Source organism: Lysinibacillus fusiformis, from assembly GCF_002845985.1.
GTDB lineage: Bacteria > Bacillota > Bacilli > Bacillales_A > Planococcaceae > Lysinibacillus > Lysinibacillus fusiformis_D.
The window spans coordinates 230,687-286,341 of record NZ_PDFK01000004.1 but is presented as its reverse complement, the minus strand read 5'-3'; the positions used below and the strand labels follow the sequence as shown (position 1 = coordinate 286,341).

General features: G+C 38.1%; 53 protein-coding genes, 1 pseudogene and 1 riboswitch (1 of these 55 cut by a window edge). Of the genes and pseudogenes, 33 read left to right on the top strand and 21 right to left on the bottom strand.

The genetic code is table 11. The features are described from left to right. Positions 1-313 precede the first annotated feature (313 nt). The 3 genes from CRI88_RS22975 (at position 314) to menE (ending at position 3,631) form a co-directional block, all read left to right on the top strand. Entirely contained in the window at positions 314-436 is a 123-nt protein-coding gene (locus CRI88_RS22975; RefSeq protein WP_257982917.1) for a hypothetical protein, read from the top strand. Positions 437-520: 84 nt separating this feature from the next. Further along, on the top strand, positions 521-2,095 hold the full coding sequence (locus tag CRI88_RS16025) for an acyl-CoA dehydrogenase family protein (RefSeq protein ID WP_244504899.1): 1,575 nt from the start codon (positions 521-523) through the stop codon (positions 2,093-2,095). A 33-nt stretch (positions 2,096-2,128) separates the two neighbouring features. Next, on the top strand, positions 2,129-3,631 hold the full coding sequence (menE, locus tag CRI88_RS16020; RefSeq protein ID WP_089935016.1) for an o-succinylbenzoate--CoA ligase: 1,503 nt from the start codon (positions 2,129-2,131) through the stop codon (positions 3,629-3,631). Between the two features lie 18 nt (positions 3,632-3,649). Here the strand turns inward: menE and CRI88_RS16015 are convergent, their stop codons facing one another. Then, on the bottom strand, positions 3,650-4,261 hold the full coding sequence (locus CRI88_RS16015; protein WP_089935014.1) for a TetR/AcrR family transcriptional regulator: 612 nt from the start codon (positions 4,259-4,261) through the stop codon (positions 3,650-3,652). Positions 4,262-4,653: 392 nt separating this feature from the next. Between CRI88_RS16015 and CRI88_RS16010 the strand changes: the two genes are divergently transcribed. From CRI88_RS16010 to CRI88_RS16000, 3 genes are all read left to right on the top strand, one after another. After that, complete coding sequence (locus CRI88_RS16010) at positions 4,654-5,487, top strand: MBL fold metallo-hydrolase (RefSeq protein WP_058844659.1); 834 nt, start codon at positions 4,654-4,656, stop codon at positions 5,485-5,487. Between the two features lie 410 nt (positions 5,488-5,897). Next, positions 5,898-7,100, top strand: coding sequence for an NAD(P)-dependent malic enzyme (locus tag CRI88_RS16005; RefSeq protein WP_036118266.1), 1,203 nt, complete (start codon positions 5,898-5,900; stop codon positions 7,098-7,100). Positions 7,101-7,342: 242 nt separating this feature from the next. After that, positions 7,343-9,091 carry a methyl-accepting chemotaxis protein gene (locus tag CRI88_RS16000; RefSeq protein WP_036118264.1) on the top strand — a complete coding sequence of 583 codons (1,749 nt, stop codon included), beginning with the start codon at positions 7,343-7,345 and terminating at the stop codon, positions 9,089-9,091. A gap of 39 nt (positions 9,092-9,130) precedes the next feature. On the opposite strand, the gene CRI88_RS15995 is transcribed toward CRI88_RS16000, so the two are convergent. The 3 genes from CRI88_RS15995 to gdhA all read right to left on the bottom strand — a co-directional run bounded on the left by CRI88_RS15995 (position 9,131) and on the right by gdhA (position 12,184). Next, positions 9,131-9,784, bottom strand: a complete 654-nt coding sequence (locus CRI88_RS15995) for a Yip1 family protein (RefSeq protein ID WP_036118261.1) — start codon at positions 9,782-9,784, stop codon at positions 9,131-9,133. A gap of 125 nt (positions 9,785-9,909) precedes the next feature. Further along, on the bottom strand, positions 9,910-10,596 hold the full coding sequence (locus CRI88_RS15990; protein WP_058844661.1) for a phosphoribosylaminoimidazolesuccinocarboxamide synthase: 687 nt from the start codon (positions 10,594-10,596) through the stop codon (positions 9,910-9,912). A 214-nt stretch (positions 10,597-10,810) separates the two neighbouring features. Further along, positions 10,811-12,184, bottom strand: a complete 1,374-nt coding sequence (gdhA, locus tag CRI88_RS15985) for an NADP-specific glutamate dehydrogenase (RefSeq protein WP_058844662.1) — start codon at positions 12,182-12,184, stop codon at positions 10,811-10,813. A gap of 175 nt (positions 12,185-12,359) precedes the next feature. Here gdhA and CRI88_RS15980 point away from each other — a divergent pair, with 175 nt between their 5' ends. Continuing rightward, on the top strand, positions 12,360-12,833 hold the full coding sequence (locus tag CRI88_RS15980) for a YaiI/YqxD family protein (protein ID WP_036118254.1): 474 nt from the start codon (positions 12,360-12,362) through the stop codon (positions 12,831-12,833). Further along, the gene (locus tag CRI88_RS15975) at positions 12,823-14,151 is read left to right on the top strand and encodes a D-serine ammonia-lyase (protein WP_058844663.1); all 1,329 of its coding nucleotides are present in this window, start codon (positions 12,823-12,825) and stop codon (positions 14,149-14,151) included. Before CRI88_RS15980 ends, CRI88_RS15975 begins: the two co-directional genes overlap by 11 nt. Before the next feature lie 297 nt (positions 14,152-14,448). On the opposite strand, the gene CRI88_RS15970 is transcribed toward CRI88_RS15975, so the two are convergent. Then, positions 14,449-15,618 carry a pyridoxal-phosphate-dependent aminotransferase family protein gene (locus CRI88_RS15970; protein WP_101966844.1) on the bottom strand — a complete coding sequence of 390 codons (1,170 nt, stop codon included), beginning with the start codon at positions 15,616-15,618 and terminating at the stop codon, positions 14,449-14,451. 138 nt (positions 15,619-15,756) lie between these two features. Between CRI88_RS15970 and CRI88_RS15965 the strand changes: the two genes are divergently transcribed. After that, on the top strand, positions 15,757-16,812 hold the full coding sequence (locus tag CRI88_RS15965; RefSeq protein ID WP_101966843.1) for a DUF1835 domain-containing protein: 1,056 nt from the start codon (positions 15,757-15,759) through the stop codon (positions 16,810-16,812). Between the two features lie 27 nt (positions 16,813-16,839). On the opposite strand, the gene CRI88_RS15960 is transcribed toward CRI88_RS15965, so the two are convergent. Both CRI88_RS15960 and CRI88_RS15955 read right to left on the bottom strand, forming a co-directional pair. Continuing rightward, a complete protein-coding gene (locus tag CRI88_RS15960) occupies positions 16,840-17,337 on the bottom strand; it encodes a hypothetical protein (protein WP_230593752.1) in 498 nt (165 codons plus the stop codon). 342 nt (positions 17,338-17,679) lie between these two features. Further along, positions 17,680-18,306, bottom strand: coding sequence for a nitroreductase family protein (locus CRI88_RS15955; protein WP_036118238.1), 627 nt, complete (start codon positions 18,304-18,306; stop codon positions 17,680-17,682). Positions 18,307-18,522: 216 nt separating this feature from the next. Here CRI88_RS15955 and CRI88_RS15950 point away from each other — a divergent pair, with 216 nt between their 5' ends. After that, entirely contained in the window at positions 18,523-20,553 is a 2,031-nt protein-coding gene (locus CRI88_RS15950; protein WP_101966842.1) for a methyl-accepting chemotaxis protein, read from the top strand. A 37-nt stretch (positions 20,554-20,590) separates the two neighbouring features. On the opposite strand, the gene CRI88_RS15945 is transcribed toward CRI88_RS15950, so the two are convergent. Then, on the bottom strand, positions 20,591-21,691 hold the full coding sequence (locus tag CRI88_RS15945) for a ferredoxin reductase family protein (protein WP_257982916.1): 1,101 nt from the start codon (positions 21,689-21,691) through the stop codon (positions 20,591-20,593). Positions 21,692-21,985: 294 nt separating this feature from the next. Between CRI88_RS15945 and CRI88_RS15940 the strand changes: the two genes are divergently transcribed. Next, positions 21,986-22,474, top strand: coding sequence for a metal-dependent hydrolase (locus tag CRI88_RS15940; protein ID WP_101966840.1), 489 nt, complete (start codon positions 21,986-21,988; stop codon positions 22,472-22,474). 167 nt (positions 22,475-22,641) lie between these two features. Here the strand turns inward: CRI88_RS15940 and CRI88_RS15935 are convergent, their stop codons facing one another. After that, positions 22,642-23,463 (bottom strand): squalene/phytoene synthase family protein, encoded by an 822-nt coding sequence (locus CRI88_RS15935; protein ID WP_089932545.1) that lies wholly within the window; start codon positions 23,461-23,463, stop codon positions 22,642-22,644. Between the two features lie 229 nt (positions 23,464-23,692). Here CRI88_RS15935 and CRI88_RS15930 point away from each other — a divergent pair, with 229 nt between their 5' ends. Both CRI88_RS15930 and coaW read left to right on the top strand, forming a co-directional pair. Next, the gene (locus CRI88_RS15930) at positions 23,693-24,427 is read left to right on the top strand and encodes an SDR family NAD(P)-dependent oxidoreductase (RefSeq protein WP_036118224.1); all 735 of its coding nucleotides are present in this window, start codon (positions 23,693-23,695) and stop codon (positions 24,425-24,427) included. 415 nt (positions 24,428-24,842) lie between these two features. Further along, positions 24,843-25,679, top strand: coding sequence for a type II pantothenate kinase (gene coaW, locus CRI88_RS15925; protein ID WP_036118221.1), 837 nt, complete (start codon positions 24,843-24,845; stop codon positions 25,677-25,679). Positions 25,680-25,747: 68 nt separating this feature from the next. Here the strand turns inward: coaW and CRI88_RS15920 are convergent, their stop codons facing one another. Further along, positions 25,748-26,389 (bottom strand): DUF3885 domain-containing protein, encoded by a 642-nt coding sequence (locus CRI88_RS15920; protein WP_058844673.1) that lies wholly within the window; start codon positions 26,387-26,389, stop codon positions 25,748-25,750. 620 nt (positions 26,390-27,009) lie between these two features. On the opposite strand from CRI88_RS15920, the gene CRI88_RS15910 reads away from it, so the two are divergent. The 3 genes from CRI88_RS15910 to CRI88_RS15905 all read left to right on the top strand — a co-directional run bounded on the left by CRI88_RS15910 (position 27,010) and on the right by CRI88_RS15905 (position 27,790). After that, positions 27,010-27,234 carry a hypothetical protein gene (locus tag CRI88_RS15910; protein ID WP_004269369.1) on the top strand — a complete coding sequence of 75 codons (225 nt, stop codon included), beginning with the start codon at positions 27,010-27,012 and terminating at the stop codon, positions 27,232-27,234. Positions 27,235-27,248: 14 nt separating this feature from the next. Then, complete coding sequence (locus CRI88_RS22970) at positions 27,249-27,380, top strand: hypothetical protein (protein WP_255358822.1); 132 nt, start codon at positions 27,249-27,251, stop codon at positions 27,378-27,380. An 83-nt stretch (positions 27,381-27,463) separates the two neighbouring features. Further along, positions 27,464-27,790, top strand: a complete 327-nt coding sequence (locus tag CRI88_RS15905) for a DUF3889 domain-containing protein (protein WP_036118210.1) — start codon at positions 27,464-27,466, stop codon at positions 27,788-27,790. A gap of 34 nt (positions 27,791-27,824) precedes the next feature. Here the strand turns inward: CRI88_RS15905 and CRI88_RS15900 are convergent, their stop codons facing one another. Next, on the bottom strand, positions 27,825-28,379 hold the full coding sequence (locus CRI88_RS15900) for a DJ-1/PfpI family protein (RefSeq protein ID WP_036118205.1): 555 nt from the start codon (positions 28,377-28,379) through the stop codon (positions 27,825-27,827). A 168-nt stretch (positions 28,380-28,547) separates the two neighbouring features. Here CRI88_RS15900 and CRI88_RS15895 point away from each other — a divergent pair, with 168 nt between their 5' ends. The 7 genes and pseudogenes from CRI88_RS15895 to CRI88_RS15865 all read left to right on the top strand — a co-directional run bounded on the left by CRI88_RS15895 (position 28,548) and on the right by CRI88_RS15865 (position 36,801). Beyond that, positions 28,548-28,946, top strand: a complete 399-nt coding sequence (locus tag CRI88_RS15895; RefSeq protein ID WP_036118202.1) for a MarR family winged helix-turn-helix transcriptional regulator — start codon at positions 28,548-28,550, stop codon at positions 28,944-28,946. 5 nt (positions 28,947-28,951) lie between these two features. Next, the gene (locus tag CRI88_RS15890) at positions 28,952-30,142 is read left to right on the top strand and encodes an MFS transporter (protein ID WP_374110932.1); all 1,191 of its coding nucleotides are present in this window, start codon (positions 28,952-28,954) and stop codon (positions 30,140-30,142) included. A 530-nt stretch (positions 30,143-30,672) separates the two neighbouring features. Then, positions 30,673-31,368 (top strand): response regulator transcription factor, encoded by a 696-nt coding sequence (locus CRI88_RS15885; RefSeq protein ID WP_036118196.1) that lies wholly within the window; start codon positions 30,673-30,675, stop codon positions 31,366-31,368. Then, a complete protein-coding gene (locus CRI88_RS15880; RefSeq protein WP_101966838.1) occupies positions 31,346-33,406 on the top strand; it encodes a sensor histidine kinase in 2,061 nt (686 codons plus the stop codon). Before CRI88_RS15885 ends, CRI88_RS15880 begins: the two co-directional genes overlap by 23 nt. A 189-nt stretch (positions 33,407-33,595) precedes the next feature. Then, positions 33,596-33,898 (top strand): annotated as a pseudogene (locus CRI88_RS15875) (IS5/IS1182 family transposase); the annotation flags it as partial. Positions 33,899-33,993: 95 nt separating this feature from the next. After that, positions 33,994-34,758 (top strand): SDR family oxidoreductase, encoded by a 765-nt coding sequence (locus CRI88_RS15870; protein WP_089932542.1) that lies wholly within the window; start codon positions 33,994-33,996, stop codon positions 34,756-34,758. A 786-nt stretch (positions 34,759-35,544) separates the two neighbouring features. Then, a complete protein-coding gene (locus CRI88_RS15865) occupies positions 35,545-36,801 on the top strand; it encodes an S-layer homology domain-containing protein (RefSeq protein ID WP_101966837.1) in 1,257 nt (418 codons plus the stop codon). A 184-nt stretch (positions 36,802-36,985) separates the two neighbouring features. Here the strand turns inward: CRI88_RS15865 and CRI88_RS15860 are convergent, their stop codons facing one another. The 4 genes from CRI88_RS15860 to CRI88_RS15845 form a co-directional block, all read right to left on the bottom strand. Further along, positions 36,986-37,729, bottom strand: coding sequence for an amino acid ABC transporter ATP-binding protein (locus CRI88_RS15860; protein ID WP_036127795.1), 744 nt, complete (start codon positions 37,727-37,729; stop codon positions 36,986-36,988). An 11-nt stretch (positions 37,730-37,740) separates the two neighbouring features. After that, complete coding sequence (locus CRI88_RS15855; RefSeq protein ID WP_036127793.1) at positions 37,741-38,397, bottom strand: amino acid ABC transporter permease; 657 nt, start codon at positions 38,395-38,397, stop codon at positions 37,741-37,743. A 67-nt stretch (positions 38,398-38,464) separates the two neighbouring features. Further along, positions 38,465-39,262: an amino acid ABC transporter substrate-binding protein gene (locus tag CRI88_RS15850; RefSeq protein ID WP_036127791.1), complete on the bottom strand. Its 798-nt coding sequence runs from the start codon at positions 39,260-39,262 to the stop codon at positions 38,465-38,467. Between the two features lie 242 nt (positions 39,263-39,504). Next, positions 39,505-39,897, bottom strand: a complete 393-nt coding sequence (locus CRI88_RS15845; protein WP_058844683.1) for a ribonuclease HI family protein — start codon at positions 39,895-39,897, stop codon at positions 39,505-39,507. A gap of 160 nt (positions 39,898-40,057) precedes the next feature. On the opposite strand from CRI88_RS15845, the gene CRI88_RS15840 reads away from it, so the two are divergent. Next, a complete protein-coding gene (locus tag CRI88_RS15840; RefSeq protein ID WP_036127782.1) occupies positions 40,058-40,249 on the top strand; it encodes a zinc-finger domain-containing protein in 192 nt (63 codons plus the stop codon). Positions 40,250-40,329: 80 nt separating this feature from the next. On the opposite strand, the gene CRI88_RS15835 is transcribed toward CRI88_RS15840, so the two are convergent. Continuing rightward, positions 40,330-41,313, bottom strand: coding sequence for an SEC-C domain-containing protein (locus tag CRI88_RS15835; protein ID WP_058844684.1), 984 nt, complete (start codon positions 41,311-41,313; stop codon positions 40,330-40,332). 227 nt (positions 41,314-41,540) lie between these two features. Beyond that, positions 41,541-43,355 (bottom strand): oligoendopeptidase F, encoded by a 1,815-nt coding sequence (pepF, locus tag CRI88_RS15830; RefSeq protein ID WP_036122986.1) that lies wholly within the window; start codon positions 43,353-43,355, stop codon positions 41,541-41,543. Between the two features lie 216 nt (positions 43,356-43,571). On the opposite strand from pepF, the gene CRI88_RS15825 reads away from it, so the two are divergent. Together CRI88_RS15825 and CRI88_RS15820 are read left to right on the top strand one after the other, a co-directional pair. Beyond that, the gene (locus CRI88_RS15825; protein ID WP_036122990.1) at positions 43,572-44,012 is read left to right on the top strand and encodes a Dps family protein; all 441 of its coding nucleotides are present in this window, start codon (positions 43,572-43,574) and stop codon (positions 44,010-44,012) included. Positions 44,013-44,203: 191 nt separating this feature from the next. Beyond that, positions 44,204-44,641 carry a general stress protein gene (locus CRI88_RS15820; RefSeq protein WP_101966836.1) on the top strand — a complete coding sequence of 146 codons (438 nt, stop codon included), beginning with the start codon at positions 44,204-44,206 and terminating at the stop codon, positions 44,639-44,641. Positions 44,642-44,741: 100 nt separating this feature from the next. Here the strand turns inward: CRI88_RS15820 and CRI88_RS15815 are convergent, their stop codons facing one another. Together CRI88_RS15815 and CRI88_RS15810 are read right to left on the bottom strand one after the other, a co-directional pair. Beyond that, a complete protein-coding gene (locus tag CRI88_RS15815) occupies positions 44,742-45,110 on the bottom strand; it encodes a hypothetical protein (protein WP_089932535.1) in 369 nt (122 codons plus the stop codon). A gap of 162 nt (positions 45,111-45,272) precedes the next feature. Next, positions 45,273-46,172 carry a DMT family transporter gene (locus tag CRI88_RS15810; RefSeq protein WP_036122999.1) on the bottom strand — a complete coding sequence of 300 codons (900 nt, stop codon included), beginning with the start codon at positions 46,170-46,172 and terminating at the stop codon, positions 45,273-45,275. Between the two features lie 134 nt (positions 46,173-46,306). On the opposite strand from CRI88_RS15810, the gene CRI88_RS15805 reads away from it, so the two are divergent. The 3 genes from CRI88_RS15805 to CRI88_RS15795 all read left to right on the top strand — a co-directional run bounded on the left by CRI88_RS15805 (position 46,307) and on the right by CRI88_RS15795 (position 48,466). Then, positions 46,307-47,185 (top strand): LysR family transcriptional regulator, encoded by an 879-nt coding sequence (locus CRI88_RS15805; RefSeq protein WP_036123002.1) that lies wholly within the window; start codon positions 46,307-46,309, stop codon positions 47,183-47,185. A gap of 74 nt (positions 47,186-47,259) precedes the next feature. Next, entirely contained in the window at positions 47,260-47,934 is a 675-nt protein-coding gene (locus CRI88_RS15800) for a phosphopantothenoylcysteine decarboxylase domain-containing protein (RefSeq protein ID WP_036123004.1), read from the top strand. Between the two features lie 210 nt (positions 47,935-48,144). Beyond that, positions 48,145-48,241: riboswitch (SAM riboswitch) on the top strand. Positions 48,242-48,310: 69 nt separating this feature from the next. Next, on the top strand, positions 48,311-48,466 hold the full coding sequence (locus CRI88_RS15795) for a YezD family protein (protein ID WP_080717081.1): 156 nt from the start codon (positions 48,311-48,313) through the stop codon (positions 48,464-48,466). An 82-nt stretch (positions 48,467-48,548) separates the two neighbouring features. Here the strand turns inward: CRI88_RS15795 and CRI88_RS15790 are convergent, their stop codons facing one another. Beyond that, positions 48,549-49,034 carry a flavin reductase family protein gene (locus CRI88_RS15790; RefSeq protein ID WP_036123007.1) on the bottom strand — a complete coding sequence of 162 codons (486 nt, stop codon included), beginning with the start codon at positions 49,032-49,034 and terminating at the stop codon, positions 48,549-48,551. A 158-nt stretch (positions 49,035-49,192) separates the two neighbouring features. Between CRI88_RS15790 and CRI88_RS15785 the strand changes: the two genes are divergently transcribed. After that, positions 49,193-49,978 (top strand): VOC family protein, encoded by a 786-nt coding sequence (locus CRI88_RS15785; protein WP_101966835.1) that lies wholly within the window; start codon positions 49,193-49,195, stop codon positions 49,976-49,978. A gap of 104 nt (positions 49,979-50,082) precedes the next feature. Here the strand turns inward: CRI88_RS15785 and CRI88_RS15780 are convergent, their stop codons facing one another. Next, positions 50,083-50,283 (bottom strand): cold-shock protein, encoded by a 201-nt coding sequence (locus CRI88_RS15780; RefSeq protein WP_004269397.1) that lies wholly within the window; start codon positions 50,281-50,283, stop codon positions 50,083-50,085. A gap of 212 nt (positions 50,284-50,495) precedes the next feature. Here CRI88_RS15780 and CRI88_RS15775 point away from each other — a divergent pair, with 212 nt between their 5' ends. The 3 genes from CRI88_RS15775 to CRI88_RS15765 form a co-directional block, all read left to right on the top strand. Then, on the top strand, positions 50,496-52,175 hold the full coding sequence (locus CRI88_RS15775) for a formate--tetrahydrofolate ligase (RefSeq protein WP_101966834.1): 1,680 nt from the start codon (positions 50,496-50,498) through the stop codon (positions 52,173-52,175). A 489-nt stretch (positions 52,176-52,664) separates the two neighbouring features. Continuing rightward, complete coding sequence (locus CRI88_RS15770; RefSeq protein WP_089932528.1) at positions 52,665-54,701, top strand: hydantoinase/oxoprolinase family protein; 2,037 nt, start codon at positions 52,665-52,667, stop codon at positions 54,699-54,701. 3 nt (positions 54,702-54,704) lie between these two features. Continuing rightward, positions 54,705-55,655 carry the 5' portion of a hydantoinase B/oxoprolinase family protein gene (locus CRI88_RS15765; RefSeq protein ID WP_101966833.1) on the top strand. The gene runs 726 nt beyond the window's last position, so 951 of the gene's 1,677 nt are visible here — the first part of the coding sequence; its start codon is at positions 54,705-54,707; its stop codon lies beyond the right edge, outside the window.

The window sequence follows — 55,655 nt, the reverse complement described above, 5'->3', positions numbered from 1 at the left end:
AACGCTCACTTCAGTGGGCGTTTTTTTTGTTTGGAGAGCGCTTAGAGTGGTGGATAGAGCGTAGAAAGTGAAGGGTAGAACAGAAAAAGAGGTGGATAGAAAGCTCAAAGTGAAGGATAGGCTCCATCGGGGTGGATAGAATGTGCAAAGTGATGGATAGAACAGAAAAAGAGGTGGATAGACTGCTCAAAGTGAAGGATAGGCTCCATCGAAGTGGATAGAATGCATAAATTGAAGGATAGAACAGAAAAAGAGGTGGATAGAAAGCTCAAAGTGAAGGATAGGCTCCATCGAAGTGGATAGAATGTGCAAAGTGAAGGATAGAACAGAAAAAGTAGTGGATAGAACGTGCAAAGTGATGGATAAAACAGAAAAAGAGGTGGATAGACTGCTCGAAGTATCAGATAGCACGATTAAAATAGTAAAACGTACTTAGAGAATCGAAAAATAAACACTGTTTACTTTTTAAATTTAAGATGATAAAATATTCTTAAAATTTAGAAAAGGAGTGTGTGTATTGGTGCATGTTGGAGAAAAAACATATAGTTTTCGAGAATTTATTGACAAAAGAGATGCTATGAATGATTTAGATAATCCTTTTTTATTACAAGTTTTGCAACAGTTTTGTCATGAAACATGGGATGAGATGCTGCCGAGACTGGAGCCTTTTGTGAAAAAACTATCATCGGACTGGCGTGCAATAGCTGCTGAAAGTGCACGTCCGGAAAATCAGCCTAAAATAAGACATTACAATGCATATAATGAGCGCATTGATCGCATTATTCGTTCAAACCAGATGCAACAAATGGAGAAAGACATATTTGGACAGGGTCTATTTTCTAAGGAACAGTTGAAAAATGAAGGGATCATTAAGCGCTTTTTTTTACATGGTAATGGAGAAGCTGGTATTACTTGTCCACTAGCATGTACAGACGGACTGGTTGCTTTAATCGATCATTTCAAGGAGGAGGTTCCTGATGAAGTAAAGCGTATATTTGAGCATGTGACAGAAGGCTATGAGGGACATTTTGGCATCGGTGCACAGTATATGTCAGAGATTCAAGGGGGATCAAACATTCCAGCGAATGTACTAATGGCTAAGCCTGAGGGCGATCATTATCGGTTATTTGGCAATAAATTTTTCTGCTCAGCGGTGCATGCCGATTATGCTGTAGTGACTGCGCGCATCGAGCACACTGATGATATTGCGGTGTTTATTGTACCTACTTGGCTTCAAGGGAATAAGGAAAAAGAGAAAAGAAATCATCACGTGATCAATCGTTTGAAATGGAAAATTGGTACTGCAGAGTTACCATCAGCAGAAATCGATTATCAAGGAGCTATTGCTTATCGCGTAGGCCCACAAAATAGAGGTGTTGCTCTTGCTGTTAGTATTGTTTTAACCCGCTCAAGGTTGGATATTGGATTTGCTAGTGGTGCTTTTTTAATGAGAGCAGCACAAGAAGCTAAGCTATACGCAAGCTTTAGATCAGTATTTGATCGGCGCATTGATGAATTTCCAATGGCTGCAGCACAGCTTGAGGATTTAGAATATGCTGCTAAACGTATTGTAGGCTCAGCCTTTCATATTTACCAAGCGTTTCTTCAAACACAACAAGAACCTAATACTCTTGAAGCGTTCGTTGTGCGTGAATTAATTTTATTGCAAAAAATTTATGCTTCTAAAGAAGCTGTAGATAAGCTAAGGTTGGCTATTTCTATTTTTGGTGGACATGGGGCGATTGAAGATTTTTCAGTCATTCCAAGATTGTTTAGAGATAGTCTAGTGAATGAATTATGGGAGGGGCCAAGAAATGTTTTATTATCTCAGATATATAGAGATCTTGTGAAGATGAGACCGCAAATTTCTATTTATGATTTAATTGCTAGTATTCTTGTAGATAGCTCGGAGAAGGAAGTAAAGCGGTTTGCAGAGCAAATTGAACAATTAATGCAGGTGAATTTAACCGCGTTACCAAACTTTGAAAATCGACAAGCAGCAAGGAAATGGGAACAAATCTGGGAAGAGATATTTACCTTATTCCAGGAGCAAACGATAAAGGATATAAAGGATTTACCAATTGCACTAGATTAATATGTGGACAAAAATTGTTTAGGGGTGACAATTATGAACATTAATATTGGTAAGTTATTACAGGATCGTGCAGTTTTAATGGGGGAGAAGGAGGCTTTTATTCACAAAGACAAGCGGTGGACATTTCAACAAATGAATGTGAGGGCCAATGGCTTTGCTCATTTTTTAAAGAAGCAAGGTTTTGCTAAAGGGGATCGTCTAGCGATTTTATCCAAAAACAATGAGGATTTCATTGCAGTGTTAATGGGAGCAGCGAAAATTGGTGTCATCACCGTTGTTTTAAATTGGCGTCTACAAGTGCCGGAGCTTCAATATATTGTGGAGAATAGTAAAGTAAAACTCATTGTTTATGATGTTGATTTTGCGTCAATGATGCAAGCATTACAAGTACAAGGTGTCAATACTGACATTCTATCACATGCAACTGTCCCTTCCTTGCAAGCTATTTTTGAAGAGAACAGTCAAGAACCTGTTTATGATGCAAGTAATGATGACGTAGCGCTTATTATGTATACATCGGGTACAACAGGTAAGCCAAAGGGAGCGATGATTTCCCATAATAATTTATTGGCTGCTGGGATGGGGTTATCGCAAACCATCGATTGGTGGGAGGATGATCGTTTTTTAATGGTGGCACCATTTTTTCACATAGGTGGCATCGCTCCGCTCATCACAAATATTCTGTGTGGTTGTACAATGGTACTCATGGAAGCGTTTGAACCTATGGCAGCTTGGAAAATTGTCGAACAAGAAAAGATTACGACCATGATGACAGTACCAACAATGTTAGCATACTTATTAAAAACGTATGAGGTTGCTAACGCTGACTCATCTTCTATTCGTAACATTACCTGTGGTGCTTCATCTGTGCCTGTGCCACTTATTTTAGGATTTCGTCAACTAGGTATTCCGATTCAGCAGGTATATGGTATTACGGAATACACAGGGGCAGTGACAATGTGGAAGGAGCAGATGAATAAAGATAAGTATGATTCTATGGGCAAATCGATGATGCATGGTGAAATAGCCGTAGTTGATGTGAAATCAGGCGAAGTGTTACCTGCAGGTGAGGTAGGAGAAATCCGCTTACGTGGCCCACAAGTGTTTGTTGGCTATTTCGAAAATAGGGAAGCGACAAAGCAAGTATTAAAGAATGGTTGGTACCATACTGGAGATGTTGGTTATATAGATCGTGATGGCTACTTATATGTTGTTGATCGAATAAAAGATATGATTATTAGTGGCGGAGAAAATATTTATTCTGCAGAATTAGAATTAGCTCTTGCCAACCATCCAGCTGTTGCTGATGTAGCGGTGATTGGCATGCCGGATGAAAAGTGGGGCGAGATTCCAAAAGCTTATATAGTGGTAAAACCAAACATATCGATAACAGAAGCGGACATAATGGCGTTTTGTAAAGAAAATTTAGCTTCTTATAAAGCAGTGAAAGAAGTAGAGTTTGTTGAACAGCTTCCTCGCAATGCTGTTGGAAAATTACTCAAGCATCAGTTAAAGCAGGTAGTCAAACAACCATAAAAAAATAAAAGGCAGGTATTATTTTTCCTGCCTTTTTATTGTATGGACCAAAAGACTTGTTAGTTGCTTAATATGTTGCAAATTGGAGTCTGATGAACGACCAGGTAAATTTTTATAGGTAATTAATAGGCCATTTAACGATGCGAAAAAAAGTTGAACAGTATGTTTAAGATGGTCATCAGGGAGATGTTGTCTTAAAGCTTCTCTGAAAAGTGAAAATAACTCATCGATTATGTCATGTAGCTCTTGTGAGACATTGCCATGTTGTTCGTTTTCTAGCATGAAATAGGTCATCATATGATATAAATTATCGTGCATATACATGTATTCTATATATTTTGTTGCCAGTAATTCGAGTTGATGATCTTGTCCCTCGACGGTTTGGTGCAATACGTTTAAAAGGCTGGAGCTTTCAATTTTAAATGCCGTCATAAATAAATGTTGTTGATCATCAAAATATTGATAGATTAGACCTGGAGAAACGTTTGCATGTTTAGCGATAGCCCGCATGCTCACCTCAGCAAATGACTTTGAACTAAATAATTCGATAGCGGCATTAATAATATTTTCTCTATTGATCGTTTTCTTCTGTTGTCGTTTGGATACATGCTGAACCTCTTTTGTCTCCATAAGTATTGCTCCTTTACACTTTATATAAATAAGATTCTATAAAAAACATCAGATATTGACAATCAAATTACGTGATACTCAGTGTAATAAAATTGTATTTTTTAAGATAAATGGATTTTTTTGTGTTAGCAGGGAGGTAAGCAAGCCCAGTAAACACGCAACTGTAAGAGCGTTAAAAACTTTTCATCATTGTTAGTTAGAAATTTTTACAAATGACTGGCAGGTAGTCATACATTGCTTTTGCTGACTGTCAATATATGTTTATTTCTTTATGTGTTAGCATTTCGGAAAACATGTAAAGAAAAATTCCGTTGTTGTTATCTATTCGCAAAAATGACTCGCCATTCATTATATGCTACACTTTTTTGTACAAGGGGCAAAGGGGGAAGAGGATGTTTACACGTGAGAAAAGTATAGAGATTGAACAGCATCGTGATGTACGATGTGCACATGGTAAAGTAGCAGTTCAGGGGATTGGCATGAGTGTGTACAGTTTTTTTGTGGATGGGTTACTGATTGATACAGGCTCCTATTCGCTGTCGCAGGAATTCCAATCCTTTTTTAATGAAATACCGATAGAGCAATTGGCCTTAACGCATTCTCATGAGGATCATGTAGGCAATGCTGCATGGATTCAACACCATCATAAAAATGTACCTATCTATATACACCGAGATTCAGTCAGCATTTGTGCAGTGGATGGAGATTATCCGCTTTATCGTCAGGCACTGTGGGGGGAACGACCGGCGTTTGTTGCCCAAGCAATTGGCGATACTATTCAAACGAAATCAGCTACATGGGATGTCATTGAAACACCTGGGCATACAACAGATCATTTGTCGTTTTACAATCGGGAAACAGGTGCTATGTTTACAGGAGATTTGTTTATCCAGCCAAAGACGAAGGTTGTGCTTGATGAAGAAAACATCGTACATACCTTGGCGTCTTTGAGGAAAATAGTCAACTACGATTTCGATGTCGTCTATTGCTGTCATGCGGGCTTTATAGCAGATGGGCGAACAAAAATACAGGAAAAAATTGCTTATTTAGAAGACATGGAGGGAAAAGTAAAGCAATTGTTTATGCAAGGTTATACGATTGAAGAAATGACCAAAACAATTTTTCCTCGTGATTATCCGATTACGAAAGTATCTGGGGAACAATGGTCTTCCAAGCATATTATCACGGCTTTTATCCATCACTTTACGCAGGAGTCCTTAACATAAGGGCTCTTTTTTTGTTGGTTAGCTGTGACTTACATAAATACTTTGAGATACATAATAAAAAACTTTGTGAAAAAATGTGAATAAATTGTGACAAACTCAATTAAGACAATGGATGCGCTTACATAAGTTTGTGAAAAAATTCTCATTTACATAAGAAAAATACTATGTGAAAAGATGAACAGGTGAAAAGGCTACAGTTGTACATTTTATGCGACGTAATATAGAACATTAATTATCTCAAAATAATTGATTGTGAAATGTTTAATTTGACAGAAAAATATATTTAAAGTCATTAAATACTGTATTTTTGAAGGATAAAATAAATTGACAGAAAATTTATTGACTATGTTTTCACAAAGTATTATGATTCTGAAATATAATGAAAAACAAAGGGAAAAGGATGGGATGGAATGGACGTAATGAAAAAAGCATTAGAAATGCATGCACACTATAGCGGAAAATTAGAGGTTATTTCGAAGGTGCCAGTACAGGATTCTTATGATCTTAGTTTGGCTTATTCACCTGGAGTAGCAGCTCCATGTGTGGAGATTGAAAAAAACCCATCACTTGTCTATGACTATACGATGAAAGGCAATATGGTAGCTGTTGTTTCGGATGGCACGGCAGTTTTAGGCTTAGGGGATATTGGACCTAAAGCGGCATTACCAGTAATGGAAGGGAAGGCGATTTTACTAAAGCGTTTTGCCAATGTTGATGCTTTTCCAATCTGTTTAGATACGAAAAATACGGATGAAATCGTCAGTATTGTGAAGGCGCTTGCCCCGACATTTGGTGCTGTGAACTTAGAGGATATTTCAGCGCCTAGATGCTTTGAAATTGAAGATCGCCTACGTCAGGAATGTGATATTCCAGTATTTCATGACGATCAGCATGGAACAGCGATTGTTGTAGGAGCAGCCATGATTAATGCCAACCGTATTGTGAAGAAGGATGTTGCAACGATGAAGGTTGTGATAAATGGTGCTGGTGCTGCGGGGATTGCGATTTTACGAATTCTTGTACAAATGGGCTACAAAAATATTTATATGTGCGATACAAAAGGCATTATTTATGAGGGACGTACAGAAGGGATGAATCCGATTAAAGAAGCAGTAGCTCATTTAACTAATCCAGAAAAACTGCATGGCACACTGGAAGATGCGCTAACAGGTGCGGATGTCTTTATTGGGGTTTCTGTCGCAAATTTATTAACAGAGGCACACATTGCATCCATGAATGAAAATCCAGTCGTCTTTGCCCTAGCCAATCCAAATCCTGAAATTACCTATGAAAATGCTAAAGCTTGGGGTGTGCGTATTATGGGCACGGGTCGTTCAGATTATCCAAATCAAATTAATAATGTTCTAGCATTCCCTGGTATTTTCCGTGGGGCCTTAGATGTGCGAGCAACGGATATTAATGAGACGATGAAATTAGCGGCAGTTGAAGCCATTGCTTCTCTTGTAAGTGACGCCGAATTAACAGAGGAATATATTGTACCGAAATCTTTAGATGAGCGTGTTGTGGCAATCGTTTCACGAGCTGTAAGTGGCGCTGCTGTTGAATCGGGCGTATCGGAATTATTCCAACAAAGTACAGCTCTATCTGTCTAGTGAATAACCGCTTTCTAAAAATAGATAAAGAAAAGTGATAAACTTTTCTTTATCTGTTTTTTTGTGATTTAATGGCGAATATGCTCGAAAAATGTTGTTGTTTGATTTTTTATGTAATAAAATGAATATGAATAATGTAATAATTTACATTTTCTGTTTTAGAGGAATAACTACTTAATTTTTCAATTTTATTGTGAAAATTAGGTCTAAAGTACATATAAAATGAAAGAGGTGTTGGCCATATGAAATCATTATTTCAATTTCGATCCATTAAGGCGAAGCTGATTGCTTTCTCTTTGCTGCTTTTATTGATTCCCCTTATTATTCTTGGCTTTTCAAGCTATCAACAAAGTAAAGCAAATTTAGAGACTGTAGGAAAAGAGAATTTACGAAACAGTGTAGAAATGACCATTGCCATGATTGAGCAATTCAATCAACAGGTAGAGGCAGGTAATCTATCCTTAGAGGAAGCGCAAGAAAAAGTAAAGATTGCGATTTTAGGTGAGAAGGATAGCGAAGGAAAACGACCGATTAATAAAGAGATTAAGCTAGGCGATAACGGCTATATATTCGTCGTAGACCAAAAAGGGAACTCCATCGCACACCCTAATATAGAGGGCTCTAATGTCTGGGATGAGCAGGATGATAGTGGCTTTAAATATATGCAAGAAATCATTGCCGTTGGGAATGATGGTGGTGGCTTTGTAAGCTATGAATGGGCATTACCAAATACAGATCAATTGGAAGAAAAGGGTGTTTATACAGAAACAGACCCTTATTGGGGATGGGTTATTGGTGCGAGTACTTATTTAATGGATTTCAATAAACCAGCAGAAAGTATTTTAAAATTAACAATCATTGTGATTGCTATTGCGGTTATTGTGGGCATATTTGTGATTTGGCAATATGCAAGTAGTATGGCAAAACCGATTAACCGAGTGGCTCAAGCTATGGAACAGTTTGCGCAGGGTGATTTATCTCAAGACAGCATATCTATTCGATCAAAGGATGAAATAGGCAAGCTGGCAAATGCAATGAATCAAATGCAACAGAAATTGAAGGATATGATTCATAATATCGCGCAAGCTTCTGATTTGATTAATACTTCTAGTAAAGAACTGACACAATCAGCAAATGAAGTGAATATGGGAGCGGAGCAAGTGGCGATTACGATGCATGAATTAGCATCAGGTGCAGAAGGACAAGCTCATCATTCGAATGAATTAACATCCTTGATGGAACGCTTCACGGCGGATTTACAGGAAACGAATCAGCATGGTGCTCATATTCATCAATCCTCTGTGGAAGTATTAGCATTAACAAATGAAGGAAGTCAGCTAATGACATCCTCCAATTCTCAAATGGTGAAGATTGATAGCATTGTGCAAAATGCGGTAGAGAAAGTGAAAAATTTAGATGCCCAAGCTCAGGAAATTTCAAAGCTGGTCGTTGTTATTAAAGATATAGCAGATCAAACGAACCTGCTGGCTTTGAATGCTGCCATTGAAGCGGCTAGAGCTGGTGAGCAGGGCAAAGGATTTGCAGTGGTGGCAGATGAAGTACGCAAGCTGGCAGAACAAGTAGCGTTTTCAGTTAACGACATTACATCAATTGTCACGAACATTCAGCAGGATTTTGATGTTGTCACAACCTCTTTAGAGGATGGTTATCAAGAGGTTAAAGAAGGAACGAATCAAATAAAAGCTACTAGCGAAACGTTTAATACAATTAGTTATTCCATCAATGATGTAGTAGAAAGTGTTAAACTAATTTCAACGAATTTATCGAAGGTTACAGAAGACGGCCGTAAAATGAACAACTCGATTCAGGAGATTGCTGCGGTAGCAGAGGAATCTGCTGCAGGTGTTGAGCAGACAACGGCTACAACGGAAGAGACAAGTAGCTCTATGGATGATATGGCAGGAAAATCTGCCCAATTATCAGAGTTAGCCTTACAATTGAAAGCGTTGATTGCCCAATTCAAACTATAGCCAAAAATCTCCCGCTCTCTTCAGAGAGGGGAGATTTTTTTAAATCATACCAACACCGATAATGCCGATGAGAATGATAAAGAAAAGAACAAACAATACAACGAAAAGAATAATTCCTGGAATAAAAATAGTGAAGAAGGCCATCCAGTTAGAGATTTGATGTGCTTCGGCAACAACACCTACTGAAATAACAAAAGACCAGATACTAACAACGATGGTTACTAAAATAGTTGGCCAAAAAATCCACGGCAATGAACCGATAAAGTTTGGGTCTAATAAAGAATCTGGGGAAGTTATTAACCAAATTAAATAAAGTGGGATTAGTACAATAAATGGAATGGCTGTAAGGCTCAATCCTTTAAATAAGTCCGAATAAGTACCAGTTCCTTTGAATAATTTACCAAATAGCCATGAAATGAGGGCGGAAAAAGCCGTACCAATAATCCCAGCGATTGGCGCAAAAATAACACATAATAAGGCTAAAATCCATGGTGAGAGATTAGGGAATAATTCCGAATCAATCAGCCCTGACATAAGAGAGCCGATATAACCAATAGACAAAACCAAAATGGCAAAGCCAATCGATTTTTCATTAATCATATAACGAGCTGCTTGTTTTGGATGCATCCAAACTGCTAAAAACGGATTTAGTTTAGGCCTCTCTTCTTTCGGTGTCTCCGTATAGTTTTCCATTAAACTACCTCCAAAATTATAGAATAATTGCTTATTACAATAGTTAATATACGAGTGGTGGAAGGAAAAGTTTCGTCAAAAATAAAAAAAGAGCCGCAGCCGACTCTTTTTCATAATTGCTTCTATTATTCAGCTAACATCATTTTTTCAAGCTCTAACGGTTCAATATATTCTTCGCCTTTGTAAGCACGCATATTACCGCCAGAAATTTCATCAATTAATAAAATATCATTTGTTTTAGCATCACGACCGAATTCTAATTTAATGTCATACAGTGTTAAGCCTTTTTTAGCAAGCTCTGCCGCCACAAATTTTGAAATTTCAATTGTACGTTGTTTTAAAATGGCGTATTCTTCGTGAGTTAACAGGTTTAACATCGCTAAAGCATCTTCAGAAATAGGGGGGTCTAAACGATCATCATCTTTAATCGTTACTTCCACAAAAGAGTCCAGCTCCTGTCCTTCCTTTACATAAGCACCATAACGGCGTAGGAATGAACCGACTGCCTTGAAGCGGCAAATGACCTCTAAACCTTTCCCAAAAACAGTTGCTGGTTTCACGGTCATAGTGGCATCCTCAAAGTTTGCGTCAACATAGTGCGTAGGTACACCTTGTTGATTTAATTTCGAATAGAAATAAGAAGTTAAGCGCAAACCAGCTAAGCCCGCACCGTCAATCGTTAAACCAACAGTATTAGCACCTGGGTCAAACACACCATTTTCTCCTGTAACATCATCTTTAAATTTTAATAAATAATGGCCGTCTTCTAATTTGAACACATTTTTTGTTTTACCTGTATACAATAATTCCACAAAAAAACCTCCAATATTTCATAGTACTCCAAAATTATAACACGAATATTTCAAATGTTTAATAACAAAACGTTCGTTTAAAACGTTTATTTATATGTTTTATAACGAAATTTCTAATAAAAAATAAGATGATAACGAATGTTCGTTACCATCTTGCATGAAATTAAGAATATTCCCAATTCAAATGTTAGGAAACTGTTAAAAAAAAATGTTATTAATAGATACCTTCAGTAAGCATGCCATCTGCTACTTTGATAAAGCCAGCGATGTTTGCACCAACTACTAAGTTCCCTGGGAAGCCATATTTTTCAGCTGCTGCTTTACTATCTGTATAAATATTTTTCATAATTTGGTGAAGTTTCGCATCTACTTCTTCAAATGACCAAAATACGCGACTTGAATCTTGTGCCATTTCAAGAGCAGATACAGCAACTCCACCAGCATTCGCCGCTTTTGCAGGACCAAATAAAACCCCTGCATTTAGGAATTCATTGATGGCTTCAAGGTCTGATGGCATATTTGCACCTTCACCAATTGCTTTAACACCATTTGAAATTAATGTACGAGCTGACTCTCCGTTAATTTCATTTTGCGTAGCACATGGTAGGGCAATGTCACAAGGAATTGTCCAAATACCTGTACAACCTTCTGTAAAAGTAGCATTTGATCGGTAATTAACGTAAGTTGAAATACGGTCACCTTTAACTTCTTTGATTTCTTTAATAGCTTCTAGATCTAAGCCCTCTGGGTCAAAGATATAGCCTGAAGAATCCGAACAAGCAACCACTTTTGCACCATATTGTTGTGCTTTTTCAATCGCATAAGTAGAAACGTTACCAGAACCAGAAACAACTACTGTTTTTCCTTGGAATGAATCGTTCGCATCTTTTAGCATTTCATTAACAAAATAAACCGTGCCGTAACCTGTTGCTTCTTTACGTGCTAAAGAGCCACCATAGCCAGGCGTTTTACCCGTTAATACACCAGATTCATTTGCTTTTGTTAAACGTTTATATTGGCCCCATAAATAACCTACTTCACGAGCACCAACACCAATATCACCAGCAGGAACATCGACATCTGGACCAATATGACGGTATAATTCAGTCATGAATGCTTGGCAGAAACGCATAATTTCTGAGTCTGATTTGCCTTTCGGATCGAAGTTTGAACCGCCTTTACCACCACCGATTGGTTGCCCTGTTAAAGCATTTTTAAAGATTTGCTCAAAGCCTAGGAACTTAATGATGGATTCATTCACGGAAGGGTGGAAACGAAGACCGCCTTTGTAAGGTCCCATTACATTGCTGTATTGAACGCGATAACCACGATTTACCTGTACTTGGTTGTGATCATCTTGCCATGCTACACGGAAAGAAATAATGCGATCTGGCTCCACGATACGAGATAAAATATTGGCCTTGATATATTCAGGATGCTGTGTGAATACAGGTACTAATGAGATGAAAATTTCTTCAGCTGCTTGTAAAAATTCCGCTTGATGACTGTTCTGTTGTTTAAGTTGCTCAAATACGCCATCTACGTATTCTTTTGCTAATTGCTCGTTGCTAACAGTTGTCATTGTCATAGTTAAAACCCCCATTTAGTTGATAGGTGTATCGTATATCTATTTTTCAAACTATTCAATAAAATACTTTTTAAGTTTGTGAAAAATTGAGCAAGAGAGGTTACGAAAATAATATATTAAAATAATTTTATTTAAAGTGATTTATCTAATTATGAGAAAGGAATGATGCTTTATTGTGAAGGTTCTAATTGACGCAGATGCTTGTCCAGTCGTGGATTTGGCGCTATCTATATCATCTGAATTTGAGATTGAAACTATCTTGTTTTGCGATACATCCCATCGGGTGGAACGTGATAATGTAATAACAATTATTGTACCCAAAGGTCCAGATTCAGTTGATTTTACGCTAGTGAACGCGCTTTCAAAACACGATATTGTTATAACACAGGATTACGGATTAGCTGCAATGGTTTTAGCAAGAGGAGGCTATCCAATTGATCAAAATGGACGAGAAATGTCTGATGAAAATATCGAACGTTTGCTCGATATGCGTCATGTTGGTCAAAAAATTAGACGGGCAGGAGGAAGAACAAAGGGACCTAAAAAAAGGACACAAGAAAACAATAATTCGTTTGAAATGAAATTTCGACAAATTTGTGAACGAGCAATTTTAGCTCATAAAATGGAGGAATCTACAGGTGAAAAATGAACGTAAACGCGAACTATTTCAGCAATATCCACAGCTAAAGGAAATAGCAAATAAGGGCACTGTATTGTGGGAAAATACAAATTGGATGGAAAAACCAGAAACAAGACTCTTTACTATGGCCGAAGTCGAGGATGCGGAAAACACACTACAACGATTTTCTTCTTATTTAAAAGTGGCATTTCCTGAGCTCGTAGAAAGTGATGGCCTAATTGAATCCACGATTCAGGAGATTCCAGCGATGAAAAAGGCACTTGAACAAAAATACGGTGTGTCTATACCAGGTCACCTGCTATTAAAATGCGATCATGCGCTACCCATCTCAGGCTCAATCAAAGCACGAGGTGGGATTTATGAAGTATTAAAACATGCAGAAAGGCTAGCGATGGCAAGTGGAAGGCTCAAAGTAGAGGATGATTATGCACTTTTAGCAACAGAGGCATTCCAGTCGTTTTTCCAGCAATACACGATTGCAGTAGGCTCCACAGGTAATTTAGGTTTAAGTATCGGCATTATGGGCAAGAAGCTCGGCTTTAATGTCGTTGTACATATGTCGAGTGATGCTAAGGAATGGAAAAAAGCCTTGCTCCGAGAGAAGGGAGCTACTGTAATTGAATATGAGGCTGATTACAGTGTAGCCGTAGAACAGGGTCGACAAGAAGCTGAGCAAGATCCGATGTGTCATTTTATTGATGATGAAAATTCAAAGGATTTATTTGCAGGCTATGCAGTAGCCGCAAAACGATTAAAAGACCAGTTAGAAAAGAAGAATATTACAGTCAATGAAGAGCATCCATTGTTTATCTATTTACCATGTGGTGTCGGTGGAGGACCAGGGGGGGTGGCCTATGGATTACGGGAAATATTCGGCGAGCATGTGCATATTTTCTTTGCTGAGCCAGTCGCCTCTCCTTGTATGACGATTGGTCTAATGACTGGTTTACATGATGCCATTAGTGTGGAGGATATTGGCCTTGACAATAAAACAGAAGCAGACGGTCTAGCTGTTGGTCGTGCATCCAAGTTTGTTGGCAAAGTGATGGAAACCTATATAAGTGGCTGCTATACAGTGTCAGATCAAGAATTATTTACATCATTAGGGTTAGCTATGGACAGCGAAGCATTGTTTTTAGAACCATCGGCAAATGCCGGAATGTTTGGCGCTATCCGCTTACTCCAAAAAGGTTCGTCCTATTTCGAAAAGCACAACCTCGTCAGCCACCTATCGCAAGCCACACATCTTGTGTGGGCAACAGGTGGCAGTATGGTCCCTGCCACAATGCGTGCCGCTTATTTGGCGAAGAGCAGGGAGTTGGATTAAAGGCAGTGCTTTGTTTTTATTGGGGGGATGATGGTAGTAGATTCGCTCCATTTTGATGGAGGAAGTGGGAATGCCTGTAAAATGTACTGGACCCGCTCAAGAGGAGAGTCAAGTGCTCAAGAAGTATACTGAACCGCTCAAAAAGAAGGTCACAATGCTCGCCAAGATGTTACCTCACTCAAAAAAGGAAAAGCCCTCACCAAGTATAACTAGAACACCGCTCACTGCAATTTCAAAATAATGTTGAACCTAACCAAAAAAACAGGTGGAGAAATTTTTCTCCACCTGTTGGTTGTTTTAACGTTGCAATGCTTTGCGTTGTGCTGCTAGAAATACTTCGTGTGCAGCAAGGACGCCTGCCCCTGGCTCAAAATCGTAGGAGAAGTCTTGGAGGGCAGCTTCCATTAGGGAAACGGCTTGTAAAATGTCACTTGGGAAGCAGTAGCCCATATGACCGAATCTGAAAATTTTCCCTTGTAGATGACCAAGCCCGCCAGCAAAATCTAGATGATAGTGCTGTTTCAGATGGGCTAAAAATTCGCCAAGATCGATTCCTTGAGGGGCCTTGATTGCTGTAATGGTTGGTGACGCGTATTGGTCCTCTGTTAATAGCTCAATGTGTAAGGCTTTCATAGCGCTACGTACCATATTTTTCATAAGTTCATGACGAGCTACAGTTTGCGCAAAGCCGCCTTCCTGCTCAATCAGTTGACATACTTCGTGCAATCCATAGATCAGTGTGATGGCTGGGGTATTTGGCGTCATGCCCTTTTCGGCCCAGCTTCGATAGCTTAATAAGTTTAAATAGTAAGCGGGTGTTTGATTGTCCTCGATGACTTTCCAAGCTCTTTCGCTGACGCTGATAAGGGAAAGTCCTGGAGGTAGCATCATAGCCTTTTGAGAGCCTGTCACCAAAATGTCGATGCCCCAAGCATCCATTTCAGCAGGGGCACCACCAATACAGCTTACGCCATCTACAATAACAAGGGCATCTGTTTCGTCGCGGATTACCTGCGCTAAGTCAGCAACGGGGTTTATAATGCCTGTAGATGTTTCATTGTACGTAACAAAAACGGCTTTAACGTTGTGCAATGGCTGTAAAAATGCTCGTAGTTCCTCGGCTGTGCAAGCTTGTCCCCATTCTTTTTCAAGCTTATGTACATGGAAGCCATATTGCTCACAAATGGACACGAAATAGTCACCAAATGCTCCAACGGTAATGACCACAACTTCATCACCCGCAGTGACGGTATTGACTGCCGCAGCCTCCAAGGCAGCTGTTCCACCTGATGGCAAAAGTAAGATGTCTTGTGTCGTACCAAAAACAGGTTTTACTAATTCGATTGTTTCTCGGTATAACGTTACAAATTCTTGACTCCGATGACTAAAAATATCCCGATTCATCGCCAACTGAACCCTTTTTGGTATCGGCGTTGGCCCTGGGTGTCTTAAAATATTTTCATACACATTCATCAATCCCTTTCGTTGTGAATTCTAAATTTTCTAACTATAATAATATCATATTTAGGATGATAGCTAGCTGCTATTTTAAAAAATGTTGGAAGAGATTAACATTAAGGTGCAATAAAAAAGGGGACTGTACAGATGGAAACAATCATGCATTATCCATATATTTATTTTTTGTACAAACCAAATCAGGTATTGGTATATAAAATTCAAACATTTGAATATATCTCGCTTGCAGATGTGATGGAAAAGGGTGAATGGTCGAGCTATGCACTACAGCCATCTGAATCATTTACAGCTTTTCACCATGAACAACGTCAGCCACAGGAGGGTTGGACCTTTTGGATGGAGCAGGAACAGCTTTATTTTTTGGTAGAAATGATTAATGACTATATTCAGCAGGTCATGATCACAACTACTGCACAAGCGGTACATATTGTTTGCTCTGAAGCTGTAGCTGGCTCTTTACGAGGGGCCCTTGCTCCACCGAAATATGTTATCGGGTTTCCAGAGGATTTGTCGATCGGCCCTCTCTGGAAACTCGATGAAGAAAGAGGACAGGCATTTCGTCATGAATGGTTAAGGGAAAATATAAATGATGGGTTGGACGATTTTGTCAATGACAATCATTTTAAGAATGCGATAAGAGAAATACAGGATATGCCAAGTCATCTACCCATCTATATTTGGTATGGACATAATGCAGAAGAACAATGTGGCCTTCGTTTTTTCCTTTGTTTATTGCGCGATAAAAGCAATGACATCATGCTCATTAACACGGGTGAACAGAATGTGATTAATCGTCAATGGGACATAGCGCTATATGACAACAAGCCATTGACTACTAAAGAACACCTGATGTTTCAACAGCAATGGCAAGATTTGGCCCAAACAAAGGATGTATGCCGTTTATGGCGGCATCAGCGAATACAAGGAGTGTCAGAGAATCACTATGATTCCGTCATTATTTCGATGCTAGGACAACTTCATCATGAACAAGGAAGTATCGATTTTATACAAACAGGCGTATTCCTTTCAGAGCTACTTGTAAGAATGGAAGAACCACCAAATATCTTCTTTTTAGAGTATAGAATTCGAACTTTAGTCTATAGTGGGGAGTTTGAATTAAAGGGGATTCCTAAATCCATGCGACATTATCAGGTGAGATTACGTCAAAAAACCTCTTTAGCCTGAAGGCATAAAGAGGTTTAACAAGTTGTATTAAGCGGCAACGAATGGTTTGTTCATACGCATTAAACCGTAAATGGCAAAGAATAATCCGCCCGTAATAACCGTTAAAATTGTGTATAGTACAGCCTTACCTGTTTCGCCACACCAGCGATAGAATAGACGATACATGAAATAAATTGAAAAGCCTACCATACCTAGAGAAGCGAGTATGCCGAGAAATGGAATAAACGAAACGATGAACATGCCCGCATAAATAAGCGTATTTTTTAACGCTGTGGCACGTACCGTTTCCCGATTATCCCCACCAGCAGTCAGTAGGAAAAGACTGTATACATTAATAATAGGAATCCAAGCGATATAGGCTACATCTCCAAAACCATTTGTTTTAGACGTCATAAAATAAATGAGTGCACTAATAATGTAGGCGATTAAACCAAGAACAAGAGCTGCTAAAATAAGTATTATAAACAGACCACCCATAGCTGCATCCCAATCATTAGAGTAATAAGAACTATCGTAATTATACATCAGTGAAACCTCCCTTCATTTGAAAATACCAACTAATCATAACAAGCCTAGCCTGTTTAAGCTACAACGAATTTAATGTAATATTTAGTAGAAATCGCACGAATGTACTAGAATATAATTTATTTTTAAGTCTTTGATGATGATTTTTTGAGTAATAAATACAAAAAAAGCAAAAAATATCCTTGTGAAAATTATTGTGCTAGTTTTGGAGAACCATTTTTAGTGTTTTTCATTTGCTTTATACAAAACATTACTATCCTATGATGATAGAAGGTCAGAACATGCCATTGAATTCTAAAAAAAGCCATCCTACTAAAATATAGGGTGGCATTTTTACTTGGATTAAATGAATTTAGCGATATGCTCTAGCTCAATACGAGAAGAATTATATGCAGGAGCTGCTGCTTTACCAATCGCAATTAAAATGACGGGTACGATATGGTCTTCTAATGCAAAGTGTTGAGCGAAGGCTTCTTTATTAAATCCGCCCATTGGGACTGTATCATAGCCCATGTCTTTTGCTAAAAGCATAATTTGCATAGAAATTAGACCAGCATCAAATGTAACGATATTCTTTAACACTTCTTGTGGAAGCTGAGAATATAAGTTTATCGAGTTATTGATCATTAAATCTTTGGTTGCTTCATCAATATAACCAAGATCAAAGTTTTTCGTATAAACAGCCTCGGCATTTTCGTACATTTTTGTATCGCCTAAAACGGCAATAATCGCTGAGGATGTTTCGATTTGTTCTTGATTGTTTGCGATGGCACGTAATTCTTTTTTGATTGCCTCGTCTTGAATTACTAAAAAGCGCCAAGGTTGTAGGTTGCTAGATGATGGAGCAGAAGTCGCTTCTACAAGTAATTGTTCTAATTGCTCTTGTGGAATTTTATAGTTTTCGTCGTATTTACGAACAGATTTACGTTCATGCATAATTTTATTTAAAGAACTTTTTGTCACTGTCATAATTTTTTGTCTCCTTCATTATATGATGCGTTTTTTACTATACGATAAACGCATTCATTTTCCAAGTAAATTGCTCGAATTAAAGAGTCTTGAAAACAGGATTTATTATCTGCCTATCATTTAAAAAGTTACAAAAAAAATATATTTTTATAGAGGTAATCCATTTATACTAGAAGGTAAATAGAGCAAAAATAACAGGTATGGAGTGACAGACAGATGAAAAAACTATTGGGAAATTTAAAGCTTATGGCAAAAATAGGGATACTTATTCCTATTATTATTGTTTTTCTAGGTGGTATGTCCTTCCTTAATTATTTGAGTGCATCACATGAACTTGAAAGCTCTATTGAAAATGAAATGTCTTTACTGGCAGATGATGTAACGGGCTCTGTTGAGAGCAAATTACATGCGCATATTCAGTTGATTTATAGTGCAAAGACAACGATAGAATCAGCTGACAGTATGATGACGAGAGAGCAATTTATTCGCTATGTACAGCAGCTATTGCCATACAATAAGGAAACTTATGGTATGGGGTTATGGCTAGAGGAGGATGTGGCAAAGGGGGAAATTTTTGGCCCGTATGCCTATAAAGAAGGAGAAAAAATTGTCTCTACGGATACGTATGAAGATCCAGCCTATCATTTTCATGAGCAGGAATGGTACCGCAACAGCATCCACTCGAATAGCATTGTCCATACAACACCTTATTTTGATGAGGCCTTAGGAGAAATGTTTATTTCATTTGGCACACAAATTGTGAAAGATTCTAAGCCAGTGGGGGTTATTACAGGGGATTATGTGTTAGATTCTATCCAATCCATTGTCTCTGATGTGCAAATTCGACAGAGTGGCTATGCCTTTTTAATAGATGATAGTGGGAATTTTTTAACGCATCCTGATGTAGATAAAGTAAATAAAGAGACGATTCAGCAATTTTTAAATATTCCTGTTGAGCAGCTAGCTGAGCAGAAAAAGCTAATACAGACAACGATTGATGGGAATGACTTTACGCTACAATATCAGCAAATTCAGAACATGCCGTGGAAATTGGTTTTACTTGTTCCTACAGATGAGCTTTACAGTGAGGTACAGGCGATGCTTCAGCAGCAAATCGTGATTAGTGTATTGCTTATTGTCCTGATCACCATCATTATTTATTTCCTTGCTCGCTATATACGTACGGAAGTGAAAACGATGAATACATATTTAGGCTACCTTGCTACGGGTGATTTAACGAAAAAAATGGCCATTCATACAAAGGATGAATTTGGTGAAATGGCACAGTACTATAATGAGTCTGTGGAAGGGTTAGGGTCTATGATACAGCGCATTGTTGCTGAAACGGAGACAGTTGCCTCCACTGCCGAAGAATTAACAGCCAGTGTACAAGAGGTCAGTAAAACCGTGACGGAAGTAGCTGTTTCTATGCAAAATGTGGCTGAAAATACGAGTTCACAGCAGCAGGTGAGTAGTCAATTAACAGGTGTCACAACACAATTAGGTGATGACATGAAGACTGCCATGGACGATTTACAAGAGGCAGTGCAACAGTCGGTAACAACCTCTCATCTAGCTACAGGGGGCTCGCAAAAAATACGGGCTTTTGTGGATGACATTGTCCAGCTTCATGCACAGGTAGACAGCAGTGCTAATCTGGTGAGTAGCCTGAAGGTGCAATCCGCTCAAATTGAGCAAATGAGTCAGCTTATTTCTGCTATTACTGACCAAACCAATTTATTATCTCTCAATGCGGCTATAGAGGCGGCACGAGCAGGCGAGGCAGGAAAAGGTTTTGCCGTTGTAGCTGGTGAGGTTAAAGCACTTGCTGAACAGACAAGTAGAGCCTCTTTAGACATTGCGAAGGTCGTGCTGACGATTCAGGACCAAATGAATGAGGCGGTGGACATGATGGAGCAAAGTCGAAAAATTGCTCACCAAGGTATTGGTTCTGTCCAGCAAGCAGGTACTACCTTTGATACGATTGCTAGTGCCATTGAAGGGCTCCAGATGACGATACGAGAAACGAGTAATACAACAGCAGATGCTTTTGAAAACTTGCAGGAAGTGACAGCACAAGTGCAGATGATTAACCAACAGGCGATGGCAACAAATGATTATACATTAAATGTTTCGGCCATCACTGAGGAACAAGCCTCCACCATGAATGAAATGGCTGTAGCCTCTGAGCAGTTAGCACAGCTTGCTCAAAATTTGCAGGAAGAAACAGCTGAATTTACTGTCTAATAGTAGGGCGTACATCGATAGGAAGATGTACGCCTTTTTAGGATCTAAATGAAAAAGCTTCCCACTCCACGCTTTTTGTAGGCAGAGCCGATTTGAATTGTTTAATCATTTTTGGGGGTCCACAAATAAAAACACTTGTTTCAGCAGATAGTGACAGCTGATGGAAGGATAGCTTTTCTTCATGAGCTGTATTAATAAAGGTGACAGTGAAATGATCGTTCATTCGAGCATAGCTCTGTAGAAAATCTTTGTAGATGGCATTGTCTTGACCATGGAAGGAATAATACAAGTCAATTTTCTTATCAGGCTTTGTTTGTAAATAGGCAAGAAAAGGTGTAATGCCCATGCCACCAGCAATCCAAATTTGCTGATTGGCCACTCGATCAAAGTCAAAATGACCATATGGCCCAGCTATGGCAACTGGTGTATTGAATTGAAGATCGTTGTAGAGCTGTTTCGTATAATCTCCAATGGCTTTGATTGTTACCGTGATTTGTTCGCCATTACCACCAGTAATAGAGAAGGGGTGTGGCGCTTTTTCGATACCCTCTTGAAAAATTTTTAAAAAGAGAAATTGTCCTGGTCGATAGTCGAGTTTTTTTGTGAGTGTCAGCTCAACTTCAATCACATGGGCGTTCAGCCTTTGAATGGCTGAAACATGACCTGTATATGGAAAGAACATATCTTGATACATTGTCAACATATACAGAGCAGACATAAAACCAATCGTTGTTGTCAGTGCTGTGAAAATGCCTAAAGGAGAAGGTTGTAATAAATCATATTGGCTAGAAAAATAAGCATGATAAATACCGAAAGTATAAGGTACAAGTAGTAAACGATGTAGCCAGCGCCAATGCTCATACTTTAAAAACTTTGCAATGAACGCTAGGACAATTAGGGCAATAAAGCCATATTGGGCAAGCTCACCAAGGTCTTTAGCGAAGTCTTTTAGTGAGGTTTCTTGTATGACTGCCTCATCAGTAATCATTTTTTGCAACTGACCATGCAAGAGGATGAATCCAAGTGAAAGGATTGCGAGTAATTTATGATAAAAATAAACATGCTCAAGACTAGAAAACCAACGCTCTAACAGTTTCATTCTGGTAGCCAATAAGAACACAAGAAATAAACTAGTCATGGCTAAGCCTCCAATGAGATGGCTTAGTATGTTCAATGGATGGATGGGCTCCATAGGTGTAGCGACATACCAAAGAAAAGCACTAGTGCCCATTATGCAAAAGATAAAAAGTAGTCCTTTATAAGCTCTCATATATAACCTCCATCCCTATTTTTATCCATATTCTATATCGCTATACAAATAATGAGTTGAAAAATATTTTCGAGCGTATGTTCGGAATGTACGTTCCCTTTCGGGCGGAATTATGGTACAGTAAGAAGGAAAAAATAGAGAGAGAAGGAGTGGAAGTAATTTATGCAAGGGAACACCCATATTGTTGGGGGCATCACAGCAAGTCTCGCCTTTGCACAGTTTTCAAATGATAACCCACTTGTCTTAGTAGGGGCAGGTGTTATCGGTGCATTACTTCCAGATATATGTCATAGAGGTAGTAAAATCGGTCGAACATTTCCCATCCTAGCGAAGCTGGTTAATACAGTGTTTGGACATCGTTCCTTTACACATAGTTTGCTTTTCCTATTGTTCGTTATGGTGGCGTTACATACTTTAGTTCCTTACAAAGCAATTTCCATTGGGATTATTATAGGGATGGCTAGTCATATCCTGCTTGATATGTGTACAAAAAAGGGCGTTAAACTATTTTTCCCAGCGACTGTATCCATTCGTTTTCCACTTACAACGAAAACGGGTAGCAAGGTGGAAGGGATCGTACTTATGTTGCTTTCGATGCTGTCCATCTATTTGAGCTATGAATTGATTGTCAAATTTATAGATTCGATATAAATTAAGAAGAGAGGCTGGGACATAACTCATTTTATTGAGAAAAAGCAAAAAATGAATGTTATTTTTGTGATTTATTAAAGTATATGTGTTCTAATAACGCAAAAAAATGTTAGACCAAACTTGTAAATGGTCTAACATTTTTTCTTTTGTCCCAGCCTCTTTTGATGTTAGTCAGCTTGTACCTCTTCCACAGTCTGCTCTACTTCGGCGCGCGTCATTTTTTCTCGACCTTCTTGCATCGCCTTCAACGTTTTGTGGGCTAAGGCAAGTGGTAGGCGGCAAAACAGCAGAATGGTACGTTTATTAATATCTTTCATATAGAGGTCTGCTTTGGCTAAATTTTCTTCAGCATAGACAAACAAATCTTCGCGTGTCCAGCCATCAGGCACGAAGTTGACACCACGTTCATCTAAATCCTCATGCTGATTACGTAAGATGTTGACAGCCTGGAGTCCACGACCATAGCCTATTGCTAGCTCACGATCAGTTTGAACGTTGGCACCCCACGCCCAAAGCTCAGACAGCATCGTCCCTACAAGCCCTGCCACGTAGTATGTATAATCATCCAAATCCTCGCGTGTATGCACCTGCCAATTGGCCTTTGCCCATTTGGCCATACCAAAAGCCATTTCGCTTGTGGAAGCCTGAACAATTTTTCGCGATTCCTCAGGACAAAATGTTAGCCAATCTGCTAATCGAAGGGATACTTCTGGCAGTTGATCGGCATAAGGTGCTAATAATGCTTGATAAGCTTCTTTATTAAATGTGTCCTTTAATAATTCACTTGTTGCGGACAATAAATTAAATTTCACATCATTCGAAAGCTGTTCATGATCTTCAATTTCATCAATGGCACGCATGGCTAAATAGGCAGCAGCCACCGATATCTTTAAATCATTTTTTAAAAAAGTAATAGGTATATAAAACGTGCGGCTTGTATCTTTTAAAACCTGCATCGCTTCTTTGTAAAGTCTTTTTTGTTCGTTCACTTGTATTCCTCCGTTCAAATGGTTCCATATCTATAGTATATCGTATCGTAAAAAAAGGGAAAGATAAAACAGATTGTTCATATTTAGAGAGATATTCTTTGAAAACGATTACTACAAATGATATAGTTTAATAATAAACTATTTAAATCTATACTTTTATGGTGGTCAATAAGAGTGGATTTATACTAGTATAGCTACATCAATTTCAAATGAGAGGAAGTTTAATGAAATGGGACGTTTAAATAATAAAATTGCTATGATTACAGGCGGCGCTTCTGGTATGGGTGCAGCGATGGCTAAACTGTTTGCACAAGAAGGTGCTACAGTAATTGCAGCTGATATTAATGAAGAAAACTTAGCAAAAATTTCTGAGCTAGAAAATGTAGAGGGAATGAAATTAGATGTTTCCTCTGACGAAAACTGGGCAGATGTAACAAAAGCAATTGTTGAAAAATATGGTCGCATTGATATTTTAATTAATAATGCGGGTATTTCATCAGAAAAAGGACCCGATCAAATTACACAGGCAGACTGGTCAATTATGCATAATATCAATGCATTTGGACCATTTCTTGGCATTAAACATGCTGCGCACTATATGAAAGAAGCAGGCAAAGGCTCCATTGTTAATACATCGTCTTACACAGCGATTATTGGGGCAGGCTTTAATGCCTATACAGCCTCTAAAGGTTCTTTACGTGCGATTGCTCGTGCAGCAGCTTCAGAGCTTGGTGCTTTCAATGTCCGTGTGAACACGGTATTCCCTGGTGTCATCGAAACACCAATGACAGCCAAATTATCAGAAGCAAAAGAGGCAATGGATATGTTAGTAAGAGCTACACCAATGGGGCGTCTTGGTCAACCAGAGGAAGTAGCAAATGCTATTTTATTTTTAGCATCAGACGAGGCTTCTTACATTACGGGTGCCGAGCTTGTCATTGATGGTGGCTATTCAGCACGCTAGTTAAATATAGTAATTGAAAAGTGGAAATGCCTGTTCAAGCAGTGCATTTTCACTTTTTTTGTTTTTTTAGTAGAATGATGATAAAGCTTTAGAAATTCGTCAAAAAACAGCTATTGATTAGATAAATTTTGATATTTTTCGTGATTTTTTCAAGAAAGTGTACGAAGTTATTGCACAATCATTTCAACAGCGTTAAAGTTTAGAAAGGGCAAAATGTCATTACACGATTTGGGGGACTGTACTGAGCGTTTAGCTTTTGTACGAACAAAATCAGGAGTCAGGATTTTGGCATACATAACTCCTTGCAAAATCCTGGATACCAAAGAGGGCATGAATTTGATGAATTGCCTGAATCATAGCGTAAACCGTCATCATAGTATGAGAAAATTACGTAATAAAAACAAAGGAGAATTGTATGCCAAAGGCTATAGGTATTGATGCAGGCGGCACATTGACAAAGGTTGCTTATTTAGATCAAGACAATGAACTTGTGTTAACAACCTTTCCGTCGAATGATTTGCAATCTGTCACAAAATGGATTATTGATCATCCAGATATTGAGGATATTGGTGTTACGGGGGGACGTACAGAGCAATTACTTGATGTCATTAAAACAATGAAATCGATTCATTATATAGTGGAATTTGAAGCTACATTAAAGGGTGTCCGATTTTTGCTTAATAAAGAAGGCTACTTTTTTGAGCGCAGTATGATTACCAATATTGGGACAGGTACGTCCATTCATTATATGGAAGGTAATACACATATTCGCGTTGGTGGGACAGGCGTTGGTGGTGGGACACTAATTGGTTTGTCAGCGCTTACAACGGGCATTACAGATTACAATGAAATCCGTGAAATGGCTGCCAATGGCAATCGTGAAGGAATCGATTTATTGGTCAAGGATATTTATCAAGGCATGGATACACCGATTGACGGTCATTTAACGGCTAGTAATTTTGGGAAAGTAGGCATTACAAAGTCGATAAAGCATCCTGCTGAGGATATTATTGCGACCGTTCAAGGACTAGTAGGCGAAGTCATTACAACACTCAGCATTCAATATGCGGAGGAAAAAAATGCACAGCATATCGTTTATATTGGCTCCACATTAAGCAATAATGATCATCTTACCCGAGTGATTGCAAATTATACACGCACGAAAAAGCATACACCTGTCTTTATTAATGACCATGGCTTTTCTGGTGCTGTCGGAGCATTACTTAATATTACAGAATATACAATTGTCTAACGATTTAAGGACATAACATATTGTATGACAACTAGTTATGTCCTTTGTTATTCAACTACAATAAGAAGTTATTTAAACACTTTATCTATTTTGTCTTTATCATAATCTAATATCCAGTCATTGTATGTATAATAAATGTCTCGTATAGATTCAGGTGAGGTAGCAAGTAAATCACAGCCTCTATCATCGTAAACGTGAAAAATGGTTTTCTTTTTGATATTTAAAAAATATATCCTATGAAAAATACTTGGTTGGATTCCTAAATCTTGATTACATACTGCTTTTAACAATGGAATGTACTTCAAATCAGATGTTTTACATGCAAGTGTAAACCTATGTGTTTTATATTTTCCGTCCTCATCATCTTCGGGGAAAATAGAAGACATTTCTGTATGCTTCAATTTATATAAGACTGATTTATCATAGATATATGGAGAAAAAATTCTCGCTTTGTGCTGATAGGTTTTTCTACCTCCAAGATCATTGATATCTACTACCATAAAAATTTCCTCGTCTTGTAAATGTAGTGCTTCAAACAGCGTGACAGCCCTTTTATAAACCTCCTGTATATAAAGACGATCTTCATAATCGTATTCTCTAGCTCGCTCTACCCCTAGTTCGAACCGTATGCCAATTTCCCAGTTATAAAACAAAGGTGGTCTAAGAAGTAAGGAAGGAAAATTTTCATTCATATAGTCATTTAAAAGCATATTTGCACCTCAACTTTATTTTTAAAATTTTACCTTTAACAAACCGCCAGAATAATAGTCAAAGAAGAAAATGACTCTACCCATTAATTTAGAAATTATATTTCCCTTTCGTTACTGCATTGGGATAGATGATTAATTTGCCAGTTAACATTTACAAATCCAATATTACTAATATAAGCATTTATCAATTTTGTTTTACTTGAACCTATTCTACCATTTAAAAATTGAGCTAGGAAAGTATTGATAACTCCTCCGAAGCTACTATTAACAGCTTCCATGCTACTAACGATTTTTACATAATCCATTCATAACACCATCATTTAATCCAAACGCTTGTAAATACATAACCATGAGAAATCTCACCATTGGGATTTTTAAGATAATCAATTGGTGTCGAAGAATTAATTGGTATTATATACCATTCGTCATAACTCATTCCTGTTGTAGTTTTAAACCTTACTTCTCCTTTTGTTCTCCTGTATTATACATAATATTCCGATTATTCGATATATATTTAACATCAAATTGATCATGTTCATTTTTTTTACAAATAGCGAAGAAACTTACCTACATGAAAACATCTCGAACTGAACAAATTAGGTAGTAGGAGGTGAAGCTACGTGGGAAAGCGTAATAATCGAAACAACAGTAAAACCATGAATATGAGAACACATAATCCTTTTGGCACTTACAAAAGCAAAGACCTCGATCGAAGTAATAGCAATAATAACAACCCAAATGATAACTTGAATGAAGAGTTCGCGGCAGAATTTGATGCAAAGGCTAAAAATAAAAACAATAAAACGAATCATGATAAAAACCAACAGTCGAATAAAACAAAATAGTGGAGGTACAAATCATGGCAAAAAAGAATAAGACAAGCTTTAAAAAGAAAAAGAAGGAAGATACACACAAAAAGAATGATCGTGAGGAATATTCAGCAGAATTTAATCAGGTCATTCATAATAATCCCCAACAGCCAAAGCAATAAACACAAGCTGCTCCAAAGTCTTTTGGAGCTCTTATTTTTTACTGTTTGTGCTGCTTTATACAGTCAAAAAGGGAGTGATTCAAGTGAGAAAATTTTATTTACTTGGGCTTCTTTTTGTTTCTCTAGCTATGTTTATACAAATACCAGTGGTTGCCAATGCACAACAAGAAACACCAGCTTATGCAAAATGGGGACAGCTGGCTATCAAAGAGGTAAAGGCGAAATATCCTACGGCTAAAATTGTGGATTATTTGCATGAGGGCAAGGAAGTACAGGGGGCATCAACCATTGAGAAATTTAAGCTTTGGCTCAAGCAGCCTGACAAGGAATTTGGTGTTCATGTCAGAATCAGCTACCAAACGACAACGCAGGAAGTAGAAAAAATTGAATTTCAAGAAAGTACTTCATAAAACAAGGATGCCCTATTTTAGGCATCCTTGTTCTTTAACCCTCTAGCTTTTGAATAAATGCACGCATTAAGCCTGGTAAATCAGGCCATGCATGCCCACTTATTAAATTACCATCTGTGTGAAGGTTGGCATCAATGTAAGTTGCTCCTGCCACCTGCACCTCAGGCTTGCAGGCAATATAGGCTGTTAGCTCACGCCCTTTTAGCACTTCAGGAATGGTCGCGAAAATTTGCGCTGCATGACAAACGGCTGCAATTGGTTTATTCGTTTCAAAGAAGTGGCTTACTAGTGCTGGGACATGCTCATTCAAACGAATGTATTCAGGTGCACGTCCACCAGGAATAATGAGCCCATCGAATTGTGTTGGATCAATAGCAGCAAAAGCAGCGTGGGCCTCTAATCCATAAGCAGGACGCTCGATATATGTATCGACACCCTCTACAAAGTCGTGTAATACGGTTTGTAATTTCTTAGCGGATGGTGCTGCAATTGTGACATCATACCCTGCTTCAAGACAACGATAATAAGGATAAAAAATCTCTAAAGCCTCTACTGCATCTCCTGCGAGTATTAAAACCTTTTTCCCCATGCTTCCATCTCCTTTACATTGTAAATCTACTAAGTTTTATTCGACACTTGCAAAAAATTTCCTGCTTACAGTAGGGCTACCTTTCCAAATTCCTTGCTTTACAAAGGAAAAAATGAAGCGTATAGTATTTATTTAACTAGGTAAATAAATTCGCAGGAGGTAAACAATATGAATCCAATATTTCATGCTTTATTCCAAAAAAGTCGGTATTTAACGAACTGCTTAAATGAAGTATTAAAGCAACATCATTTATATAGCTCCCAATGGGCCATTTTATATTGCTTACATAAAAACGGGCCAATGACCTTAACACAAATTTGGAAATATTTAAATGTGGAAGCGCCCAGTATTACAAGAGCTATTACACGACTAGAAACATTGGGCTGGGTCCAACGATTAGATGGAGAGGATAAGCGAGAAAAAATTGTGACTCTTTCCGCTCTAGGGGAGGAGCGCTTACCAGCGATCACCGTAACCATATTAGCATTTGAGGAAGAAATGGTGGGCTCTTTAACTGTTGAGGAGCAGCAGCAATTTCTGAAGTTATTGGAAAAAATGAAAGGTTGATGGACATGCAGCAAGAAGAAAATACACAAATATGGACGAAGCGTTTCATTAGCCTCTTTTTAACGAATATCTCTGTATTTTTTGTTTTTTATGGACTTGTAACGACTTTACCACTCTATGCGATTGGTGAACTACATCAGACAGATAAGGAAGCGGGCCTATTATTGTCAGGCTTTTTATTGTCAGCTATTATTGTACGCCCGTTTTCAGGTAAGTTATTAGATGTTTTTGGCAAGAAAAAACTGTTAGTCCTATCTATAGTGGGCTATTTTATCTGTACCGTTTTATATTTATTTATTCATCCGTTTGGACTTTTACTTGGTCTTCGCTTTATTCAAGGGATTTTCTTTAGTATTATCACAACAGCTGCAGGATCTTTAGCGGCTGATATCGTTCCTGCTAAACGAAAAGGGGCAGGGCTAGGCTACTTTACGATGTCTACGAATCTAGCTGTCGTCATTGGACCATTTATCGGCTTATTATTAATTCAATATAGTACCTTTAATGTCTTATTCATAGTCATGAGTATATGTATTCTAGCAGGAGGAATTTTAGCATTAACGGTCAATACAGATGATTTACCGAAGCCAGTGCATGAAGGAAAATTAACTTTTAAATTGAATGATTTATTTGAGCGTAAGGCGCTTCCTGTTGCAGCAATTGCCAGCCTCGTCGCTTTTTCGTATGCCAGTGTGCTATCCTTTTTATCGGTCTATGCACAGCAAAAGGATTTAATGGCTGTAGCTAGTCTCTTTTATGCAGTATTTGCAGCGGCAATGCTCATTACACGTCCATATACAGGAAAACTTTACGATACGAAGGGACCGCAATTTGTCATTATTCCTGGCATTATTTCCTTTGCCATCGGTCTAGTCATGCTAGCATTTGTTGAAGGACCAATGTTATTTTTAAGTGCTGCTATTTTTATAGGCTTTGGCTATGGAGCTGTAACGACTAGCTTGCAAGCATTAGCAGTTCAATCCACTGCCATTCAACGAAGCGGCTATGCAACAGCAACCTATTTTACGATGTTTGACCTGGGTATCGCACTAGGTTCGTATATTTTAGGAATGGTAGCTGTACAGGCAGGCTATGCTTCTGTCTATTTATCGGGGGCAGGCTTACTGGGGGTTGTCTTTATTATTTATCTATTACGCCTTGCAAAGATGAAACCGAAAAAAGTAGTGCATATATAGTCAAACAGTTGGGGGTGTGCCCAACTGTTTTTATAATTGTCCCAGCCTCATCAAAATAAATTTTGTTCATTTATAAGAAAGATACGATTTATAAAAAGTTTTAATGAGCTCTTTTTCAAAATGAGTATTACTTTTGTCCTTTTTAAATCTAACGAAAACTACTTTTTGTTTACTTATCTTTAATAATGTTGACAATTGTCGGAAATTCTAATCGATTTCTTAAAACGCAGTACTGGTATTGGATTCATGATAAAAATTATATAATAGACGATTAAAGGAGAGCCACCCAAGCATGCTCTCCATTTTTATATTCTTATTTCTTTATCCTAGTCCAACATTAAAGCCTGCAGCTTAACTAAATTTTTCATTTCAAGCTTTTGTATTTAGCATAAAGAATGCATAGAGAAAAACACTAAGAAAATCTTAAGAATTGATGTCGGAGTTTGTTAAGATTTAATTAGTATTATATCCTTATACGAATCCTATAGGGGTGATGACATGAACCTAAAGCGGTGGAGGAGTGAATGTAGTTGAACATTTTGATTTGTGATGATGATAAAGAAATTGTTAGGGCGATTAGCATTTATTTAGAAAATGAGGGCTATCATGTATTCAAAGCTTACAATGGTATAGAGGCAATCGATCTTATTCGGGATCACGTTATTCATCTTATTATTATGGATATTATGATGCCAAAAATGGATGGGATTACGGCGACGATGAAGATTAGGCAAGATAATATGATTCCGTTAATAATGCTTTCTGCTAAATCGGAGGATTATGACAAAATACTCGGATTAAATATTGGAGCAGATGATTATATGGCTAAGCCGTTTAATCCATTAGAACTTGTGGCTAGAGTGAAATCACAGCTAAGAAGGTATACGACATTTGGGAGCCTCGAGATGAGCAGTTCTGTATTTCAAACGGGCGGGCTTGTGATTGATGATGAACAAAAAGTCATTACTGTTGATAAACAAGAGGTTCATTTAACACCAGTGCAATATAAAATCTTAAAGCTTCTGACAGCCAATGCTGGTAGGGTGTTCACGATTGAAGAGATTTATGAAAAGGTATGGAATGTCAGGGCTATTAATCCTGAAAATACGGTTTCGGTTCATATTCGAAAGATTCGAGAAAAAATTGAAATTAATCCAAAAGAGCCAAAGTATTTAAAAGTTGTATGGGGAGTTGGGTATAAGGTTGAGAAAGTTGAGAAGTATTAGTCATGCACTTATAACGAAAATAGTTGTGTTTCTAATTGCCATCGCTTGTTTAATTGGTATAGCGAGGGTAATGATCAACATGGAATTTAATGGAATTCATCTTAGTAGTTTAAATCAAGATAATTATTTTGAAAGCCGAGCATTCGCTGATGAAAGTTACAGCATTATGGCTCCTTTAGCGCAATTAATCGGGAAATATAAAAGTGAAGAATATATTTTAAGTGGTAAAACACTAACAGAAGAGGATAATAGAAGAATCGAAGAGGAATTATATTATGATTTTCGTAATTCTTACAGATATAATTCGAATTTGAGTGAAGAGGAAAATAAGCATATCTATCAAGAAAAATATGCAAATGACATTGCTAGAACAAAAGATGAAAGCATAAATGAACAGGTAAGAAATTTTTATCAGTTACGTAGTACGTTAGAAGCTTATGAAGGAATTGTGTTTTATGCGAGTGACGGTGAACATGAATTTTCCAATAGTGATCTCAAGAAGAAAGAGCAATTTAAATCCTTTGATGCATATATGCTATTTGAGGATTACCAACAAAAGCTTTATCCAAATGAAATGAAAGAAAGTCAATACTTGGGTTACATTACACACGAAGTTGACACGTTGAACCCACAGACAGATGTTATGTATGTGGCGTTTAAAGATTCTTTCTTACAACAAAAAATGGCGGAATGGGAAAAAGATAAAGAGAATGCCCAAAGTTTTCTGAATGAATTCATGGTATTTTTAGCAGGGTTTATTTTATCTTTTGTTTATTTAATCATAGTTATTGGAAGAAGGTCATTTAAAGATAAAGAAATTCATTTCCATGTCATAGATAAACTCTATAATGATTTCAATATTGTGCTAGTTGGTTGCTTAACAGCGATGTGGATCACCATGATTGTTGAAGTGTTCCATGATATGTACATGTTCTTCACCGTGCCTATTTTTATCATTGCCTTACTATTGATTTTATCGCTCGTAAAGCATATTAAAAATAGATCGTTATTTCAGCATACACTGCTCTATCAAGTTTTCAAAAAGCTATTTATTTGGGTGAAACATGTTTTTGACAGTGGTAGTACAGGCGTGAAAATTGTGCTACTAGTCATTGGCTATCCATTAGTTGTAGCGGCAACATTTTTTATATTTCCCATTACGATAGGTGTAGCTGCCTGGTTGGCGATGCGAAAGGTGAAGTCATTTAATCGCATTAAAGAGGGCGTAGAGCAAATTAAGAATGGGGATCTTCATCATCGAATTGAAGTCGATGGAAAAGGGGAGTTTAGTCAACTTGCAGAAAATATTAATCGTATTACAGATGGGTTAAAAAAGGCAGTGGATAGTGAAATCAAGAGTGAGCGTTTAAAAACAGAGCTTATTACGAATGTTTCGCATGATATCAGAACGCCTTTAACATCAATTATTACGTATGTCGATTTATTAAAATTAGAAAACGATCCTGAAATGATTGCTGAATATGTAGACGTGTTAGATCAAAAGTCGAAAAGACTCCAGCACTTAACGGATGATTTATTTGAAGCGGCTAAAGCATCAAGTGGTAGTATACCTGTCCAGTTAGAGCGGATTGATATCGTATCATTACTAACACAAGGAATCGGAGAAATGGATGAAAAAATTGAAGCCTCGTCATTAGATTTTAAGTTAGCCCATCCAACAGAAAAGGTGTATGTGAAGGCTGATGGTAAACTTCTATGGCGTTCCATCGAAAACTTATTCTCGAATATTTTTAAATACGCACAGCCTACATCAAGGGTATATATTTGTGTTGAAGATTTAGGGAATGAAATACTTGTGACATTTAAAAATATTTCAGCATACGAATTAAATATCTCAGTCGATGAGCTAATGGAACGTTTTAAACGAGGAGATGAATCGAGATCAAGTCAAGGTAGCGGATTAGGGTTATCGATTGCTGAAAGCCTTATTCACATCCAGAACGGCAAGTTCTTAGTTCAAGTAGATGGCGATTTATTTAAGGTCATGATTTATCTACCGAAATTTCCAAATGAATAATGTCCTATTCCTTTATGACTGTAGACAAACTCAATGAATTTTGAGTTTGTCTACAGTCTTTTTTCTTTTACAATGAAATAAAGTAAAGCCGTTGATTTCCACTACGGGCGGATGCTTTCCGCGAGCGGGGTCGAGCTGCTTCCCTCGCTTCGTTACTGTCGCTTCGCTTTCGTACAGAAAACATCCGCTCAGTCCATTTTCTATCGTATATTAAAAGAGATTATGCATCAGGGACTCCTCCAAGTAGACCATCTATTTATGGATTCTACGCATGTGAAAGCGAGTGCGAATAAACGGAAGTATGATAAAAAGGTCGTGCGAAAAGAAACACGTGCTTATGAAGAGAAGCTTCAATTAGAGTTAAATATGGATCGTGAAGAACACGGAAAAAAGCCCTTTCCCCCAGAGAAGTTTGAAAAGGAAAAATGGAAAGAAATAAAGGAAAGCACGACAGATCCTGAAAGTGGCTATTACGTGAAGGAACGAAACACCTCCTTGAAACCGAATAAGAGAGCAACATTTCAAATGATGTTCCTTGATATAATTCTCTATGTAATATAACTATGTTTGAACAAGGAGATGGAAGCATGAGTAAGTTAACAGGGAAAATCGCTTTAGTAACAGGATCAAGTCGAGGAATTGGCCGCAGTATTGCACTGCGTCTGGCACAAGAGGGAGCCTTTGTCGTCGTCCATTACGGGAAAAGACGTAATGAGGCAGAAGCAGTTGTTCACCAGATCAAACAAAGTGGAGGAAATGCTTGCGTGATTGGTGCTGACCTTAGTACCTTAGATGGTATTCAAAATTTATTTACTACTTTGGATGAAACTATTCGGGAATATATGGGCGGTGGCGGATTCGATATTCTTGTCAACAATGCTGGAATTGGTCAAATTATTAGTTTAGAAGAGACGACGGAAGAATCATTTGATGAGGTAATGAAGATTAATGTTAAAGCACCACTTTTTGTTACTCAGCAAGCTTTGCCACGTTTAAAAGATGGAGGACGTATTATTAATATTTCATCTTTTGTGACTCGTGCAGCCTCGCCAAGTGTCTTTACGTACAGTATATCCAAAGGTGCTATCGACACATTTACACGACTTCTAGCCAAACAACTAGGAAGCCGTAATATTACGGTAAACGCCATCCAGCCTGGAATTATTAACACAGAGATGAATGCTGAGACATTGGAAAATCTTGATGGACAAAAATATGCTGCTGGTCTTTCCATTTTCAATAGATGGGGTGAACCCGAGGATGTGGCAGATATTGCCGCCTTTCTTGCTTCCTCAGACAGCCGTTGGGTAACTGGTCAGTTGCTTGATGCAAGTGGAGGATCTCATCTATAGAACCTGTAAGATAACAAATTTATAAGGAACTTCAAAAATGAAGTGACTCCAAAAAGTTAGACACATATTTTAAGCAGTTACTGAGGAATGAACTCTGTATTGGGCAGGTCTCATTCCTTTTTGCGATAAATTTCTCAACACTTATTGTTTCTGTGCTTGCATTGTTATTTAATTTTGCACAAAAAAGTAAACCGCTCCTGCCTCGCCAGCATGTGAGATGGTTTACTTTCATCACTTGGCAAATCGCTTTTGAAGCAATTCGTATTTACTTATATACATGGATAAACGTTTTTTTAAATATTGTAAATTTAATAACTCTGGATAGAAACAACGAGTAAAAGAGTTCAGCTATTTAAGAAGTATATTTAAAAATGCTTATTAGTTAAATGAAAGAGGAGCCCTCATTGATATATAAGAACATTGTCAATATAACAATTCTTTTTCAATAGCTTAATTTCAAAGCTTTCAATATCCCCTTTGATTACGTTACTTATCTTTAATACCACCGAACTTATTATATTTTTTCTAATCAAGATTGTTTAATTTTAAAAATTATGAAAGCATAGTAGTAATTTAAATAATGAGAAGAACCCGCTTCAAAAATCTATTTGTCGTAACTTTTTTGTTATGGCTACTTGATGGTGTTTTGAAGCGGGTTCTTTCATTTTATTAAAATCTTTTTCAGGAATGAGGGGACTAACTAATGACCTTCGGGAATTTGATAGATCCTCTAAAAATGGTAAAATTAGAGTATACAAGAATCTAATTCATTTGGAGGGAATAAATATGAAACGTGGTACTTTTAGAAAGAGCTCAAACAAATTATTACTTGCGACTTTAGCTCTAGCTGTGGCGACTCCGGTGTACGCTATACCTGCTACATATACTGTTGCAGAAGCGGCAACGAAAACGACATTCAAAGATGTTCCTAAATCGCATTGGGCATATGAGTCAATTAAACAAGTAGCAGAAAAAGGGCTTGTGGCAGGTTACAGTGACGGTACATATAAACCATCTGCACAGGTAACACGAGCAGAGTTTGCAACATTCCTATCACGCGTATTCGACGGAAACGACCGTACACCATCTAAATTTTCAGATGTTGGAGCTTCACATTGGGCAAATGACGCTATTCAAGAAGGACTAGCAGTTGGATTCATTAAAGCTAGTGATTTCTCAAATAACAAATTTGAACCAAACAAAGCAATGACTCGCGGTGAAATGTCTCGTTGGTTAGCAAATGGCTTAGCACATGCGAACGCTGATTATGGTAAAGCGATTGAGGAAATGGCGAATTCAAGCCTTACAATTATTCCGATTCCAGAGTTTTATGGTGGCGGGGTAAATAAGAAGGATCTTCCGTATATCGGGGTAGCACTTGGTACTGGATTACTTTCAGGTTATGAAGATTTCACATTCAAGCCAAATGGCAATACAACACGTGCCGAGGTAGCAACCATCCTTATCCGCTTCATGGATGCTATGAAGAAAGCACCATCCGATTTCACAGGGTTAAAAGAGCTTCGTGAGGTTTCTGAAACAGGAACAAACATTTTAACTATTTCTAACTTCAAGAAATCAAAATATGGTGGATATGAAGATATTCTTGGTAAACCTCATACGTATTTAAATAACACAGGTGTCGCTACAATTGAACATGCCATTTTTGTGGATACGACAGGCACTAAACCAAAAGGTATTTTTAAAGATATGTTTTTTAATGAAAAAGGTGAAGATAAAATTCTACTGAATAAAGGGATTTATGCAATCTACTATGAATACACATTCAAGCCAAGTAGGGACGTAAGTGTTCAAAGTGTTAAGAATGGCTCTGATATGAACTTTGCTTCAAACTTATTAGTTGATAAAAGTAAAATTGCAAGTTTTCATTTATCCTCTCCGAAAAGTACATCAACTATTGAATTTAAGAAGGGTGAGGAATATCGCTACTGGGCTTTCAATGGGGTGAAGGTTAAACCTGGGGAAAAGTTAAGTGGCAGAACAGATGACGGGAGCATGTTCATTTATGAAGTATCAAAATAGGAGTTGATAATTCAATTGAAACTAATAAAAAAGGGTACGATTGCTATCGTATCTTTCTATTGGCCTTTGCATGGCAGTAGGGAAATATAGGGATTTTAAAAAACTTAAGGAGTTTATAAACAATTTATTTCGAAGCATACATAAGTAAGAAAAATAAAAAGTAGAGCGACAGAAACACGCTCTACTAAAGATTCTTCTGTAAAAATGCCTTGGTGCGGTCGTTTTGTGGGTTTGTAAAAAAGTTGTCTGGATGATTAGATTCAATGATCTGACCATCATCCATAAAGACGACTTTGTTCGCTACCTCACGCGCAAAGCCCATTTCATGTGTGACGACAATCATCGTCATGTGGTCTTCAGCTAAGCTTTTCATGACCTTTAAGACTTCTCCTGTCAGTTCAGGGTCTAGGGCAGAGGTTGGTTCGTCAAATAATAAAATTTGAGGATTCATCATCAAGGCACGGGCAATGGCTACACGCTGCTTTTGACCCCCAGATAGATTGGCAGGATAGGCCTTTGCTTTGTCGGCAAGTCCAATTTTCTGCAGTAAATCCTGACAGCGGCTCGTAATAGCCTCCGCTGATTCTGTTTTTAATAAGCTCGGCGCCATTTCGAGGTTTTGCTGGACTGTTAAGTGGGGAAACAGATTGAAGTGTTGAAAGACCATCCCCATTTTAGCTGTTATCGCTTTGATGTGCTGTGGCTTAGCATATTGACCGTTTTGAACAAGAAAATCGCCATCAATCACTATACTGCCACCTTCAATTTCTTCTAAATGTATTAAGCTGCGAAGCATGGTACTTTTCCCAGATCCAGACGGGCCGATGACAGCAATGACATCGTTTTTCTCCACTGTAAATGTAATTTGTTTCAGCACTTCCACCTGATCAAAAGATTTCTTTAAGTTTGTTACTTGCATCAATGCCATATGTGTCACCTCTATTCAAATGTAAAACGTTTTTCAAGCCATTTAAAGAACATCGTCAAGACAAGCGTCATAACTAAATAAATAGCACCCGCGATAAAGAACGGCGTAATCGTGAAGTCACGATTTACGGCTGTTTGCGCAAAATGGAGTAATTCAGGCACAGCTACTGCATAGAGTAGGGCTGTATCCTTAATAAGTGTAACGGATTCATTTGATAATGCGGGTAATGCGACGCGGAACATTTGTGGCAAAATTACACGCGTCGTCGTTTGCCACTTGGATAAGCCAAGTACCTGAGCTGCCTCATATTGCCCTTTATCAATGGCAAGAAGACCGCCACGGAATATTTCTGCAAAGTAGGCAGCATAATTTAAAATAAAGCCAAGGCAAGCGGCCACAAAACGATCAAGTACTAAGTATTCACCGATTACTGGCAGCATAGGTAAACCAAAGCAAATTAATAATAATTGTAGTAATAGTGGTGTACCACGCATGATATAAATATACGTATGTGCAAGCCAAGAGATTGGTTGAATGCGACTTTTTACTGCGAGTGTTAGTAAAAAGCCTAATGGAATCGAAACCAGAATAGCGATGAAAAACAGTAACACTGTCGTTTTCGCACCTTCTAGCATCGGCCATATCATAGTTTGCCAGTAATCCGCCATAAAGATGTCCCTCCAAAAAGAGTAAGAGTTTCACAAAGGAAACTCTTACAAATGATGTGTCCTATCATTACTTTAATACTTTGTCTTCACCGAACCATTTGGTAGAAATTTCAGCAGCTGTACCATCTTCGTTCATTTTGTCTAATGCGGCTTGTAATTTTTCCAATAGGGCTTCATTGCCTGGTTTCACGCCAATTCCATACTGTTCTGGTGCAAGTGATTCCTCTAATAATTTAAATGTATCAGGCTCCTGTGTCATATAATATTCTGCAACAACCGCATCGATAACAACGGCATCAACACGACCCGTTTTTAAGTCGGATAAAGCTAAAACATTATCCGCAAACTCTGTAATTTTTTTCACTTCTTTGTGAATTGGATGCCCGTTTAGTGCATCTGCCGCAGAAGAAAGGGATTGAATACCTACTTCTTGTCCAGCTAAATCACTTAGTTTCGAAATCTTTGAATCTGCTTTTGTCATGACAACTTGAGCGTTTTCAAGATAAGGCTTTGTAAATAGTACTTTTTCTTTACGCTCATCTGTAATGGTATAACCGTTCCAAATTAAATCAATTCGTCCACTCAGTAATTCTGCCTCTTTTGTTTTCCAATCGATTGGTTGAAATTCTGCTTCGACGCCCATATGCTCAGCTGCCGCACGGGCTAAATCGATATCGAACCCAACGATGTTGTTCTTGTCATCACGGAAGCCCATGGGCGCAAATTTATCGTCAATGCCAATAATCATTTTTTCTACATCAGCAGCTTTGTCATCTTTCTTTGCTGCATTTTCTTTCGATGTACCACACGCTGCTAAAACGATCACAGCTGTCAGCATCATGAATAAAGTCAATACTCGTTTCATTTTGTTTCCCCCTATAATCTATCGCTTTCGTTTGCTAAACTACTAATGTGTTAAAGGATATCATCGTGATCTAACAATGTCAATATCGTTTTGGATTAATCAGAAAATTAGCTGCATTTCCTAGCATTTTTTGAATGAAGCTTATTTTCATAAAAAGTTTGAATAGGGGGAATAGTAAACAACGGAAGAAAAGGGGAAAAGAAAACGAGACTGTACATGACGGACAGTCCCGTGAAATAGGATTAAGTATTTTTACTTTGAATTGCTTTTCGAGCCAAAGCATCGGCAGCTTTATTTTGTGAGTCGGGCACCCATTTAATAAAGAATAAATCAAAGCTAGTGGCTAGTGCTAAAGCTTTTTCAAGATAAGGTTTAAATTCCTCGTTTTTAACATATTCTTTTTCCATAGAAGCGACAACGATTTTAGAATCCGAGCGTACGGATACTAGTGTTGAGCCTAGCTTTTGTGCTTCTTCAAGACCGCGAACTAATGCAGTGAATTCAGCGATATGATTATTTGTTTCGCCAATATACTCACTAATTTGGATATGATGGCCTTCACCTTTAATAAATAGCCCGATCCCACTTGGACCAGGATTTCCTGCACTGGCAGCGTCTATATAAACTTCTAACATACCATCCCTACTTTGCAATGTGACTTCTTTATAATTGTACAACAAGGATCAGAATCATAGTCTGTAAAAAATGGAACAAACAAAATAGTTGCTTGTTCAAATTGAACGCTTCATAATAATAAGAAGTGAATTTTGGACGTGAAAGGAGCGGGGGCTCAACATGGATAAAGTGACGGTTATGAGGGATATTGACGAACTGCATGATACGTATTGTGCGGATTGCTTGGTGATTAAGCAATTACGTAAAGAACGTGGTAAACCAGGAGCTCACCGTTTCTGTATTGAGGCGTGTTCAGTTGGAGAAAAGTTACAGTTTTTGGGAGAAGAGCTTTTGAAAGTGTATAGTAAATAAAATACGAACCTCATGAGAAAAAGCTACATTGATTAGCAATCCGCTGGTCAATGTAGCTTCTTTCATTATTACTATTACTTTTATTTTGTTTCAGCATAACTGCTTAGGTCTTGATAATATTTTGTCAGAGACGAAGCAGAAATATCAAAAGTTGCAGCAATTTCCTTTACGGTCATGGATAGGGACTCGAATAGCTCTTTTTCCTGACCATAACGAATCGCACCAGCTGCAATAGCCGCTTCTTTGCGAGCAGTCGGTTGTCCTTCGATTAAATAGTCCTCTAAAAGTTCAAGCATCGGAGCTGATTCACGCTCATTTTGCTCTAAGAAATCTTTTACTTGTGTCAGGACATTGCTTTCGAAGTTTGAAAACTCCTCACCTTTATAGCCATTCGATACTAATAGTTCCCAGAATGTTAGATGCTCTTCTTTTAAGAATGAGCTTACCTTCTTCTCGGATGCCTCATAGTTTTTCTTAAATTCTTCAAATACTTTTGCATGATCCTCAGGGAAGAAAATTAGGGTAGACACAGCTAAATAATGTGTCGATTTCTTCGTTCCATCTGGTAAGATAAAGGCAAATACATGCATACCTTCAGGAATCGGTTTATTATTTTCACGACGAATAGAAAGCTCTTCATTCGTAAGTAAATGATTAGCCTTGAAATATTTTTCCTCAACAACAGACACCGTACCAATAAATAAAGCCGGCTGAGACCAGTCTTCAAGTACCTTGACAGTAGATGGTCTTACTGCCTTTTTCTTCGTTTTCTTTAAGTAACTTTTCCAAATAGATGGCTCTTGATGGAAGAAAAAGTCGTCTAAAGCGATTGCTTCAATGAGCTCACGCTGTAGCACACTCTCTAATTTAGGCTGCCATGTGCCGACATGCTCAATATATGCACGAACATCTTTACGTTCGGGATATTCTAAGTAAAAAGTTTGTAGCACACGCTCTAATTCTTCGATTTGTACTGTTTCCACTGTTACTTGCTGTTTGCCTTCACAACATTTTTTATATTTTTTGCCGCTACCGCATGGGCATGGATCATTACGTTTTACCATAATTAGAACACTTCCTTTAATAATTGTTAATCGTATATTGCTAAATAATTTGCGCACTCTTAATAATAACGGTACTTTTGTATGAAGAAAAATGATTGTCTATTTTGAAATATCTAAAAAATGTAGAGGGACGCCCTGATTCTATTATATGTACGTATTTTTCCACTTAGAACTAAAAAAAGAAAACGATCTGCACCTTTAACAGGCAGGACCGTTTTCTTGCTAGATTATTGCTGAACCGCTTCAATTTCCAAAGTTAGGCGTTCAAGCTCATCAATCAAATGACCGATATAGGCAATCGTATCACGAAGCGGTTGGTCTGTTGTAATATCGACACCAGCCATTTGTGCTAACTCTACTGGTGATTTTGTGCCACCAGCCTGTAAGACAGCTAACCATTCTTCAACAGCTGTGTCGCCCTCTTTTAAAATACGTTGAGACACTTGTGTAGAGATGGTTAACCCAGCACTATATGTGTATGGGTAAAGACCCATATAATAGTGAGGTTGACGCATCCATGTAAGTTCTGCACCTTCAGAAATGTCGACTGTATCACCCCAGAAATCTTCTAGCACAGAGCGTTTTAATTGATTTAAAATTGTTGCATTAACAGCTTCACCAGCATCAATTAATTCATACACTTTACGTTGATAGGCTGCTTCTAGTAAATGAGTGACAAAGTTATGATAATACGTTTTCGACACAATATTTGAAATCACCCAACGTTTAAACCGTAAATCATCGTTATGTGTTAGTAAATAATTCGCTAACAGCATTTCATTCATTGTTGATGGTGCTTCAATAAAGTATAGAGAAGGTCGGCTATTAAGATAAGATTGATGTTCATGCGTATTCGCAAAATGCCCTGCATGACCAAGCTCATGAATAAGAGTAAAGACTTCATTCATGCGTTCGTTCCATGACATTAAAATATAAGGATGGCTACCATACGGACTTGAGCAAAATGCCCCTGTAGATTTTCCTTTGTTTGGTGCATAGTCAATCCAACGTTCATTGAAGGCTCTATCCATTAAATGATTATAGTCTTCCCCCATAACAGCTAATGCTTTTTCAACATATTCTTTCGCCTCAGCCATCGATAATTTTGGATCATAATCAGAATCAAGCGCTATTTTTAAATCTGCAAATGTCATTTTATCGATACCATTGGCTTTTTGAATTAAAGCTGCATAACGACGCATATGTGGGGCAAGCTCTGTCGTAATTAAATCAATTTGACGATTATAGAGCGAACGATCGACGTCCTGATCAAAGAGTAAATAATCAATGACCGAGTTAAAGCCTCGTAGGTCTGCCATTGTTTTTTCCTGCTGAATATGCGTGTTATACACTTGTGCTGTTGTATGCTGGTAATCGCGTAGCTTGCTTGAAAAGGCTTTAAAGGCAGCGCGGCGTATTTCTGTATTCGCTTCAAACTCCCAGTCATTTTCGTAAAGGACGAAGCTAAGTGGATGCTTTTCACCATTGGCTTCAAATTGACCAAAGTTCATGTCTACTAATTTCGTCGTATTGTATATTTCATATGGTGCATCGAATGTAGCACTAAATGCGGCCAATGCTTTTTCGACTTCAGGATGTAGCTGGTGAGGCTTTTGCTTTAACAGTTCCTCTAGATAACGTTTGTAAAGAGGGCTTGATGCTGCCGCTTCTTGTAAAATAGCTTCATCCAACGCTAGTAACTCACTGCGCACGAAGGAGAGAGCGCTGCTTACCTTTCCAATAGCTGTAGCAAATTTTGCAGCCCGCATTTGCGCTCCATCATTTGTACGATCTGTTTCAAGGTTTAAGCTGGCATACGTGCCAATCGGAACAAACCTTTTTTGTAGCTCTTCAAAGGCAGATAGCACGTCAATAACTTTTTGTGCATCTGTAATCGTTCCTTGGTATTGCTGCTCGAAGCTAAGTGCGTCTTCCACCAATTGTGCTAAAGTAGGTTCAAAATCAGCATCATGGCTCAATAAATCTGTTAAATCCCAAGTTTCTTCTACTGCTACATCTTTTCGTAATGGTAAAACTTCCATTCATAGACACCCCTTTACATGTAAGTGATTTCATTATAACGAAACTATTTCGGAAAGTGAAATAATTTCATAGAATAGTTGCAATATTCTTAATGTAGATCGTTTGTCGAAGACATGTTTGAAATATTGTCGGGCGGGAACAATAGATGTATAGCCGACATCATTTGTTACACATATTAAAGGCTAGAACAAGACATATTGGAGGAGAAAGTGATTATGACACAAAACTTAAACAAACAATTAAATAAGCTAGTGGCTACATGGTCTGTACTTTATACAAAGCTGCACAATTATCATTGGTATGTGACAGGACACTCATTCTTTACACTGCATGCAAAATTTGAAGAGTTGTATAATGAAACAACCTTGAATTTAGATGAAATTGCGGAGCGTATTCTTTCAAAGGATGGCAAGCCAGTCGCAACATTAAAAGAACATCTAGAGCTTTCCTATGTAGAGGAGGCGGCAGGAAATGAGACGACAGAGGAAATGGTCGCTACGATAATTTCGGATTTCCAAAAGCTCATGAAAGCATTAAATGCCACAATGGAGCTAGCAGCAGAAGAAGGGGACGATCGTACAGAGGATTTACTTAACGCCATGTACCAATCTCTTGAAAAGCATACATGGATGTTAAAAGCCTTTCTTGACAAGTAAAAACGACAGTTACAGCATGTTGGAGATATTAAGTACTCTGGCATGCTTTTTTTCTGCAATTAATGCTTGATGTCAAAGCCATAACATGTATTAAGGGTTCATAACAATTATGACAGTTTGGTAAAAAGCGTTTGCTTGTGTACAGCAAGGGTAATTATCTAGTAAGCCATATAAATTAGGAGGAATTGAACATGATGAATGAACAAAACCCACAAATTGAGGTGGCCCATACGAGGGATGAAATGCTTCACATTTTAGAAAGTATGCGGTTAGAAGGTTATCAACAAGATGATATTCATATTATTGCGAAAGATTCCGAACAGTTTGAGGATGTAAAATGGGATGCTGATGTCCAAACACATGAGGCTGGTAATTGGGTGGACCAATTTAAGTCTTGGTTTACAGGTGACTCGGCTGTGACAGAGGGCTTAAAACGATTTAATCTATCAGAGGGACAAATCGCTTATTATGCACATCTTGTGGAGCAAGGTAGTATCGTCTTATATGCGGAACGTGAGGATGATGTAGATCCGCTACAAGCACATTCTGAGACAGTTGCCGAGCAAGAGGCACGTTTAAAACAGCAAGAGCGTATGATAGAGGCAGAGCAATATAGAAGGTTTTTATAATGATCAAACCAGTGAGATATGGCTCTGGCTTGCTGGTTAAAATATAGACAAAGTCGTTTTATTCGACTTTGTCTATTATTTTATTTAATATTGTTGTCCTTTAAATCCCATATCTATATTTAGCAATGTTATCCTTCGCATTTAAAATCGAAAGTATCGGGTCACTTGTAGGCTTTTCAAATGGCTGCTTAAACAGGTTATGAGGCATAGTATGTAAATGGCTAGCTTCTTTATTGTCATGGCTTTGTTTAGTTTCCATCAGGAGTACTCTTTGTCCATTTGGTTTAACAAGATATTGACGCACATAGCCATTTTCGTGTCTGACTTCAATTTTCGGTTTGTTCTTTTTGGCGTCTTCCTCTTCACTGCCATCCACATATTTGAGTAAATCCAATAGGTTTTCTGTTTTAATAGGTTGATTGACCTTAGCTGGTAAATAGTATGATGTATTTCGGGGTTGAATTTGCATAGATGACTCTCCTCCAATTAGTTTCTGTAAAAAATAGACTGTATAGTAAACTATTTTACATGTAGTGATGCTATAAATTCAATACATAGTAGAAAAGGAAGCTTGAGATATAACTCTCAGCTTCCTTTTTCATTCGTAAATGAAGTGACATGACACACTATTTTATTGTATGACTTTTTCCTGTGCTTCTTTTTTAATAAAACGTAACGCATGGAAGTGCTCTAATTGAGCCACTAAATTACCGATAAGGATAAAGCTACCGCCAATCACTAATTTCACTGTTAAACTTTCACCAATAAACATCATGGCAAACATGGCTGCAAAAATTGGTTCTAATGAAAAAATAAGTCCTGTATGTGTAGCAGAAGTATACTGTTGTGCAACAGTTTGGCCAACAAAGCAAAATGCACTACAAATGATACCGAGCCCTAAAATAGCCAGCCAGGATGACATTGAATTTGGCAATGTCGGTGTTTCAAATATAAATGTTAAGACAAGGGCATAGATACCAGCAAAGCCGAGCTGATAAATTCCGTATGAAATGGATTCAACATTTCGTGTAAATGAGCTATTCAGTAGTAAATAAATGGAATAGCATAGTGCTGCAATGGCTACTAATAAATCCCCTTTATGGAAGGTGAATGAGCCATGTGCTGTTAAGACTGTAATACCAATCATCGTGCAAATGACCGCAAAGCTAACGGCTCTCGATGGTAATTTTTTTTCAATGAAACTGCTGAAAATCGGCACTAATACTACGGTTAGGCTTAAAATAAAGCCTGCATTTGAGGCAGAAGTAGACTGTAAACCAAATAAACTTAACGCGAACACAATGAATAATAAAAATCCTTGAATAGCCGCATATTTTAATGTTTTACCATTTACTTTGATCATCCGTTTATAAAAAATAAGTCCTGCTACGAAAAATGCAATGATACAACGCAATGCCACCACATTATAAACTGCCAATGTTTCAAGCCCCATGACCATAAAGGTATAAGATAGTCCCCAAAACATTGTGACAATAACCATCAATACATTTGCTTTTCCTTGGATACTCATTATGTTCACCTACCATCTGTGTACTAAAACAGTTTTTATACTAAAATTTACTATATATCTTGTATTGTGATTAGTAAAACGAATGTTTATAATGAATAGGATTAAAAAAATTCATGTATATAGAGGGATGACGAATGAGCTTAGTTAAATATGAGATTTTAACAAAGGTGGCAGAGGTAGCAAGCTTTACAAAAGCAGCGGATGCACTAGGACTAACGCAGTCTGCTGTGAGCCATGCCGTGTCTAGTTTAGAAAAAGAATTTGGCTTTGCTCTCATTCATCGAAGTCGTGCAGGTGTAACACTGACGAGTGAGGGGCAGACCATGCTAAGGGCGATGCGTCAGGTTCTGGATGCCCAGGAATTATTGCAGCAGGAAGCGGCCCATATACTGGGTGTAACACGCGGAAAAGTTCGAATTGGCGTTATTTCAAGTATTTCCTCGAATTGGATGCCAGAAATTGTTCGTATTATGGATCATCAATTTCCAGGGATACAAGTAGAGTTACGAGAGGGAGATTATTACGAAATTGAACAATGGCTGCTAAGTGGGGAAGTCGAGGTAGGATTCTTGAATGGTCAAAAATCAGAGCAATATCAATTTATGGAATTACAACAAGACCCTTTATTATGTATTGTTTCGGATAAAAGCCCTTTATTTCATAAGACAGAAATTGATATTGTTGACCTAGAAGATATGCCTTTTATCATGACTTCCTATAAAGGGACAAATGATGTAAAGGTACTGTTGGAGCAATATCATGTAAAGCCCCATATTCGCTTTGAGCTTTCTGAGGAGGTAGGGATTCTTTCAATGATTTCCCATCATTTAGGCATTAGTATTTTGCCTCAATTGGTCATTCAACATTTACCATCAACGTTAAAAGCAATCCCGCTAAAGCAAGGAGGCTACCGTACCATTGGAATTGCGATGAAGCACCATGCTTCCCCTGTTACCAAGAAATTTGCGGAAATATTAAGTGCTTGGTTAAAAGAGCAAAATAGTACGCTATGATTGTGGCTATTGAAGCACATCCTTACATTACGTTAAAATAGTATTTGTATATATTGTAGAAAATAGGTGAGTGTATGGGGACATTACAAGGCAAAACCGTACTCATTACAAGTGGGGGAACACTTGAAAAATGGGATCGTGTACGAGGGCACACGAATTTATCAAAAGGGACAATGGGCTGTTATTTAGCAGAGGCCGCATTGGCTAAGGGTGCGAATGTAATATATATGCATGGCTACTTTGCACAGCTTCCAGCAAATCACGACAAAATGACATTGGTAAAATTTGAAGGTATTGAGGATTTAGGAGAAAAGGTACGTCATGCGGTTCAGCTACAACAAGTCGATATTGTTATTATGGCTGCTGCTGGCTCCGATTGGGTTATTGACAAGGTTTATGATCAATCCGGTAATTTAATGGAGGAAGCGGGGAAAATGCCTTCTGACGAACCACCTATTATCCATTTTAAAAAGGCACCAAAAGTATTAGGGCAAATCAAGGGCTGGCAACCGAATGTAACGCTAGTGGGCTTTAAGCTAGAAGCTACAAATGATGAGGATTTTTTACTCGCTCGTGCAAGACTGCGTATGGAAGCCGCGCATGCTCAATTTATGGTTGCAAATAGCTCGCAGTCTTTATATGGCGGGGATGAGCCTCATTGGATCGTGCCTGCTGAGGGACAACCAATTAAGGTGATGGGCAAGCAACAGACAGCACAAACTTTAATGGAATGTTTGCATAGGGAATAACGTGATGAACTGTGGAGAAGGTCATACTTCTACACAGTTTTTTTCTTTGCCATTGTGGTTAGATAGACTGACATAGCATACAATACGATAGGATTATGAGTGAATTGTAACAGAGAGGATGCTATTACAAAGTATTCAGCTAGGTTTTCTAATATTTTATATTGACATTCGGATAACAGAATTATAGAATTATTTTCAAGAAATGCAGTACTCTTATCAAGAGAGGTGGAGGGACTTGGCCCCATGAAGCCTCGGCAACCGAGAAGATAGGTGCCAAATCCAACAGATGGTGTCTGAGAGATAGGAGGGGCTATCAATCGGTTTGATGCGTTGGCCTCTTTTGTACAACTAGGAGAATAAAGAGGGGGTGTATCGTATGGCTCAATCGGCAAAGGTAGATGATAAAAAATTAGAGGCAATTGCTAAGGCAATTCAAAATCTTGAATTTGGTGAAGTGAATATTACGATTCAAGATGGTGTGATTGTGCAAATTAATAGGCTTGAAAAGCAGAGATTTCCACAGAAGAAATAATGCTCATTTCAGTTGAACGATGTGAAAAGGCCACTAATAAGCATGGTTTCCATTGCTTACAAGTGGCTCTTTTTTATGGAAATTAGCTATAAAAGCTTTTTGGAATTGGACCGATATGACGACGATGATAGAGAAGGGGTTCTTTTTGAGAATTTGTAATGTCTAGCACTTGCCCAATAAAAATAGTATGATCGCCTGCATCTATTTGCTGAAATGATTTACATTGTAAAATAGCTGCTGTATCATGTAAAATCGGTAGCCCAAAAGTAGAAGTAGACCATTTAGCTTGAGCAAAGCGATCCGGGACTTTACTTGCAAATAATGTACATAAATGTTCTTGATTACTCGCTAAAATATTGACAGCGAATTTTTCCGCACCCATAAAGTAAGAATGGAGCTGAGATTTTTTATCAAGTGACCATAAAATAAGTAGTGGGTCAATGGAAACAGATGCAAAAGAATTGACTGTTAAGCCAATTGGATTCGTTTCATGACATGCTGTCACAACCGTTACACCTGTAGGATAGTTACCTAATGCCAATTTAAAAGCAGCTACTTGATCTGTCATTCAAATCACCTCTTTATAGTTAGTCATAAATTAGTTAACGGAGTTAGTAGGTAAATTGCACTTTTTTTCATACCATATAGTAACTCCTTTTCTTAAGTAAATTTTAAATCAATTAAACATCCAGGTAAAGCTAATGGGGGAAAGAAAGGGGAATTGCCATGACTTTATATTTTGATCATCTGGTACATCAAGTAGAATCACCAGAAAATATAAAGGTTTTCTTCAATAAACGAAATGTCCGTACAGTGAACGGTGGTCAACACACGATGTGGGGGACTTATAATACGCTAAGCTATTTTGGCTTAAGCTATATTGAACAAATCGCTATTTATGATCGTGATTTATTTGAGCAAGCGGCTCTGTACCCTTATTCCCTACATTATACGTTTAAACGTGATCGTGAGCGCCAAGGATTTTCACGAATTGCCTTGCGCACCAAAAATATTGAAGACGAGGGTCAACGATTGCGTGCATTGGGCTTTGAAGTATATGGTCCCGATGCTTGTAGCCGAACAAGACCAGATGGCACGACACTAGAATGGAAGCTATTGCATTTTGGCATGCCCAACCTTTCATTGGATTTTCCATTCTTAATTGAATGGGCAGATGAAGATGAGGAACGTTTGGCACAATTAAAAGCTAGTGGTGCAATCGATGAAAACCAAGCCATCACAATGGAATCTATTCAGTTTTTTGTCAAGGATGTGGAGGAGACGGTTCAGCTTTGGCAAAAGGTATTACAGCTACCCGATTCCGAGCAGCATGAGCAATTTGTGTCACTACAGCTACCAAATATGCGCTTGGATTTTTATGAGGAGACGGCAGCATCTGCCATGACGTTAGGGCATTTAAAAGAAGGACCCATCGGTGTAACATTGAAAGATCCACACCGAACAAAGGAAACATTAGTTTGTCCAGGTGCTTTTTATTGGATTAATAGATAAATTAAAAATCCACTTCAATTGTTGAAGTGGATTTTTATGTGCAAACATGTCAAAAAGCGGATTGAGCACTATTCATCTACCTCATCCACTTTCAATTTTGGAGCTTATAATTTTACAACATTTGATGCCTGGGGTCCTCGATTGCCTTCCACAACATCAAATGACACCTTCTGACCTTCTTCAAGTGTACGGAAGCCTTCCTCCTGGATGCCCGTAAAATGTACAAATACATCTTCTCCATCATCACATTCAATAAAGCCATAACCCTTTTCATTATTGAACCACTTTACGATCCCCTGTTGCATAAGCATTCGCCTCCAATGCGCTTGAATGTAAAATAAAGTTAACTAAGTTGTGCTATCATTGAGAAAATGTGAAAAATTGCATTTTCTCTTAGAACATACATGAATTGAACAAAGATGTCAATTGATTGTCGAAATGCTTGTGTATCTGGCTTTCTTTTTTTTCACAATTAAGACTATAATGGAAATGAACAACATAGAAAGTAGGATGCCAAATGACAACGAAAAATCAACCATTATCAGATTTAGAAATCGCTAGTCAAGCAGTAATCAAACCGATTACGGAAATTGCCAATGCTGCGGGTATTCCAGAGGATGCTCTTGAGCAGTATGGACGCTACAAAGCAAAAATTGATCCTTTAAAAATTACAGCTCAGGGTGAGGACGCAAAGGTTGTGCTAGTTTCAGCTATTAGTCCAACACCAGCAGGTGAAGGGAAGTCGACGGTTACTGTAGGACTAGCAGATGCTCTTCATCAATTAAATAAGAAAGTAATGGTCGCTTTACGTGAACCGTCATTGGGTCCAGTTATGGGCGTAAAAGGCGGGGCAACTGGCGGCGGCTACGCACAGGTTGTACCAATGGAGGATATTAATTTACATTTCACTGGCGACCTTCATGCGATTACAACAGCCAACAATGCTTTATCCGCATTCATTGATAATCATATCCATCAAGGAAATGCATTAAACATTGATCCACGACGCATTATTTGGAAGCGTGTGATGGACTTAAATGATCGTGCCCTTCGTAAAGTGGTTGTGGGATTAGGTGGCCCTGTTCAGGGCATGCCGCGCGAGGACGGCTTTGATATTACAGTGGCCTCCGAAATTATGGCGGTGTTCTGTTTAGCGACAAGTATTGAGGATTTACGTGAACGCATAGCTAGCATTGTGGTTGGCTATACATTTGAGCGTGAGCCTGTCTTTGTACGTGATTTACAAGTAGAAGGTGCCTTAACATTATTATTGAAAGATGCCTTCAAGCCAAACTTAGTTCAAACATTAGAAGGAACACCAGCTATTATACATGGTGGTCCATTTGCTAATATTGCCCACGGCTGTAATTCCATTATGGCGACACAAACTGCTCGCAAGCTAGCGGACATTGTCGTAACAGAAGCGGGCTTTGGCTCCGATTTAGGTGCTGAAAAATTTATGAATATTAAAGCACGTAAAGCGGGCTTTAAACCAAGTGCAGTCGTTATCGTAGCAACGATTCGTGCCTTAAAAATGCATGGTGGTGTACCGAAAACGGCACTTGTTGACGAAAATGTGAATGCCCTGCTACAAGGAATTGAAAACTTAGCTAAGCATGTTGATACGGTACGTACATTTGGTGTTGAACCGATTATTGCGTTAAATCGTTTTATTACAGACTCAGAGGCGGAGCTAGAGGCTGTTCTGAACTGGTGTCAGGAAAATCAAGTTCGTATTTCCCGTACAAATGTCTGGGAAGAGGGCGGGAAAGGCGGATTAGCGCTAGCTGAACAAGTATTAGCTGTGCTTGAAGAAGAAAACAACTTCTCTCCTTTATATGATGTAACGGAGTCCATTGAAGAAAAAGTGCGTACGATTGTGCAAAAGGTATATGGCGGAAAAGATGTACAATTCACTGATCAAGCCAAAAAACAAATTGCTCAAATCGAAAAATTTGGCTGGGACTCTCTGCCAGTTTGTATGGCGAAAACACAGTATTCTTTATCCGACCAACCAAGTTTACTCGGTCGACCAGAAGGCTTTACGATCACAATTCGTGAAGTTATTCCAAAGCTTGGTGCAGGCTTTCTCGTTTGTCTGACAGGCGATATTATGACCATGCCAGGACTACCTAAAACTCCAGCTGCCCTTCGCATGAATGTCGATAATGAAGGCCATGCGGTAGGATTATTCTAATATCTTCTTTAAAGCTGCCCAACTTAAATGGGCAGCTTTTTTTAATGGATAAAGGGGAAAACTTGGTTCCTAGATGATCTCTGCATAATTTGGAAGAGAACTACTATTTATTTTCCGCACGACTCATCGTCTATCTATAATTCAGGCATGGCATAAATGTGAAATTTTAGTTGATTTCTTCATCCGCTGCATGATTGAAAATTCATAAAAGTTAATTTTTTAAAAAAATTTTAAGATTCTAGTGAAAACTAGGATCTTTTTTATGTTCCAAAAAATCATGAGAACTTTCCTTATATAAATGTGTTTGGTATTTTTTATCAATAGTTCTCTGATTTTGGAAAGATAGAGCGGATTTTTACAACGCAGATTAATTGTCAAATGAATTTTTATTTAAAAAATACATTGAATTTTCTTTTTCTTTTAAATATAATTTACTTAATTCTAATTCGGAACACTGTTCCGATAATAGGAACATGGAGGGATGCAGTCTTGAAAATCGCAACAGATATTGGCGGTACTTTTACCGACTTAGTTTTCACAGATGAAAAAGGAAATCTTCATTTTGATAAGGGACATACAACACCTGGTCACTTTGAGGATGGCATATTAAATGTATTAGGACGACATGTTACAGAAGAATCTCTGATTGAATCATTTATTCATGGTTCAACGGTTATTATCAATACATTAACGGAAAGAAAAGGGGGCGTAGTTGGGTTAATTACAACTAAAGGCTTCCGTGACGTCATAGAAATTGCACGTGGGAATCGACCGGACTTATATAACTTTAAATATAAAAAGCCACAACCATTTGTAGAACGTTACTTACGACAGGAAATGGATGAACGCATCGATTTTAAAGGAAATATTATGAAAGCGCTTAACACCGAAGAAGTCGATGAAATCGTTCGTAAATTTAAAAAATTGGGTGTTGAGGCGATTGCCATTTCATTCATTCACGGCTATAAAAACCCTATTCATGAACAACAGCTAAAAGAGGAAATTTTAAAAATTTGGCCTGAGGTGTATATCACACTTTCAAGTGAAACCATTAAAGAATATCGTGAGTATGAAAGAACGAATACAACGGTGTTGAATTCTTATGTAAAGCCGATTGCCCATGCCTATTTAAAAAGCTTAAAAGAAAAATTAAGTACGATCGGTATTACAGACCATTTAAAAATTATGCAATCAAATGGTGGGACGACAAGCTTTGATAAAGCAATGGAGCTACCGATCAATTTAGTGGAATCTGGTCCTGTTGCGGGGATGTTTGGGGCAGCCAAATTAGGGCAGCTACTCAATGAATCGAATATTATTGCGTTCGATGTTGGTGGGACGACGGCAAAATGCTCCCTTATTACAGATGGCAAAGTAAATGTGACAACAGATTACTATATCGAAAGAAATGAAAAATTTGCGGGTTATCCAATTAAAACGCCTGTAGTGGATATTGTTGAAATCGGTAATGGCGGTGGCTCCATCGCACGTGTAGATCCATTTGGCTCGTTAAAGGTTGGTCCAGATTCTGCTGGTGCAAACCCAGGGCCAGTGGCATATGGCTTAGGCAATACACAGCCGACGATTACCGATGCAAATGTGTATTTAGGAAGATTATCATTAGAAAACTTTGATAATCCAGTATCCATTGACAAAGTAGAGGAGGCTCTTGTGGAAGCCATTGCGAAACCGTTTAATGTAACGGCAGAAGAAGCGGCTCAAGGTATTTTAGATATTGCGAACTCTAATATGTTAAATGCACTGAAGTTGATTTCGATTCGTAAAGGCTATGATCCAGAAGACTTCACAATGGTAGCATTCGGTGGTGGTGGCCCACTACATGCGATTAACCTAGCAGAAGAATTAGGTATGAAAAAAGTGATTATTCCATATGGTTCTTCCGTCTTTTCAGCATTAGGTATGATGATGACAGAATACCGACAAGATTATATTCAAACAAGTTTAATGGGCTTTGATGCCAACCATCTTGCGGCAATTCAAGAAAATATTGATCAGGCGATTGCCAATGCCTATGCGGATGCCCCTTTATCAAAGGATCATTATTATTTTGAGATTAATTATGATTTACGATACAAAGGACAAGAGCATGCAGTGAAATTGAACGCATCGACTAGCACGATTACAGAAGAGGGGCTACGCGAATTAGCGGAGGCTTTCCATGTTAAACATAAACAAGAGTTTTCATTTGATTTACCAGCTACGCCCATTGAGTTAGTCAATTTACATCTTACAATCTACGGAAAAGATGAGGCAGTTCAGTTTAAGGAACTAGACTTCTCACAGGTCGACGCTTCCACATGTATCAAAGCACAGCGTAATTTATATGTGAAGGGAACAGGTTGGGTAGAGGTCAATGTCTACGATCAACAAAAGCTCGTACCAGGTTATGTCATTGCAGGTCCTGCTATTGTGGAAAATCCAACATCTACGGTCGTAATCAATGACAAGCAATCCATTGAAATTGATAAATATGGCAATTTGATTGTAGAGATGGAGGGGAAATAAAACATGAAAAAAGACGTTTTTGCAGTAGAAATTATTCAAGATTCATTGCTAGCCATAGGGGACGAAATGTTTGTGGCTCTAGCACGTTCATCCATGAGCCCAGTTATTTATGAAGTATTAGACTACGCTTGTGGTTTAACGGATGCCAAAGGTAATTTAATTAGCCAAGGGAATGGTGTCACAAGCTTTATTGGGATGCTAAGTCCAATGGTGCAACGTGTTATTGAAAAATTCGATAATGGAAAGTTGCATGAAGGCGATGTCATTATTATTAACGACCCATATGTTGGGGGTGGATCGCATTTATCGGATGTGGGCTTAGTATTACCGATTTTTTATAAAGGTGAAATTATTGCTTACTCTGCCAATAAAGCACACTGGACAGAGGTAGGGGGGATGGACCCAGGTTCGTTTACAAGTAATTCTAATGAAATCTATCAGGAAGGTTTACAGCTACCGGGTGTCAAACTTTATCATAAAGGGGAGTTGAACGAGGCGGTCTATGAAATTATAGCAACGAACGTTCGTTTACCAGAGCTTTCAATTGGCGATATGTTTGCACAAGTGGCAGCCTTAAAAACAGGTGAAAAACGCATTGCAGAGCTTTGTCAGAAGTTTGGTGCTGAATCGGTGAAATTGTCCATTCAAAGATTATTGGACAAGGGGGAGAAAATTGTAGAGCTTGAGCTTCAACATTTACCAAAAGGTGGATTTTATGCGGAAGACTTTATTGAAGGGGATCCATTAAAGGGCGGACCCTATCCAATTAAAGTGAAAGTAACGATTAGTGATGAAGAATTTATTTGTGATTTTAGAGGCTCGCATCCTGCGGTCAATGTGCCAGTGAACTGTTCACAATTTGGTTTAATGGCAAGTGTGCGCGTTATGTTCTTAGCTTTACTTGGCGATATTGATGTAATTAACGAGGGTGTCTTTAAACGCTTAACGATTATC

What these genes read in the sequence shown, in the direction of transcription:
- menE (WP_089935016.1), top strand. Translation starts at nt 2,129, where the DNA reads ATGAACATTAATATTGGTAAGTTATTACAGGATCGTGCAGTTTTAATG.
- CRI88_RS16015 (WP_089935014.1), bottom strand. Translation starts at nt 4,261, where the DNA reads ATGGAGACAAAAGAGGTTCAGCATGTATCCAAACGACAACAGAAGAAA.
- CRI88_RS16010 (WP_058844659.1), top strand. Translation starts at nt 4,654, where the DNA reads ATGTTTACACGTGAGAAAAGTATAGAGATTGAACAGCATCGTGATGTA.
- CRI88_RS16005 (WP_036118266.1), top strand. Translation starts at nt 5,898, where the DNA reads ATGGACGTAATGAAAAAAGCATTAGAAATGCATGCACACTATAGCGGA.
- CRI88_RS16000 (WP_036118264.1), top strand. Translation starts at nt 7,343, where the DNA reads ATGAAATCATTATTTCAATTTCGATCCATTAAGGCGAAGCTGATTGCT.
- CRI88_RS15995 (WP_036118261.1), bottom strand. Translation starts at nt 9,784, where the DNA reads ATGGAAAACTATACGGAGACACCGAAAGAAGAGAGGCCTAAACTAAAT.
- gdhA (WP_058844662.1), bottom strand. Translation starts at nt 12,184, where the DNA reads ATGACAATGACAACTGTTAGCAACGAGCAATTAGCAAAAGAATACGTA.
- CRI88_RS15965 (WP_101966843.1), top strand. Translation starts at nt 15,757, where the DNA reads ATGGAAACAATCATGCATTATCCATATATTTATTTTTTGTACAAACCA.
- CRI88_RS15960 (WP_230593752.1), bottom strand. Translation starts at nt 17,337, where the DNA reads ATGTATAATTACGATAGTTCTTATTACTCTAATGATTGGGATGCAGCT.
- CRI88_RS15955 (WP_036118238.1), bottom strand. Translation starts at nt 18,306, where the DNA reads ATGACAGTGACAAAAAGTTCTTTAAATAAAATTATGCATGAACGTAAA.
- CRI88_RS15950 (WP_101966842.1), top strand. Translation starts at nt 18,523, where the DNA reads ATGAAAAAACTATTGGGAAATTTAAAGCTTATGGCAAAAATAGGGATA.
- CRI88_RS15945 (WP_257982916.1), bottom strand. Translation starts at nt 21,691, where the DNA reads ATGACTAGTTTATTTCTTGTGTTCTTATTGGCTACCAGAATGAAACTG.
- CRI88_RS15940 (WP_101966840.1), top strand. Translation starts at nt 21,986, where the DNA reads ATGCAAGGGAACACCCATATTGTTGGGGGCATCACAGCAAGTCTCGCC.
- CRI88_RS15930 (WP_036118224.1), top strand. Translation starts at nt 23,693, where the DNA reads ATGGGACGTTTAAATAATAAAATTGCTATGATTACAGGCGGCGCTTCT.
- coaW (WP_036118221.1), top strand. Translation starts at nt 24,843, where the DNA reads ATGCCAAAGGCTATAGGTATTGATGCAGGCGGCACATTGACAAAGGTT.
- CRI88_RS15920 (WP_058844673.1), bottom strand. Translation starts at nt 26,389, where the DNA reads ATGCTTTTAAATGACTATATGAATGAAAATTTTCCTTCCTTACTTCTT.
- CRI88_RS22970 (WP_255358822.1), top strand. Translation starts at nt 27,249, where the DNA reads ATGGCAAAAAAGAATAAGACAAGCTTTAAAAAGAAAAAGAAGGAAGAT.
- CRI88_RS15900 (WP_036118205.1), bottom strand. Translation starts at nt 28,379, where the DNA reads ATGGGGAAAAAGGTTTTAATACTCGCAGGAGATGCAGTAGAGGCTTTA.
- CRI88_RS15895 (WP_036118202.1), top strand. Translation starts at nt 28,548, where the DNA reads ATGAATCCAATATTTCATGCTTTATTCCAAAAAAGTCGGTATTTAACG.
- CRI88_RS15890 (WP_374110932.1), top strand. Translation starts at nt 28,952, where the DNA reads ATGCAGCAAGAAGAAAATACACAAATATGGACGAAGCGTTTCATTAGC.
- CRI88_RS15870 (WP_089932542.1), top strand. Translation starts at nt 33,994, where the DNA reads ATGAGTAAGTTAACAGGGAAAATCGCTTTAGTAACAGGATCAAGTCGA.
- CRI88_RS15865 (WP_101966837.1), top strand. Translation starts at nt 35,545, where the DNA reads ATGAAACGTGGTACTTTTAGAAAGAGCTCAAACAAATTATTACTTGCG.
- CRI88_RS15860 (WP_036127795.1), bottom strand. Translation starts at nt 37,729, where the DNA reads ATGGCATTGATGCAAGTAACAAACTTAAAGAAATCTTTTGATCAGGTG.
- CRI88_RS15855 (WP_036127793.1), bottom strand. Translation starts at nt 38,397, where the DNA reads ATGGCGGATTACTGGCAAACTATGATATGGCCGATGCTAGAAGGTGCG.
- CRI88_RS15850 (WP_036127791.1), bottom strand. Translation starts at nt 39,262, where the DNA reads ATGAAACGAGTATTGACTTTATTCATGATGCTGACAGCTGTGATCGTT.
- CRI88_RS15845 (WP_058844683.1), bottom strand. Translation starts at nt 39,897, where the DNA reads ATGTTAGAAGTTTATATAGACGCTGCCAGTGCAGGAAATCCTGGTCCA.
- CRI88_RS15840 (WP_036127782.1), top strand. Translation starts at nt 40,058, where the DNA reads ATGGATAAAGTGACGGTTATGAGGGATATTGACGAACTGCATGATACG.
- CRI88_RS15835 (WP_058844684.1), bottom strand. Translation starts at nt 41,313, where the DNA reads ATGGTAAAACGTAATGATCCATGCCCATGCGGTAGCGGCAAAAAATAT.
- pepF (WP_036122986.1), bottom strand. Translation starts at nt 43,355, where the DNA reads ATGGAAGTTTTACCATTACGAAAAGATGTAGCAGTAGAAGAAACTTGG.
- CRI88_RS15825 (WP_036122990.1), top strand. Translation starts at nt 43,572, where the DNA reads ATGACACAAAACTTAAACAAACAATTAAATAAGCTAGTGGCTACATGG.
- CRI88_RS15820 (WP_101966836.1), top strand. Translation starts at nt 44,204, where the DNA reads ATGATGAATGAACAAAACCCACAAATTGAGGTGGCCCATACGAGGGAT.
- CRI88_RS15815 (WP_089932535.1), bottom strand. Translation starts at nt 45,110, where the DNA reads ATGCAAATTCAACCCCGAAATACATCATACTATTTACCAGCTAAGGTC.
- CRI88_RS15810 (WP_036122999.1), bottom strand. Translation starts at nt 46,172, where the DNA reads ATGAGTATCCAAGGAAAAGCAAATGTATTGATGGTTATTGTCACAATG.
- CRI88_RS15805 (WP_036123002.1), top strand. Translation starts at nt 46,307, where the DNA reads ATGAGCTTAGTTAAATATGAGATTTTAACAAAGGTGGCAGAGGTAGCA.
- CRI88_RS15800 (WP_036123004.1), top strand. Translation starts at nt 47,260, where the DNA reads ATGGGGACATTACAAGGCAAAACCGTACTCATTACAAGTGGGGGAACA.
- CRI88_RS15795 (WP_080717081.1), top strand. Translation starts at nt 48,311, where the DNA reads ATGGCTCAATCGGCAAAGGTAGATGATAAAAAATTAGAGGCAATTGCT.
- CRI88_RS15790 (WP_036123007.1), bottom strand. Translation starts at nt 49,034, where the DNA reads ATGACAGATCAAGTAGCTGCTTTTAAATTGGCATTAGGTAACTATCCT.
- CRI88_RS15785 (WP_101966835.1), top strand. Translation starts at nt 49,193, where the DNA reads ATGACTTTATATTTTGATCATCTGGTACATCAAGTAGAATCACCAGAA.
- CRI88_RS15780 (WP_004269397.1), bottom strand. Translation starts at nt 50,283, where the DNA reads ATGCAACAGGGGATCGTAAAGTGGTTCAATAATGAAAAGGGTTATGGC.
- CRI88_RS15775 (WP_101966834.1), top strand. Translation starts at nt 50,496, where the DNA reads ATGACAACGAAAAATCAACCATTATCAGATTTAGAAATCGCTAGTCAA.